This window comes from Rhodanobacter geophilus, from assembly GCF_040812275.1.
In the GTDB taxonomy this organism is placed as follows: domain Bacteria; phylum Pseudomonadota; class Gammaproteobacteria; order Xanthomonadales; family Rhodanobacteraceae; genus Rhodanobacter_A; species Rhodanobacter_A geophilus.
In genome coordinates, this window is record NZ_JBFOHL010000010.1 from 108849 (window position 1) to 166519 (window position 57671).

Sequence of the window (57671 nt, forward strand, 5' to 3'; positions counted from 1 at the left end):
AGAACAGCTCGCCCTCGAAACCGACGGTGCCGGCTTCCAGCGCGGTCTGCTCGGTCTCCGACAGCTTCGGCGTGACCCTGGCGAACATCTTCAGCAGCGGCGCGGTGATCCGCCGGCGGCGGAACGTGTCCATCAGCAGCGGCACGGCGATGCCCAGCTCGACGATCAGCAGGACGAGCATCGTCCACGGCGTGCCGGCGACCAGGCCCACGACCAGGGTGGCCACGGGCGCCACGACCGCGAACGTGCGCAGGCTGCTGCGGTGGTAGGCACAGGCGCCGCTCGCGATGAGCGCTGCCAGCAGGGTGAGTATCACGGCCATCTCGACATCCTCGTTGCGTTACATGGCAGCGGCGCCGCGTCGGGCATCGCCGTCGTCCAGCGTTTCAATGAAACTTGCGATCTCGCGGGTGAACGCGTCGTTGGCGTCGCCCGCCAGCATGTGGGTGGCGCCGGCGACCTCGACGTGGCGCGCGTGCGGCACCAGTTGCAGGAACTCGGCCACGGTGGCATGCGAGACCACGTCGCTGCGCTCGCCCGAGAGAAGCAGCACCGGCACGTCCACCTGCGCGGCGGCGGCGAACAGGCGCGGCTGGTAGCGTTCGCTTTCCTGCACCAGGTCACCGGCCAGCAAGGCCGGATCCCAGTGCCAGCGCAGGCGGCCGTCGGCACCTTCGCGCAGCAGCGGGCGCAGCTGTTCCTCGCTCCTGCGGCCGGCGCGGTGCGGCAGGTAGGCGGCGATCTGCTCCGCAGCCTCGGCGTAACCGGTGAAACCGTCCGGGTGTGCCTGCATGAAGGCGAGGATGCGCTCCACACCCTTCATCTCCCAGCGCGGCGTGATGTCCACCAGCACCAGCGCGCGGAATGGCGCCGGCCGTGTCTCGCCCGCCGCCACCAGGCCAAGCAGGCCACCCATCGAGGCGCCCACCAGCACCGGCCGTGCCGGCTGCGCGCGTGCCAGTCCCAGCAAGTCGTCGGCGAACCGTTGCATGTGGTAGCTGCCATCGGGCAAGTGATCGCTCTCGCCGTGGCCCCGCGCGTCGAAACTGACACAGCGGCAGCCCCGCGCCGCCAGCGCCGCGGCCGCGCCGTTCCAGGCACCGCGGGTCTGGCCGAAACCATTCGCGAACAGCAGGGTCGGCGTGTTGCCGGCGCCACGCACCTCCACCGCCAGGCGCAGGCCGTCGCTGGCCGCGAAGAACTCGGTCCGGGCGGCAGGCATCGATGGTGTCGACCTATCCATACGGATGAGTATGGATTGCTCAATCCGGGGCCGTCAACCCGCCCGCACCCGCGCCATCATGGATTACAAAGCCTGGCGCAAGGGCTACCATACGGTCATGGATTCCAGCCCCAAACCGGAACGCACCCGCCTTACCGCGGAAGATTGGGAAGTTGCCGCCCTGCAGATGATCGCCGACCAAGGCGTGGGCGCGCTGGCCGTCGAGGCGCTGGCCCGCCAGCTCGGTGTCACCAAGGGCAGCTTCTACTGGCACTTCCGCACCCGCGAAGCCTTGCTGCAGGCCGCGCTGGAACGCTGGGAGCAATACGGTGAAAACGAAGTGCTGGGGCAGATCGAACGGATCGCCGACCCACACCAGCGCCTGCCCGAACTGTTCCGCCGCGCGGCGCACGAGGTGCAGCCGCACCGCGTCTACGCCGCCCTGCTGAAGGCGCTGGACCATCCGCTGGTGGTGCCGGTGATGGCGCGCGTATCGCAGCGGCGCACCGAATTCCTCAACACCGCCTACCGCGAAGCCGGCTTGCCGCCACGCGAGGCGCTGAACCGCGCGCGGCTCACCTACGCCGCCTACGTCGGTTTCCTGCAGCTGAACTTCACCCTGGGCCTGCCACGCATCAACCACGAGGAGTTCGACGCCTACGTGGAGCACATGATCGCCACCCTGATCCCGGCCTGATCCATCCCGCAAGAGCTTGGGAAACGGCGCTTCGGCGCCGTTTTTGCGCCCGACCGCCCTTGGGGCCATCGCTGGCGCGAAGTCGGGAATCGCTCCCGGCGGTTTTTGCTGCATGCATCCTTGCAATGCCAGTGCTCGCAAACTACGGTTCCTCCACTTTTTTTTCTAAAGACCAGTGAGGACACGATGGCAAGCACGTTGGAAGCGCTCGAACGCTGGGTCGACGAGGTGGCAGCACTGACCCGCCCTGCGAAGGTCCACTGGTGCAATGGCTCCGAAGACGAATATCGCGCCCTGGTGGAACAGATGCTGGCCGACGGCACCCTGGTCGAGCTGAACCAGGCAACCCACCCGGGCTGCTACCTGCACCGCTCCCACCCGTCCGACGTGGCGCGCGTCGAGCACCTCACCCTGGTCTGCCACCCGGACCAGGACGACACCGGCCCGAACAACCACTGGATGGATCCTGCCGAGGCGCACGCGAAGATGGACGCGCTGTTCGACGGCTGCATGGAAGGCCGCACGATGTACGTGATCCCGTACTGCATGGGCCCCATCGACTCGCCGCTGTCGCGCTGCGGCGTGGAAATCACCGACAGCCCCTACGTGGTCGCCAACATGAAGATCATGACCCGCATGGGCGCCGCCGCGCAGGCGCGCATCGAGCGCGAGGGCACGTTCGTGAAGGGCCTGCATTCCACCGGCGAACTCGACCCCGAGCGCCGCTGGATCATGCACTTCCCGGCCGAGCGCACGATCAAGTCCTACGGCTCCGGCTACGGCGGCAACGCGCTGCTGGGCAAGAAGTGCCACGCGCTGCGCATCGCCTCCAACCAGGCCCGCGACGAGGGCTGGCTGGCCGAGCACATGCTGATCGTGGGCATCGAGAATCCCCGTGGCGAGACGCACTACATCGCCGCCGCCTTCCCCTCGGCATGCGGCAAGACCAACCTCGCGATGCTGATCCCGCCGGAGGGCTACCGCCAGGACGGCTGGAAGGTGTGGACGGTGGGCGACGACATCTGCTGGATGCGCCCGGGCGCGGATGGCCGGCTGTACGCGATCAATCCCGAGGCCGGCTTCTTCGGCGTGGCGCCGGGCACCAGCGACAGCAGCAACCCGAACGCGCTGAAGAGCATCGCGCACGACACCATCTTCACCAACGTCGCCGTCACCGCCGACAACCAGCCGTGGTGGGAAGGCCTGCCCGGCACGCCGGTCACCGACTGGCAGGGGCGCCCCTACGATCCGGCGAACGGCCCGGCGGCGCATCCGAACTCGCGCTTCACCGTGAGCGCGCGGCAGTGCCCCACCTGGTCGCCCAAGGCCGAGGACGCGCAAGGCGTGCCGATCAGCGCGATCGTGTTCGGCGGCCGCCGCCCCTCGCTGCTGCCGCTGGTGATGGAAGCGCGCGACTGGACCCACGGCGTGCTGATGGGCGCGGCGATGGGCTCGGAAACCACCGCGGCGGCCACCGGCGCGGTGGGCGTGCTGCGCCGCGACTCGATGGCGATGAAGCCGTTCGCCGGCTATCACTACGGCGACTACTTCGCGCACTGGCTGTCGTTCGACCGGCCCGGCGCGAAGCTGCCGAAGATCTTCCACGTCAACTGGTTCCGCAAGGGCAAGGACGGCAAGTTCCTGTGGCCCGGCTTCGGCGACAACCTGCGCGTGCTGGAATGGATGATCGCCCGCGTGGAAGGCAAGGCCCGCGGCGTGGAGACGCCGATCGGCACCCTTCCCGCCGCCAACGAGCTCAAGCTCGATGGCTTGAAACTGGACGCGGCCACGCTGGCTGAACTGCTCGCGGTGGACCGGGCCGGCTGGCAGGCCGAACTCGCGGCGATCGGCGAGTACCTCGACGGCTTCGCGCCACGCCTGCCTGCGGCGCTGCGCGCGGAACAGCGGCGCGTGGCCGATGCGCTGGAAGACGCCGCCCCCGAAACCGCCGCGGCCTGACGCCATTTGCATCGCCGCGGCGGGACCGCGGCGATGCAAACCCTTTCGGCGTCACCGGCATCCAAGTTGGCAAGATGATCGCCACCTGTCCCTCCCCCGAACGATCGATGCCGCCAGCCCCCGTTGCCGCAGATGACGACATCGACGACGCGCGGGCGGCGGCGGACGGCGACCGCCGGGCGTTCCAGCGGCTGTATCGCCGCCACGTCGACCGCATCCACGGCGCGCTGTACCGGCTGGCCGGCTACGACCACGCCCGCGCGGAGGATCTCACCCAGGAGGCTTTCGTGCGCGCCTGGCAGAAGCTGCCGGGCTTCCGCCACGAAAGCGCGTTCGGCACCTGGCTGTACCGGCTGGCGATCAACGTGGCGCTGATGGAATTGCGCGCCCGCCGTGCCGACCCGGTCGGCTTCGTGGACGAGGAGCAGTTGCCCGAGCACGGCGAAACGCCGTTCTGCGCCGCCGAGCGCGAGGAGCTCGAGCGCGCCATCGGCAAGCTGCCGCCGCGCGCACGCGCCGTGCTGGTACTGCACGACGTGGAAGGCTGGCGGCACGAGGAAATCGGCAACGAACTGGACATGGCCGTCGGCACATCCAAGGCGCAGCTGCACCGGGCACGGCAGTTTCTGCGCAAGGTCCTGGGAGAAACACCATGAACGAATTCGAATGGCGCCAGCAGATGCGGAGCCTGCGCCAGCCGGTCGCGCCGCGCCGCGACCTGTGGGGCGCGATCGATGCGGCGCTGGAAGCGCGCGACGACGATGCGGCGGCTGCGCCGGCCGCGCGGCATGCGTCACGGCAGCCCTGGCTGCTGGCCGCCGCGCTGGCCGGCGCATTCCTGCTGGCCGGAAGCATCGGCTTGCGCCTGCACCGCGACGCCGGCACCGTGACAGGCAACGCCCCCGCACTGACGAACGCTCCCGCTCCCTGGAACCCGTCCGACCCGCGCCTCAGCGGCGCCGCGATCGAGCTGGATGCGGCCCGCCTCGAACTGCAGCAAGCCATCCAGCAATCCCCCCACTCACCCGCGCTGCAGCGCCTGCTGGCCCGCACCGAGCGGCAACAGACACAACTGCGCCAGCTCGTCCACGAGGCCGGCTGACCGACGCCAGGAACGACCATGAAGATCCCACGCTACGCTCCACTGCTGCTCTGCCTGTGCATCGGCCAGGCCGTGGCCGACACCCCGATCAACCTGCAGCATGCCGCCACGCCCACGGCACGCATCAGCATCAGCAACGTCGCCGGCGAAGTGCGCATCACCGCCTGGGATCGTCCCGTGGTGCAGGTGGGCGGCCAGCTCGGCGAGGGCGCCAAGCCGCTGGCGATCACCGGCAGCGACGGCAGGCTTGCGATCGAGGTGCAGCCCCAGGGCGGTGGTGGCTGGTTCAACTGGGGCAGCGACAACCGCATGGGACCGACCATGCTGGACCTGCACGTGCCGAGCGGCGCCACGCTGGACGTGCACGTGGTCAGCGCGCCGGTGGTGATCGACGGCATGGACGGCGGCGGCATCACCATCAACACGGTCAGCGGCCGTGCACGCATCAACGCGCGTACGCCCTCGCTCAACGTCGACAGCGTCAGCGGCAACATCGAACTGGCCGGCCATGCCGCGCAGGCCAGCCTGCAGACGGTGAGCGGCGACATCCTGGCCCCCGTGCTGGGCGACCGCGCCAAGCTGCAGACCATCTCCGGCCGCATCCAGGCCAGCGGCGGCCCGTGGCGCCAATTCACGCTGAGCACCGTATCGGGCGACGTGCAGCTCTCGGGCAGCCCCGCGCCGGATGGCAAGCTCGGCATCGACAGCATGAGCGGCAACGTGCAATTGCAACTGCCCGCCGGTACCTCCGCCACCGTGCACGCCAGCAGCTTCAGCGGCGACCTGCGCAGCGACTTCGGCAACGCGCAGAAATCCGAGCACGGCCCCGGCAGCAAGCTCGATGCCCGCCTGGGCGGCGGCACTGGTTCGATCAACGTCGAGACCTTCAGCGGCGACCTGCGCATCCGCACGTCGAACTGAGGCGCACATCCACCAACGAAAACGCCGTCGCTGGACGACGGCGTTTTCGTTGGCTCATCTCCGGATCAGAGATCCTGGTGGTACTGCACGTAAGGTGTGCGCGACTGGTCCGGCTCGGGGCCCATCGGCGTGTTCGCCGGTGTGCCCGAGGACCACAGGTTCTGCGCGCCGACGCTCAGCGAACCCTGCCATGGCAGGTGCCAGGTCACGCCGAGGTCGATGCTGTTCCACCGGCGATCGGGAGCGTAGCCGTTGCCCGGCACGCCGGCCAGCGGCTGCATGGTGCGGCCGACCAGGGTGCCGCTGATCGGACCGTGATCGACACCGAAGCTGATCGCCTTCTGGTCCAGCGTGCTGATGCCCAGCAGATTGCCCGGCAGCAGGTGGATGCGACCGACGCTGGCACCCAGATCGATCCCGCTCCTGCTGCCCAGTGCCAGGCGGCCCTGCGCATTGAGCTGGGAACTGCTGTCGAAACCGGAGAGGCCGTCGACGCTCGGAGCCACGCCGGGCAACACGCGCGGCAGGCTGGGATTGTTCGGTGTGCTGCTGGCGCCCACGCTCAGGCCGAGGCTGTAGCGCCCGTCGTTGTAGGTGGCACCCACCTCGCTGCCGACCACGCGCAACGGGCTGTTGACCCAGGAGTGCTGGCTGAGATCGGCGTGCGCCTGCCAGTTCGACGTCAGGCCGTACTGCAGGCCCGTGCTCTTCACGCTGGTGGCATCGACGGCATGGAACGACAGCGGCGTGTCGCGCTGATCCAGCACGCCACTGCGGTTGTCCGCCTTGAGCACGAACAGGTGCCCGTCCGTGCCGCGCCACAACGGCACCATCGTACCTGTCTGCACCCCGGCGACCTGCGATGACGGCGGCTGCTTCAGCAGTTGCGTGGCCAGCTTGCCGCTGGAATCGTCCACGCCCTGCCCGGCCGCCGCGAACGGCAGCAGGCACAGCAGCAATGGAGCAAGCAGGCGGCGCATGGCTTAAGGTGTCCGATGCAGTGGATATCGGCCGGAGTCGGCTTTCAGAGTATATCGCATTTTACATTTAACTAACACCGGCACAAGCCCTCGGTACAGTAATCGATGGCATCCTGTGACCGGCTTCTCGATAGACCAGCCTGCGCTCCGGCAGGTTCCTGCTGGCGGTGGCACCGGCTCGCAGGATATAAGAAGCGCCGCAGCAACTTTTCGACTCATTGGGCCCGATTCCATTCATGAATGCCGCCCCCACTTCGCGCCATACGCCAGCGCCGCTCACGGCCGACGGACTGGGAGGCGTACCGGTGGCAATCGAGCAGTTGCTGAAGGCCCACGACCATTCGAGCGTGCTGGAAATCTGCGAGCGCATCCTGGAGGACTTCGGGGTTGCCGGCAGGCTGCACTGGCGGCCCCTGGGTGCCGACGACGCCGAGCCTTCCGGCTGGCGGCTCGATCTGGCGGAAGACACCCAGCGCCAGCACATGCTCACGCTGAGTTGCGACGAAGCGGTCGCCGAGGCCGTCCGCGACCAGCTGGCCTGGCTGGGCCGGCTCGCCGATACCCGCTTGCGCCAGCTGGCCGAATCCAGCCGCCTGTACGAGGCGATCTCGCGGCTGGCGCTGGCCGAGCGCCTGCAGCGTGCGCTCTACGCGATCGCCGAGCAGGCCAGCGCCGAACACGACATGCCCGCGCTGATGCGCTCGCTGCACACCATCGTCAGCAGCCTGATGTACGCGGAGAACTTCTACATCGCGCTGTACGACCCGGCCAGCGACAGCGTGCGCTTTCCGTACTACGTCGACACCCTCGATGCCGAACCGCCAGCGCCCGAGCGCAACGTCCCGCTGCACGAACTGCTGCACGGCATCACCTGGATCATCCTGCGCCAGGGGCGACCGCTGTTTGGCGCCGCCGAGGAACTGGCGCAGGAACTCGGCGGGCAGTTCCAGCTGCACGGGCCGCGCTGCGAGCACTGCATCGGCGTGCCGCTGTTCCGCGCCGGGCAGGTCGTCGGTTGCATCGTGGTGCAGAGCTATCGCGCCAACGTGCGCTACACCCGGCATGACCTCGACCTGCTGAGCTACGTGGCGCAGCACGTGCAGACGACGATCGAGCGGCGCGGCGCCCACGTGGAACTGGAACGCCGGGTCGCCGACCGCACCACCGCGCTGCGCGAGGCGAACCGCGTGCTGCGCCAGCAGGTGCTGCAGCGTCAGCGTGGCGAACGGTTACAGGCGGCGCTGTTCCGCATCGCCGAGCTGGCCAGCACCACCGACAGCCTGGAGGACTTCTACCCCGCCGTGCACCGCGTGATCGGCGGCCTGCTGTATGCGCGCAACTTCTACATCGCGCTTAGCGACGAGGAAAACCAGCTGATCACCTTCCCCTACTCGGTGGACGAGGTGGACAGCGAGCGGCCGCCGCGCAGCCACGGCAGCGGCGCCACCGAGTACGTGCAGCGCACGGGGCGGCCGCTGCTCGCCGATGCGGCGACGATCGACCGCCTCTACGCCAGCGGCGAGATCTCCCGCTTCGGCTCGCGCTCGGTGTGCTGGCTGGGCGTGCCGCTGATCTGGGGCGACAAGGTGCGCGGCGTGCTCGCGGTGCAGAGCTACTCGCCCGAGCACACCTACACCGAGCGCGACCAGGAACTGCTCACCTTCGTCAGCTACCACGTGGCCAATGCGCTGCAGCGCAAGCACGCCGACGCGACGCTCAAGCAGGCCTATGCCAGCCTCGAGCGCCGCGTGGTCGAACGCACCCGCGCGCTGGGCCTGGCCAACCGCGACCTGCGCGAGCAGATCGCCGAGCGCGAACGCATCGAGCGCCGGCTGAAGTACGAGACCCTGCACGACTCGCTCACCGGGCTGCCCAACCGCACCCTGCTGCTGCAGCGGCTGGAACAGGCCATGCAGCGCTACCAGGCGAACCCGCAAGAGCAGTTCGCGGTGCTGTTCATCGACCTCGACCGCTTCAAGGTGATCAATGACTCGGTCGGCCACCTGGTCGGCGACGACCTGCTGTTCCAGGTCGGCGGCCGCATCCGCGCCTGCCTGAAAACCCGCGACGTGGTGGCGCGACTGGGCGGCGACGAGTTTGCCGTGCTGCTGGAGCACGTGCCCGACGCGGCCGCGGCGCGGCGGATCGCCGAGCATGTGCTGAGCGAGCTGCAGACGCCGTTCCGGCTGGGCGCGCGCGAGATCTTCACCTCTGCCTCGATCGGCATCGCGATGGCCGGCGCGCACTACCGTCAGCCCGAGGAACTGCTGCGCGACGCCGATTCCGCGATGTACCACGCCAAGGACGGTGGCCGCCATCGCGCCTCGCTGTTCGACGACCGCCTGCGCCGCGAAGCGCTGTCGCTGCTGCGCATGGAAAGCGACCTGCGCCACGCGCTGACCCGCCGCGAGTTCGTGCCGTTCTACCAGCCGATCGTCTCGCTGGTCGATGGCCACATCGCCGGCTACGAGGCGCTGCTGCGCTGGAACCACCCCGAGCGCGGCCTGCTGCTGCCGCAGGACTTCCTGCTGATCGCCGAGGACACCGGCTGCGCCGAGGCAATCGACTGGCTGATCTTCGAGCAGGTCTGCGCGCGGGTTCCGCAGCTGGTCGGCGACAAGGGCACCGTCAGCATCAACGTCTCCGGGCTGCATTTCCGCTACGCCGATTTCGACGCCCGCCTGCTGACGCTGCTGGAGAAGCATGGCGTGCCACCGTCCAGCATCCGCATCGAGGTGATCGAGCGCACCCTGCTGGACAACCCCACCCAGGTGAAGCAGATGCTGCAGAACCTGCGCCACCAGGGTGTGGGCATTGCGCTCGACGACTTCGGCACCGGCTATTCCTCGCTGAGCTACCTGCACCAGTACCCTTTCGACACGCTGAAGATCGACCGCTCCTTCGTCACCGAACTCGGCGACGATCGCAAGGGTCAGGGCACGGCGGTGATCCGCGCGATCCAGGTGCTGGCCGATTCACTGGGCATGCAGGTGATCGCCGAAGGCATCGAGGAGGCCGCGCAGCGGCAGGCCCTGCTCGACGTGGGTTGCCGCTATGGCCAGGGCTTCCTGTTCGCGCAACCGCAGCCCGCCGAACACTGGTTGCGCCCGGAGCACCGCCTGCCGTAGGAGCGTTCACGCCGTGCCGGAAGCGCCGGTTGCGCCGGCATCGCGCAGCAGGTGTTCCGCATCGACGCGGTCGAACCGGTAGCGCTGCGCGCAGAACTCGCAGTCCACCTCGATGTGGCCGTCCTGTGCATCCAGCGTTGCCTCGACCTCGTCGCGACCCAGCGAACGCAGCATCGCCGCCACCCGCTCGCGGCTGCAGCTGCAACCGAACGCCAGCGGGCGCGGCTCGAACAGGCGCACGGATTCCTCGTGGTACAGGCGGTACAGCAGCTGCTCCGGGGTGACAGCCAGCATTTCCGCCGCACCCAGCGTGGCGGTAAGGTGCATCACCCGCGTCCACGCATCCTCGTCCTGCACCGCGCCGTGGCCGCCTTCGTCGGGCAGCTTCTGCAGCATCAGGCCCACCGCATGCTCGCCATCGGCGGCCAGCACCAGGCGCGCCGGCAACTGCTCGGACTGGGCGAAGTAGTTTTCCAGCACGCCGGCGAGATCCGGCGCGCGCAGCTCCACCAGGCCCTGATAGCGCCGACCACGCTCCACGTTGCCGATGGTGATCGCCATCACCGCCTGCGGCAGCGCCTCGAGCGACAGCGGCTGCGGCAGCGGCGACTCCCAGCGCGCCAGTCCGCGCAGGCGGCCCTGGTCGGTGCATTCGGCAAACAGCAGGCGCAGTGCGCCGGCGCTCTTCAGCTGCACGGACAGTTCGCCATCGAGCTTGATGTTCGCGGTCAGCAGCGCGCTGGCCGCCAGTGCCTCGCCCAGCAGGCCGCGCAAGGCGGCCGGGTAATCGGCACGGCCGGCCACCTCGCGCCACGCCGGCCCCAGCCGCACCAGTGCGCCGCGCACGCCGGCGCGTTCGAGCAGGAAGCGGTGCAACACATCTTCGACAAGTACGGTTTCCACGCGATCACCTCGCAAGACTGTCCCCGCAAGATAGGGGCGGATGGCCGGCGTGCAATGGCCGGCAAGGCGGCGCGAGCCATGCGGAGATCGTGAACAGGCTCTTATACTGCCGCGAATCTCCGCCCTGGCATGCCATGTTCCGTCGCCCGCTCCTTCGTCGCCTGCTGCGCTGGATCGCGCTCGCCGTGCTGGCGTGGATCGCCGTCACCTGGTTCGCGGTGCTGGTGCTGCGCTTCGTGCCACCTGTCACCTCGGCGATGATGCTGGAGCGGCGCATCGGCGCCTGGGTGCACGGCGAACGCGATTTCCATCTGCGCCAGCACTGGGTGCCGTGGTCGCAGGCGTCGCCCTGGGTGCCGCTGGCGATGGTGGCCGGCGAGGACCAGAAATTCCCGTTCCACCACGGCTTCGACTTCGACTCCATCCACCAGGCGATCGACGCCGCCGACGACGGCGCGCGCCTGCGCGGCGCCAGCACGATCAGCCAGCAGACCGCGAAGAACCTGTTCCTGTGGAACGGCCGCAGCTTCGTGCGCAAGGGACTGGAGGCGTATTTCACCGTGCTGCTGGAACTGACCTGGCCGAAGCGGCGCATCCTCGAGGTGTACATGAACATCGCCGAGCTGGGCGACGGCGTCTACGGCGTGGGTGCGGCCAGCGAGATCTATTTCCACGTGCCACCGGCGCGCCTCACGCCGGCGCAGGCGGCGCGGCTGGCCGCGGTGCTGCCCAACCCGCGGCGCCTGCATGCCGACCGCCCCAGCGCCTACGTGCTGCGTCGCGCGGACTGGATCGAACGGCAGATGCGCCAGCTCGGTGGGCCGTCCTACATCGGGGATCGCCGCTGAGACTTGGCTTTTGCGATCATCCGTGATCGCGGGAGGCAAGCGGGCGGCCGTCCCTGGCCGCACTTTGGCCTGGCTTTTGCGATCATCCGTGATCGCGGGAATCAAACGGGCGGCCATCCCTGGCCGCACTTTTCAAAGGGCGTTTCACGATACGGCTACACTGGCTGCGGGCGCCGGCGCTAGACTGGTTTGGCCCTATCCGCGGGTTCAACCGGAGATCCAGGCATGCGTCAGGTCAGGCATCTGCTGGAAGGCAAGGGTGGCAGCATCTACACCATCGCGCCGGACGCGCCCGTGCTGGAGGCGATCAAGCTGATGGCCGAGCACCGCATCGGCGCCCTGCTGGTGATGCGCGGAGGGCAGCTGCTGGGCGTGGTGTCCGAGCGCGACTACGCGCGCAAGGTGATCCTGCAGGGTCGTTCCTCGGCACAGACCGCAGTGGCCGACATCATGCGCAACGATCCGCTCACGGTGGGCCCGCAGACCGACGTGCTCGACTGCATGCGCCTGTGCACCGACAGCCGCGTGCGCCACCTGCCCGTGCTCGAGGGCGGCAAGGTGGTGGGCATCATCTCGATCGGCGACCTGGTGAAGGCGGTGATCGACGCGCAGGCCGAGCAGATCGAACACCTGGAGCGTTACATCACGGGGTGAGCCGCGCTGCGCGAGGCGCCGGGGATTCCGGTGCCAGGTCGGGCGACCAGCCCGCGCGACGCGACACCCAGGTGGCCAGCACCGCCACACCGGCACCCGCCAGCGCCAGCCCGGTGACACCCACGCCGAGCAGGCGCAGGCCGCTCACCCCGCTGGTCACCACCAGGTCGCCGAAGCGCCACACCGCGGTTTCCACGAAATTCTTGCCCTTGTAGCGCGTCTCGCGCGGCACCCGCGTGTACAGCGCATCCACCGCCGGCTTGGTCATGCCGTAGGCGAAACCGCGCGTGGTCGCCATCATCACCGCCAGCAGCGATACGCCGTAGCCGGATACCACCACGACGCCGTGGCCGCCGACCGCCACCATCAGCAGCAGCAGCACGTTCACCACCGCCGGCAGCACCAGCGCCCAGCCCGCGCCACGGCGTATCAGCAGCCAGCGGGTCAGGGTGAGCTGCAGCAGTGCACCCAGCGTGTTGGTGGCCAGGTCCAGGTCGTTGTAGAACGCCGTGCGCGCCACGCTGTCGACGAAATGCGCCTTGGCGTAGTCGGCCACCAGCGCGTAGGCCAGGGTGCCGATGCCGTCGCCGAACAGCATCAGCAAGGCCATGTAGCGCAGGAATGGCCGCGACCACAGTTCGCGCACGCCAGCCCACAGCGAGCCGCCGATCGCCTCGCCGCCACGCTGACCGGGTTTCGCCTGCTCGTGCTGCGCGGACAGCCACAGCAGCAGCGCCATTGCGATCGCCAAGGCCAGCGCCGACACCAGCAGCAACGGCGCCACGCCCAGCCAGCGCACCAGCCAGCGCGTCAGCAGCGGTCCGAAGATCGCCCCGGCCATGCCGCCCAGCGCGATCAGCGAGAACACCCGGCGTGCCCGGCCGCTGCTGAAGATGTCGGCCATGAAGCTCCAGAACAGCGACACCACGAACAGGTTGAACACGCTGACCCACACGAAGAACACCACGCCAAGCTCGCGCGCGCCGATGCGGTCCTGGGCCACGAAGGCCGGCACGAAGGCCAGCAGGCAGAGAATGAAGAAGCTGTAGCTCCAGCCCAGCAGCCGTCGCCGCGGGAAGCGCGCCACCAGGGCGCCGAACACCGGTGTCAGCAGCAGCATCGCCACGAACACCGCGGCATAGAACAGCGGCAGCGACTGCGAACCCACCGCACCGCTCAGCTGGTCGCGCACCGGCCGGATGATGTAGTACGCGGTCATCACGAAGAAGAACGCCAGCGCGGACAGCGCGGGTTCGGCACCCTCACGGGTCGCGGCGGCACGGATCGGACTCACCAGGGACATCCAGCGCGGGCAGGGCCCGGGGGGCTGCAAGGCTAGCACGTGCTCCGTGCCGCGCCTTCGCAGGCGGCCCGCGATCCGGGACGGCATCGAATGAACCCGCGCGAGCGTCGCGGGTCACATCTGCTGTCACCGTGCCGAAGCCGCGTTGTTCCTTCGCGCAAAGTGCCGGAGAATCGATGCTTCCACGCAGCTGCCAGACGCCTGTCTGCGGCGCCCCCTTCCCGGCGTTTCCGCGCCGACCAGCCTTGCGACGAACATGCGGCTTCGACACCTTTCCCTCGCCGTTGCCTGTGCCATTGGCCTGGGCTGCACCAGCCTCAGCGCCGCACCGGTCGGCAAGACCGACGCCCTGCCGCCGGCCAGCGCGCACATCGCCTCGGCCGAATTGCCGGCCGAACGCGTCCAGGCCACGCTCGCCGACTACCGGCGCTGGCTGGACGAACTCGACGCGCGCCATGGCGTCGCCGGCATGGCCACGGCGGTGGTCATCGATGACAAGGTCGTGTTCGAGCACACCCTGGGCTATGCCGATGCGAGCAAACGGACGCCGGTCGCGCCGGATACCGTGTTCCGGCTGGCCTCGCTCTCCAAGGCCTTCGCCACCGCGGTCACCGGCCTGCTGGTGGACAGCGGCAAGCTGCGCTGGGACATGAAGCTGGTCGACGTGCTGCCCTACTTCAAGCTCAAGGACATGCAGGCCGCCGACCAGGCCACCGTGGCCGACATCCTCGGCCAGCGGCTGGGCCTGCCGCACAACACCTACGACAACCTGCTCGAAGGCGACGTGTCCTACCAGGAACTGGTGCGCAAGCTGGACGAGGTGGACAACACCTGCCCTCCGGGCCAGTGCTACGGCTACCAGAACGTGGCCTTCAGCATGATCGGCGACGTGCTGTTCGCGCGCACCGGCAACTTCTTCGATCGCCTCGTCGACCAGCGCATCTTCCAGCCGCTGGGCATGCAGACCGCCAGCTACGGGCGCTCGGGGCTGGAGTCCAGCAAGAGCTGGGCGCACCCGCACCGTCCCGGCAGCGGCCACAGCTGGATTCCGTTCGAGCCCAGCGAGACCTACTACCGCGTGGCGCCCGCCGCCGGCGTCAACGCCAGCATCCGTGACATGGAGCAGTGGCTTGTCGCGCAGATGGGCGGCCGCCAGGACGTGCTGCCCACTTCGCTGCTCGACGTGCTGCACGCACCCGCGGTGGACACGCCGACCGAGCTGCGCGCCACGCCCTGGCGCCGCGCGCGGCTCAGCGCCGCCCATTACGCGCTGGGCTGGCGCGTCTACACCTACGGCGGCGAGACACTGATCTTCCACGCCGGCGCCGTCGCCGGTTACCGCACCATGATCGGCTTCTTCCCGAAATACCATGCCGGCGTGGTCACCCTGTGGAACTCCACCGGCCCGATGCCCAGCGGCCTGATGCCGATGGTGTTCGACAGCCTGCTCGGCCTGCCGCACGTGGACTGGGCCGGCGTGGAAAGCCCCGAACCGGCCAAGGCGGCACCCGCCAGGACGCGGCCTTCGCACAAGGCGCGCTCGCGTCGCCGCCACTGAGCCTGCGTTGCCGGAAGATCCAGACGAAGACGGCGCATGCCATGCATGCGCCGTCTCCACTCTCCCGGGTCACCGGATCGATCAGCGCCCGGTACTGAACTCGATCTTCTGCTGCTTGGTACTCGCCACCGCGACACCATCGCGCATCGCCGGCTTGAAGCGGTAGCGGCCCACCGCCTCCATGGCGGCACGGTCGAACACGTGGCGCGGCTGCGCATCAACCACATGCACGTCCGAGGTGCGTCCTTCCGGCGTGATCGTGAAGCCGACCACCACCCAGCCGCTCTGGCCCGATCGCAGGGCCGCCGTCGGGTAGTTCGGATTCACCGCCTTCAACAGCACGGCGTCGACGGTCTGGGCGCTGGCGGCCGCGACCTGGGCGGCCGGCGCCTGCTCCGGCGCAGCCGCCTTTTGCTGCTGCTGTTCGATTCGCTGCTGCTTGGTCTTGGCCTGCTCGGCAGCCAGCTGCGCCTGCTGCTGTTCGGCCTGCTTCGCGGCCTCCTGCTTCTCGGCGGCAGCCTTCTCCGCGGCGAGCTGCGCGGCCTTCTGCTGGTCCTGCGCCTGCTGTTGCTGCTGGCTGGCCAGCTTGCGCTGGGCATCGAGCTTGGAACGCAGGATGGTCAGCGTGTAGTTCGCCGGGTCGGCCTTGGCCAGCAGATCAATCTCGCGCTGCGCCTCGTTGAAGTCGCGCGAGTTGACGGCCTGCTCGGCATCGGAGGCGGCATACGGGAAGGTCTCGCGCAAGGCGCTGGTCGCCACCGGATTGTCCGGCTGCTTGGCCAGCACGCGCAGGTAGAACTCGAACGCGTTGTTGCCCACCGGCGCCAGCAGGCGCTGGTCCTTCAGGGCCTTGCTGGCCTCGGCCAGCAGCTGGTTGACGTCCATCGCCTGCACGTTGGCCGGCGCAGCCGCTGCCGGCGTCTTTCCCGCCGACACGGCGGGTACGCCGCCGGCGTCCAGCTGCATCTGCTGCTGGTAGGGGCGGACGATCAACAGCCATGCCGCGGCGGCAAGTGCCGCAACGATGGCAACGATGGCGACGGCAACGGGCCGGGCGGCCCCGCGCACGCGACGGTGCGCGATGTAGATATATCGGGTATCCATGGTCTCTCACCGAGTGTCGACAGATACCCGCGCTTTTTCCCCCTGTGCATCCAGGAGCGGCAAGTCCCCTGACTACGCCGCGGCGCGGATATGGGAAAGGTAACCGCATTGCGCCGGGCGGGCAAATCGCAGGGATTTTCGTCACAAGCCGTGATGCGCTCCGCGGCAGCGGGGCGGGCGGCATGCTGCCAGGGGCGACGCGCCAGGGGCATGGCCGGCGCACAAGATTCATGCGATCGCCCCTGGCCGCGAGGATCAAACGGGCGGCCAGCCAGGGCCGCACTCCTCAGCCCTTGCGATCATCCCTGATCGCGAGGATCAAACGGGCGGCCATCCAGGGCCGCACTCCTGAAACGAAACGTCCCGGCAGGGCCGGGACGAAGTTTCCGAATCGACCTCCCCGCGCTGGGCACCGCGGGGAGGCAAGTCGATGATGCCTGTTGTGTGATGCTTACTTCTTGGCGGTCTTGCTGGTCTTGCTGGTCTTGACGGCCTTCACCACCTTGGCGGCGGCAGGCTTCTTGGCGGCGGCCTTCTTCGCCGCCGGCTTCTTGGCGACCTTCTTCGCCGTGGTCTTCTTCGCAGCCGCCGGCTTCTTGGCGGCGGCCTTCTTCGCCGCCGGCTTGCGGACGGCCTTCTTCGCGGCAGCCTTCTTGACGGCCGGCTTCTTGGCGGCGGTCTTCTTGGCAGTGGTCTTCTTGGCGGCCTTCTTGGCAGCCGGCTTCTTTGCAGCGGATTTCTTGGCAGTGGCCATGGTTCGTCTCAGCTCCTCATCGGTTGGCAGTGGTTGCCCAGTAAAAGCGTGGAGGAACGCCTCGACCAGCAAATCGCTGTTGGTGGCGTGCCTCAAATTTTTCACCTGACGTTCGGTGCGCAGGTCGGACAGCGTTCGCAATACGTGGAGCGGAATCGAAACGGTGATCTTGCGTACTGCGTTCGCCTTCTCACCGTGCTCCACGTAAGGCTTGATGTATTTCGGTGTTGCCATGTTGCCGTTCCCCATGAACTTGGGCGAAAGCTATTCCGTAAGATTTCAGCTGTCAATGGATTTTCGTCGGTAAATCAATCCGTTTCGCCATGGGGCGGGCGACGACCGCGCGGGCGGCGCCCGCACCCCGTCGAAGCAGCGTTCCATGTTTGGATGTCTATACATCCAAACGCTCATTCCATCCATTTTCGTCATGCCCATCGAAAAGTGCATGAAACAAGGCATTTCTGCCTGGTGGCGGTGCACTGCATGGAATGCGCTACGTCATCACCGCCATGCATCAAGGCCGCGATCCGAATGCCTCGCGACGCCGTCCCGGCGAGATGAACGGGGCGCGACCGGATTTTTCGCCGGGCACCCTCCGACAGGGCGATCGCCGCCGATGAAGGCATCGAATGCGCGCTTCCCGGGACCTCGCCGCGACGGTGACGCGGGCATCGGCCACATCCGTCACGACGGCGACGCCCCTTGCGCCGATGCCGCAAACAGCCGTCCATTTGCAACATCGACGCGGCGCGACGAACGCCGGAAACGACGACGGCCGCGCAAGGCGGCCGTCGTCAATCCACGCGGAAACGAGACATCAGTGGTCTTCGTTCTCGATCAGCTCCTCGTAGGCGCCGGCATCGAGCAACTGGTCCAGCTCGGCGCGATCGCTGATGCGCACGGCGAAGATCCAGCCCTCGCCGTAGGCATCCTCGTTGATCGTCTCGGGCTTGTCGTTGAGCGCCTCGTTGACCTCCACCACCTCGCCGGACACCGGCGAGTAGATGTCCGAGGCGGCCTTCACCGACTCCACCACCGCGGCCGCATTGCCGGCCGTGACGCTGGCGCCGATTTCCGGCAGCTCGACGTAGACCAGGTCGCCGAGCGCGGACTGGGCATGGTCGGAGATGCCCACGCGCACCAGGCCGCCGTCCTCGACGCGGGCCCACTCGTGGGATTTGTTGAACTTCAGGTCGCCGGGGATCTCGCTCATGGTCGGGTCCAGTTTCGGGTCAGGGGACAGGCGGCCATTCTAGCCGCAAGACGGTCTCGGGGAAGGCCTGCTCAGATGCCCTCGCAGGGCTTGCCGTCGCGCACGAACGGATACTTCACCAGGCGCACCGGCAACTCGCGGCCGCGGATGTCGACGCGCACCGCGCCGGGCTCGCCGGCAGGAATGCGCGCGAACGCCACCGCCTTCTCCAGCGTGGGCGCGAAACTGCCGGAAAGGATCTCGCCTTCGCCGTTCGCGGTGAGCACCTTCTGGCCGTGGCGCAGCACGCCCTTCTCGTCCAGCACCAGGCCCACCATCACGCGCTTCACGCCATCGGCCTTCTGCCGCTCCAGCGCGGCGCGGCCGATGAAGTCGCGGCCTGCGTCCAGCGCGATGGTCCAGCCGAGGTTGGCCTCCCACGGCGAGACGGTCTCGTCCATGTCCTGGCCATAGAGGTTCATGCCCGCTTCCAGCCGCAGCGTGTCGCGCGCGCCGAGCCCCGCGGGCGCCACGCCGGCGGCGGCCAGCGCTTCCCACAGCGCCACGGCATGCTCGGCCGGCACGATGATCTCGAAGCCGTCCTCGCCGGTGTAGCCGGTGCGCGCCACGAACAGCGGCATGCCGTGCGGGCCCTGCGCCGCCGCGGCGGCGAACTTGCCCAGCTTCTCGATGCGCGGGCGATCCACCTCGTGCAGCAGGCCCAGCACCCTGGCGCGGGCGTTCGGGCCCTGCACCGCGATCATCGCGAACTCGGGGCGCTCCTTCACCTGCACGTCGAAGGCCACGGCCTGCTTTTCGATCCAGGCGAGGTCCTTGGCGCGGGTGGCGGCGTTCACCACCAGGCGGTAGAACTCGTCGCCGAGGAAGTACACGATCAGGTCGTCGATCACCCCGCCCTGCTCGTTCAGCATGCACGAGTACAGCGCCTTGCCGTGCACCTTGAGCTTGTCCACGCTGTTGGCCAGCAGGTGGCGCAGGAAGTCCTTCGTGCGCGCGCCGTGCAGGTCGACCACGGTCATGTGCGAGACGTCGAACATGCCGGCGTCGCGGCGCACCGCGTGGTGCTCCTCGATCTGCGAGCCGTAGTTGATCGGCATGTCCCAGCCGCCGAAATCGACCATGCGCGCGCCCAGTGCGCGATGGGTGGCGTTGAGTACGGTCTTCTCGGTCATCGCGGAGGCGCCTTGCGGGGAAGGGAGACAGCCATTATCCCCTGCCCGCACGCACCTTTCCAAGCCGCAGGCTTCAGTGCGCGGACGTATCGATGCAACGGAAGGTGAGGTTGATCCGCGGCACATCGAGCCCCCGCATGCGCGGCAAGTCGTGCCGGTACAGCTGCTGGGTGGTACCGGCCATGCGCAACAGGCTGCCGTGCGGCAGCGCCAGGGCGAACGTATCGCCCGGCCGCGCCGGCTCGCCACGCGCGCGGCGGCGGCGGAAACGGAAACGCCGCTCCACGCCCAGGCTCAGCGAGGCGATCACCGGTTGCACGCCCAGCTCCGGCTCGTCGTCGCTGTGCCAGCCCATCGCATCGCGGCCGTCGCGATAGAGGTTCGCCAGCACGCTGTTGAAGTGCGTGGCGCAGGCCTGCCCGACGCGCTCGCGCAAGGCGGCCAGGGCCGGCGGCCAGGGGCGCGGCTCGAAGCGGGTGCGCGAATAGGTGTAGGCGGCGCCGGGATCGCCGATCCAGCAGCTCAGCCGCGGCGAGGCGACTTCGCGGCCGAACAGGCGGATGCGGTGGCTTTCCCACGCGACCACCTGCTGCAACTCGGCGAACAGCGCGTCCGCCTCGCCGGCATCCAGCCAGTGCGGCCACAGGGCCACGTCCGCCTCCGGCAACGCGATGCGCTGCCAGCCGCCGGATGCCGTCGCCCCGCTCATCGCTCAGGAGACGTGATCGCCATCGCCCGTCGGTGCGACGATGCGTTCCAGCAGTTGCTCGGTCAGCTGCTCCGCCAGCCGCTCGGCGCGCTGGCCCGCCGTATGCAGATGCACCTCGGGCGCCTCGGGCGCCTCGTAAGGCGCATCGATGCCGGTGAAATTGCGGATCTCGCCGGCGCGCGCCTTGCGGTACAGGCCCTTGGGGTCGCGCTGCTCGCATTCGGCCAGCGGCGTGTCCACGAACACCTCGACGAACTCGTCCGCGTCGAACAGCTCGCGCACCGAACGGCGCTCGCTGCGGTAGGGCGAGATCGCGCTGACCAGCACGATCAGGCCCGCATCCACCATCAGGTGCGCCACCTCGCCGATGCGGCGGATGTTCTCCACGCGATCCTCGGGGGTGAAGCCGAGGTCCTTGTTGATGCCGTGGCGCACGTTGTCGCCGTCCAGCAGGTAGGTGTGGTGGCCCAGCGCGTGCAGGCGCTTCTCCACCAGGTTCGCGATGGTGGACTTGCCCGCACCGGACAGGCCGGTGAACCACAGGCACAGCGGGCGCTGGCCCATGCTGGTGCCGCGCACGGCCTTGTCCACGTCCACGTGCTGCCAGTGCACGTTGGCGGAGCGGCCCAGTGCGAAGTCCAGCATGCCGCAGGCCACGGTGGCGTTCGTCTGGCGGTCGATCAGGATGAAGCCGCCCAGGGTGCGGTTGGTGGCGTAGGACTCGAACGCGATCGCCTCGTCCAGGCCCACCGTGCAGTAGCCCACCTCGTTGAGCGAGAGGTGGCGGGCCGCCAGCTTGGCCTGCGTGTTGACGTCCACCTTGTGCTTGATCGCCATCACCCGCGCGTTGACCGTGCGCGTGCCGATCTTCAGCCAATAGGTGCGGTTGGGCAGCAACGCGTTGTCGCCCAGCCACACCACGTGGCAGGCGAACTGGTCGGCCACCGGCGCGGGGCGCAGCGCGTCGGCGATCACGTCGCCGCGGCTGGCGTCCAGCTCGCGGTCCAGGCACAGCGTCACCGCCTGCCCTTCGCCCGCACTGTCGAGGTCGCCGTCGGCGGTGACAATGCGCTCGATGCGCGCGCGCTGCACGCCGGGTTGCACCACCACTTCCTCGCCCCGGGCCACGCGGCCGCCGCAGATCGTGCCGGCGTAGCCGCGGAAACTCTGGTCGGGCCGGTTCACCCATTGCACCGGCATGCGGAAGTCGGCGGCGCGGGCGGGCGTGGTATCGGCCGCCTCCAGCAGCTCCAGCAGGGTCGGCCCCTGGTACCACGACAGGCGCGTGGAGCGCGCACCCACGTTGTCGCCGCCCGGCGCGATCACCGGCAGGCAGTCGACCTTGGCGATGCCCAGCGCCTGTGCCAGCGCCTGGTAGGCCTCGGCGATTTCCCGGTAGACGCGCTCGTCGCAGCCCACCAGGTCCATCTTGTTCACCGCCAGCACCGCCTGGCGGATGCCTAGCAGGCTGCATATGTAGGAGTGCCGGCGCGTCTGCGGCAGCAGGCCCTTGCGCGCGTCCACCAGCACCACCGCCAGCTCGGCGTTGGAGGCGCCGGTGGCCATGTTGCGGGTGTACTGCTCGTGGCCGGGGCAGTCCGCCACGATGAAGCTGCGCCGTGCGGTGTGGAAGTAGCGGTAGGCCACGTCGATGGTGATGCCCTGCTCGCGCTCGGCGTCGAGGCCGTCGGTAAGCAGGGCGAAATCCAGCGTGTCGCCCGCGTCGGCATGCAGCTTGCGGCTGTCGCGCGCCAGCGCGGCGAGCTGGTCCTCCGGCACCATGCCGGCGTCGTACAGCAGGCGGCCGAGCAGGGTGCTCTTGCCGTCGTCCACGCTGCCGCAGGTGATGAAGCGCAGCAGGCCCTGGCCGGTGGCGGGTGCGGTCACGGCATCCATCAGAAATAGCCCTCCTGCTTCTTGCGCTCCATCGAGGCGCCGGGGTCGTGGTCGATCACCCGCCCCTGCCGCTCGGAACTCCTCGAATCGGCCATCTCCCGGATGATCTCGTCCAGCGTGGCGGCGCTGGATTCCACCGCGCCGGTGAGCGGGTAGCAGCCCAGGGTGCGGAAACGCACCATGCGCGTTTCCACCTTTTCGCCTTCGCGCAGGGTGAAGCGCTCGTCGTCCACCATGATCAGCGCGCCGTCGCGCGCCACCACCGGCCGCGGCTTGGCGAAGTACAGCGGCACCACCGGGATGTTCTCGCGGCGGATGTATTGCCAGACGTCCATCTCGGTCCAGTTGGAAATCGGGAACACGCGCACGCTCTCGCCCTTGCGGATCTGCGTGTTGAAGGTGTGCCAGAACTCGGGGCGCTGGTGCTTGGGGTCCCAGCGATGCTGCGCGTTGCGGAACGAGAACACGCGCTCCTTGGCGCGCGACTTCTCCTCGTCGCGCCGCGCGCCGCCGATGGCCGCGTCGAACTGGTACTTGTCCAGCGCCTGCTTCAGCCCCTGCGTCTTCATCACGTCGGTGTGCACGGTGGCGCCGTGGGTGAGCGGCGAGATGCCCTGGCGCAGGCCGTCCTCGTTGATGTGCACCAGCAGCTCGACGTCGCCCTGCGCGGCCACCTGGTCACGGAAGGCGATCATCTCGCGGAACTTCCAGGTGGTGTCCACGTGCAGCAGCGGGATCGGCGACTTCGCGGGATGGAACGCCTTGCGCAGCAGGTGCAGCAGCACCGAGGAATCCTTGCCGATGGAATAAAGCATCACCGGCTTGCGGAAACAGGCCGCCACCTCGCGGAAGATGTGGATGCTCTCGGCCTCGAGTTCGTCGAGGTGGTCGGTGCGGGGGGCAAGACGAGCGTTCATGGACTGCCGGTTTCAGTGGCGATGTACGGCCTGCCGCAGGGCGGGCCAAAAGGGCATGCTACGCGAGCGCCGCGGATTGCCCAAACAACCATGCCGGCGGGGAAGCGCGCCGGATGGCATATGGCGCCAAAGCGCATCCTCGCGCGACGGTAGAGCCCGCGCAGGAGCGGCTTCAGCCGCGATTCGCGCCCCATCCCCAAAAGCGTCGCGGCTGAAGCTCCTACACCGCTCCTGCGGGTTGGCATTCGTCGGACCGAATCAGATTATCGCCGGATAAACCGGATCGGCATCCAGCGTGGCCGAGCACACCGCGGCCAGTTCCAGCAGGCGCAGGTCCGAGCCGCGCCCGCCCACCAGCTGCAGGCCCACCGGAAGGCCGTTCGACAGCGTGCCCATCGGGATGCTCACCGCGGGGCAACCGGCGAGGCTGGCGAAGCTGGTGAGGTCGGCCTGGTTGTCCGGCGCCGCATCGCCCAGCGGGAACGCGCCCTGCGGCGTGGTGGGCAGCACCAGCACGTCGATCTGCGAAAACAGCCGGCGCATCTTCAGGGCGGCCGCGTCGAGCACGCGGTCGGCCTTCGCGTAGTCGGCCGCGCTCTTGTGCTCGGCATAGCCCAGCAACTCGCGGAAGCGTGGCGACACCGGATGCCGGGTGTCGGCCAGATCCGCGGCGAAGGTGCCCAGCATCTCCGCCTCCATCAGCAGCAGGCCGGCGCGACGGGTGCGCGCGAAATCCCAGTCGGCGAAGTCCACCGTGCGGCGCTCGCCCAGCGCGTGGGCAAGCTTCGCCACCGCCGACTCGAACAGCGCCGCCACCTCGGGCTGCACCCCGACTGCGGCAAGGTCCGGCAGCAGGCCGGTGCGCAGCTTGCCCGGTTCCCAGTCCGGCAGTGCCAGCGCCACGCGGCGGCGGCGCGAGCGCGCGTCGTCGGCGTCGTAGCCGGCCAGCACCTGCAGCAGCACGGTGAGGTCGGCCACGCTGCGCGCGAGCAGGCCCACCGCATCCAGCCGCCGCGCCGCCGGCACCAGGCCTCGCGTGGAAATCTCGCCGTGGGTGGGCTTGAGCGCGTACACGCCGCAGTAGCTGGCGGGAATGCGGATCGAACCCAGGCTGTCCGAACCCACCGCCGCCGCCGCCAGGCCTGCCGCCACCGCGGCCGCCGAGCCGCCGGAGGAGCCGCCCGCGCTGTAGCCGTGCTTCCATGGGTTGTGGGTGGGGCCGTAGTGTGGATTGTCGGTGGCCGCGCCCAGCGCGCCCTCGTCCATGTTGGTCTTGCCCAGCAGCACCGCGCCCGAGGCGCGCAGCCGCGCCACCACGTGCGCGTCGTCCATCGCCGGCTGTTCGCGCCCGGGCAGGCCGGCGCGGGTGGGCCAGCCGGCGATGTCGAGGTTGTCCTTGATCGCCACCGGGATGCCGTCGAGCCGGCCGATCACGCCGTCGCGGCGGCGATGCTCGGCGGTGCGCGCCTGTTCCTGCAGCAGGCCCGGGCTCAGGCCCACGTAGGCGTTGAGCTGCGGGTTGATGCGATCGATCGCCTCCCCGCAGGCCTCGGCCAGCGCCTGCGGATTGGTGCGCCCCGCGGCCATCCAGTGCAGCAACTGGCATACGGTGGCGCGGCGCAGGTCCGGGTCGGCGATCGGCGGCAGCGAACTCATCGGCATTCCTTGGGTGTGCGCCCATCCATGAACGCGAAGATCAAGAAGCGGCCATCCTTGGCCGCACTCCTCAATAGGCGTGGGCGGATTATCGCCACCACCCGTGAAGCTTGCGCAAGCCCATCCAGCCTCGTTTGCCGCGCAAGGCGCGAAACCGGACAATAGCGCATTCGACGTGTCGCGCCGGCCAACGCCGCGACCGCCCACTGCAGCTTGCCGGAGTCCGCCATGAGCGAACGCGAAACCATGGAATACGACGTCGTCGTGGTCGGCGCCGGGCCGGCCGGGCTGTCGTTCGCGATACGGCTGAAGCAGCTCAGGCCCGACACCACGGTGTGCGTGATCGAGAAGGCCTCGACCATCGGCGCGCAGATCCTCTCCGGCGCGGTGATCGAACCCGGCCCGCTGGACGCCCTGCTGCCCGGCTGGCGCGACAACCCGCCCCCCATTTGCGTGCCGGCCGGCGAGGACGAATTCTGGCTCCTCAGCAAGACCGGCGGCCGCAAGCTGCCGGTACCGCCGGGGATGAAAAACCACGGCAACTTCATCGTCTCGCTGGGCGCGATGTGCGCGTGGCTGGCGCCGCAGGCCGAGGCGCTGGGCGTGGACGTGTTCCCCGGCTTCGCCGCCGCCGACACCGTGTTCAACGAGGACGGCTCCGTCGCCGGCGTACGCATCGGCGACATGGGCGTGGCGAAGGACGGCTCGCACAAGGCCGGCTACACGCAAGGCATCGACATCAAGGCCAGGGTCACCGTGCTCGCCGAAGGCGCGCGCGGCAGCCTCACCAAGCAGCTCGTCAAGCGCTTCAAGCTGGATGCGGACAGCGACCCGCAGGGCTACTCCATCGGCATCAAGGAACTCTGGCAGGTGCCCGCCGGCCGCGCACAGCCCGGCAAGATCGTGCACAGCTTCGGCTGGCCCGCCGACAGCCACACCTACGGCGGCAGCTTCCTCTACCACCTGGACCAGGACCGCATCGCGCTGGGCTACGTCAGCGGCCTCGACTACAGCGACCCGAACTACCAGCCGTGGGAGGCCTTCCAGCAGTGGAAGAACCATCCGCACGTGAAGGGCCTGCTGGAGGGCGGCACCATCCTCTCCGCCGGCGCGCGCGCCATCGTCACCGGCGGCTGGCAGTCGCTGCCGAGGTGCGAGATGCCGGGCGCGCTGCTGATCGGCGACACCGCCGGCCTGCTCAACGTGCCCAAGATCAAGGGCACCCACCAGGCCATCCGCAGCGGCATGCTCGCCGCCGAACACCTCGCCGCCAGCGGGCTGGATCCCGCCGGCTTCGACGCCAGGCTGCGCGGCTCGGAAGCGATGGCGGAACTCAAGAAGGTGCGCAACATCAAGGCCGCCTTCAAGAAGGGCCTGTGGTTCGGCCTGCTGAATGCGGCGTGGGAGACCGTCACCGGCGGCCGCTCGCCGTGGACGCTGAAGAACAAGGCCGACTGGTCCAGCCTGCACAAGCTGGGCGAATGCGAGGAGCCGAAGCGCGACTACGTGCAGCCGCGCGAACTGCCGCCGCGCGACCGCCTCGCCGGCGTCTACTTCGCCGCCACCGAGCACGACGAGGACCAGCCCATCCACCTGCACGTGGCCGACACCAGCATCTGCATCGACCAGTGCAGCAAGGAATACGGCAACCCCTGCACCCGCTTCTGCCCCGCCAACGTGTACGAGATCGTTCAGGATGAAGCGGGCAGGCGCCTGCAGATCAACGCCGCCAACTGCGTGCACTGCAAGACCTGCGACATCAAGGACCCGTACGAAATCATCACCTGGGTGACGCCTGAGGGCGGCTCGGGGCCGAATTACCAGAACCTGTGAGGGCCTTCCGCTGAGCGGCAAGCTGTCATGGCGACTGAAGCGCCTGGGCTACCTCGCGCAACGCACCCGCGCCAGCGTGGCGCTGCGCGGTTGGCGCGGCACGCTGGCGCGCATGCGGCAGGAGTTCCAGTCACTCCCTGAACGTGACGATGCCCTGGAACTGCTGCCGCTGGACGAGCCGTTCGCACCGTTCGCGCTGCCGGTGTCGGACACACCACGCGTGTCCATCGTGATACCGGTGCACGGCAAGCTTGCCTACACCCTGGCCTGCCTGCGCTCGCTGGCGAGGCACGGCGCGCAGGCGCCGTTCGAGGTCATCGTGGTGGACGACGCCTCGCCCGACGACAGCGCCGCCATCTTGGCGCAGATCAGCGGCCTGCACCTGCTGCGCAATACGGAAAACCTCGGCTTCGTGGGCAGCTGCAATGCCGGCGCAGCGGTGGCCCATGGCGAATTCCTGCTGTTCCTCAACAACGATACCCAGGTGACGCCTGGCTGGCTGGATGCGTTGCTGCGCTGCTTCGCCGAGCGTTCCGAGTGCGGCATCGCCGGCAGTCGTCTGGTCTATCCCGACGGCCGCCTGCAGGAAGCGGGCGGCCTGGTTTTCGCCGACGGCAGCTGCTGGAACGTCGGGCGCTTCGAGTCGCGCGGCGCAGCCGCTTTCCGCTTCCGCCGCGAAGCCGACTACGTCTCCGGCGCCGCATTGATGATCCTTCGCGACGTGTTCCAACGCGTCGGTGGATTCGACGCGCGCTTTGCACCCGGCTACTACGAGGATACCGACCTCGCCTTTGCGGTGCGCAAGCTCGGGCTGCGCGCCTACTACGAGCCGAGCAGCACGGTGATCCACTGCGAAGGCATCAGCGCCGGCACCGATCTCGACAACGGCATGAAGCGCTTCCAGCGCGTCAACCAGGCGAAGTTCGTCGACAAATGGAAAGCCGAACTCATCGACCAGGCGCCGCCCGGCACCCCGCTGGAACGCGCAATTCGCTGGCGCCGCCGCGGCTGCGTGCTGGTGGTGGATGCCATGACGCCCGACCCTGGCCGTGATTCCGGCTCGCTGCGCCTCGCCGCCATCCTGCGCATCCTCGACGGGCAAGGCTGGAGCGTGGCCTTTTGCCCCGACGACGGCCGCGCCACATCCGGCGAAATCGCCGCATTGGGTGCACTGGGCTGCGAAGTGTTGTGCAAGCCGGAAATCACCAACCTGCCCGACTGGCTGCGCCGCCACGGTGGCGAACTGCACGCCGTGATGTTGTGCCGGCACACCGTTGCCGGCCAGTACGAAGCACTGGTGCGCCGCTATGCGCCGCAGGCGAAATTGCTGTTCGACACCGTGGACCTGCACTTCCTGCGCGAACAACGCGCCGCGGAACTGGCCGGCAGCGATGCCATGCGCCAACAGGCCGAAAACTCGCGCCGCAGCGAGTTGGCCCTGATCGAACAGGCCGACATCAGCTTCGTGGTCAGCCCGCACGAGCAGGCACTGCTGAGGCAATTGCTGCCTGCCGCTCGCGTGGAACTGCTTTCCAACATCCACGATGTGCGCGGCTGCCGACGTCCGCATGCCGAGCGCCGCGACCTGGTTTTCATCGGCGGCTACGGCCACCCGCCGAACAGTGACGCGATGCGCTGGATCTCCCATGAAATTCTGCCGCGGATACGTCAATCCATGCCTGGCATGCGCCTGCACGTGCTGGGGGACATACCCGACGCCGTGTGTCGCGAACTGGCCTCGCCCGGCCTCGAGTTCCATGGCCGCGTACCCGACCTGGCGCCATGGCTGGACAGCTGCCTCGCCTCGCTCGCTCCGCTGCGTTTCGGTGCCGGCGTGAAGGGAAAGATCAACATGGCGATGAGCTTCGGCGTACCGGTGATCGCCACCACCGTTGCCGTGGAAGGCATGCAGTTGTCCGATGGCTTGGATGTACTGGTCGCAGATGATGCCGCCAGTTTCGCCGCGGCCGTGGCGCGCTTGAAGGGTGATGCAGCGCGATGGCAGGTGCTGTCGACTCACGGCCTCGACAACGTGCGGAGGCACTTCTCCGCCGCCGCCGCCGCCGCCACACTGCGGCACGCACTGGATTGACCGGACATACTCCAGCGCCGATGCTTCCGCACCACCGTCCTTCAGGCCAACCATGTTCGCTCGCGATTTCGCCAAACGCTGCCTCTTCGTCGTGCTGCGCGCGGGCTTTCGGTTTATCCCCATGCCTACCGCCACGCGCGACCGCCTGCGCCAGCGCTTTCTGGAGCGGCACGCCGGACTGATGCCGTCCGGCCCGCGAGGGCAGGCATCCGCGAACAGGTCTGCGCGGCGACCATTGCTGCACGCAGGCGGTCGCGCGATCGGTTATCGCGAGCCGCATTCCGCGCCGCTGCCTGATCCGCTGCCAGCCACCCTGGTTGCCTTCTATCTTCCGCAATTCCACCCCATTCCCGAGAATGATCATTGGTGGGGCGACGGCTTCACCGAGTGGCGCAACGTGACGCGCGCGCTGCCGCAGTTCGAGGGGCATGCACAACCACGTCTGCCAGGCGCGCTTGGCTTCTACGATTTGCGCCTGCCCGACGCGATGCGCCAGCAGATGGCGCTGGCACGCGAACACGGCATCGGCGCCTTCTGCAGCTATTTCTACTGGTTTGGCGGCAAGACCCTGCTCGAACAGCCGTTGCAGCAATGGTTGGTCGATACCTCGCTGGATCTGCCACTGTGCCTCTGCTGGGCCAACGAGAACTGGTCACGCCGCTGGGATGGCCGCGGCGACCAGGTGCTGATCGCGCAGCAGCACTCCCCTGAAGATGATCTCGCCTTCATCAGCCACATCGCCCCCTATCTGCGCGATACGCGTTACCTGCGCACGGGCGGCAAGCCCCTGCTCCTGGTGTACCGTCCCGGCCTGCTACCCGACCCCGCCGCGACCGCAGCAACATGGCGGCGATGGTGCGCAACGAATGGCCTGGGTGAAATCCACCTCGCCTACGTGCAGAGTTTCGACAACATCGATCCGCGCAGCATCGGCTTCGACAGCGCCGTGGCCTTTCCGCCCAACAACACCAGCCTGCAACCGATCACGGCACGGCAGCGGTTGATCAACCCTGAATTCCGCGGCGATGTGCTGGACTGGCGCGAACTTGCCAGCGAAGCGCTGACGCGGGCTGATCCGGACTATCCACTGCACCCATGTGTCAATCCCGGCTGGGACAATGAACCCCGTCGCAGCGGCGCAGGTCGCGTGTTCGTTCATGCTTCGCCGCGCGGCTACTGCGGCTGGTTGCGCCATGCCATCGCCGCGGCTCGCCGCCGCGAACCCGGCAACACCTCACCACTGGTCTTCATCAATGCCTGGAACGAATGGGCCGAAGGCGCGGTGCTCGAACCTGATATGCGATTGGGCCACGCCTGGCTGCATGCGACGCGTGCCGCACTGAGCACACCAACACTGGCCAGCACACGCCCCTGTGCAGTGATCCATGCCTGGTACCCCGAAGTCCTGGGCGAACTGCTGGACGCCTTGCGTGCCAGCACGCTGGACTGGCGACTGGTAGTAACCACCGCGCCGGAATGCGCAGCAGCCGTTCGCTCGGTACTGGACAGCAGCGGACTGGCCCATGAACTGGTGGTAATCGAAAACCGCGGGCGGGACATCCTGCCCTTCCTGCATGTCGCCGATCATCTGCTCGACGAAGGCGTGGACGCTGTGCTCAAACTGCACACCAAGCGCTCCACCCATCGCGCAGACGGCAAGGATTGGCGACAGGAGCTGGTGACACGTCTGCTTGCACCGGAACGTGCTCCGCGCCTGGCTGCCGCCTTCGACACGGACCCATCACTGGGCATGATCGCGGCGGAGGGCCACATCCAGCCGCTAGGGCATTACCTCGGCGCCAATCGCGAAACGCTGGATTACCTTGCCGTACGAATCGGCATGGACGCCCCCTGCGACAGCGACGAATTCGTTGCCGGCAGCATGCTCTGGGTTCGGCTGGCCGCCTTGCGCCCGCTGCTGGACGCCCAATTGGAAATACAGGCGTTCGAGTCCGAGCATGGTCAAATCGATGGCACACTGGCACATGCCGTCGAGCGCCTGTTTGCCTCCACGGCACGCCATGCAGGCTTCCACGTCGCAGATGCGGCGACACTTTGCGGCGAACCACAGGTTCGCCGTGATTACCCATATGCCAAACGCGACCTGCCGCGCGTCTGATTCTCCTTCCGCCGCCCCGTACCCAGCCACACGGAAGATCACTTCGGGTTAAAATCCGGGCTTTCCGCGCCCATCCGGCGCCGGCAAACGAAGGAACCTTGATGAAGATTCTGGTCGGCTACAAGCGCGTCGTGGACTACAACGTGCGCATCCAGGTCAAGCCCGACGGCACCGGCGTGGTGACCGACGGCGTGAAGCTTTCCGCCAACCCGTTCGACGACATCGCGCTGGAAGAAGCCCTGCGCCTGCGCGAGAAGGGCCTCGCCGAGGAGGTGGTGGTGGTGGGCATCGGTCCCGCCGATCTCACCGCCCACCTGCGCAACGGCCTGGCGATGGGCGCCAACCGCGCCATCCATGTCACCACCGCGGGTGCCGTGCAGCCGCTCACCGCCGCGCGCACCTTCCTCAAGCTGATCGAGAAGGAGCAGCCCGGCCTGGTGCTGCTGGGCAAGCAGGCCATCGACGACGACGCCAACCAGACCGGCCAGATGCTGGCCGCGTTGTGGGACCGTCCGCAGGCCACCTTCGCCAGCAAGGTCGAGATCGCCGACGGCAAGGCCACGGTGACACGCGAAGTGGACGCCGGTCTCGAAACCATCGAGGTCGACCTGCCGGCCGTCGTCACCAGCGACCTGCGCCTCAACGAGCCGCGCTTCATCAAGCTGCCCGACATCATGAAGGCCAAGAGCAAGCCCATCGACGTGATCGAGCTGGCCTCGCTGGACATCGACAGCGGCGACCATCTCAAGACCATCCATTACGCCGCACCGCCCAAGCGCAGCAAGGGCGTGATGGTGAAGGACGCGGCCGAGCTGGTCGCGGCCCTCAAGCAGAAAGGCCTGCTGTAACCCCCCATTCCATACCACGCCTGTAGGAGCGGCTTCAGCCGCGATGCTTTTGGACTCCGCATCAAAGCATCAGCATCGCGACTGAAGTCGCTCCTACAGATGATGCGACACGAGGATTCCATCCCATGAGCAAGATCCTGGTCATCGCCGAACACCTTGGCGGCAAGCTGAACCCCTCCACGGCGCGCGCCGTCAGCGCCGCCGTCGCCGTGAAGCCCGAAGCCATCGACGTACTGGTGCTGGCCGACAGCGTCGCCGCACTCGCTGCCGAGGCCGCGAAGATCGACGGCGTGAGCCGCGTGCTGACCGTCGAGCGCGCCGAGAACGCCCACCCGCTGGCTGCCGTGCTGGCGCCGCAGATCGCCCAGGCCGCGGCCGGCTACAGCCACGTGTTCGTGCCGTCCACCACCTTCGGCAAGGACGTGACGCCGCGCGTCGCCGCCCTGCTCGGCGTGGCCCAGGTCAGCGACGTGATGAGCGTGGAAGGCCCGCACAGCTTCAAGCGCCCCATCTACGCCGGCAACGCCATCGTCACCGTCGAGGCCAATCCTGCGCATACCGTGGTCGCCACCATCCGCACCGCCTCGTGGCCGGCCGCCGCGAATGGCGCGAACAACGCACCGGTCGAAGCACTTGCCCTCGATGTAGCGTTGCCCAGCCACACCCGCTATGTCGACCTGCAGTCAGGCAAGAGCGATCGGCCGGACCTGCAGAGCGCCAGCAAGGTGGTCTCCGGCGGTCGCGGCGTGGGCTCGAAGGAAAACTTCGACATCATCTTCAAGCTCGCCGACAAGCTCGGCGCAGCGGTGGGCGCCTCACGCGCCGCGGTGGACGCCGGCTACGTGCCCAGCGACCTGCAGGTGGGCCAGACCGGCAAGATCATCGCGCCGGAACTGTACATGGCCATCGGCATCTCCGGCGCCATCCAGCACCTCACCGGCATCAAAGACGCCGGCACCATCGTGGCGATCAACAAGGACGGTGAGGCACCGATTTTTGAGGTGGCGGATTTCGGCCTGGTGGGCGATCTGTTCAAGATCATCCCGGAGCTAGAGCAGACCATTGGCTGATTTATCCATAGCCAAGAAAAGCAAACGCTGCCTGCAACTCGATCAGAATTACCTACCGTCCACGATCGAGCTCTGGCGCAAAAGCAGGCCTTGCCTGCCCAGGTGAGCGTTGACAGTCTCGAGGAGAGTTCAAGGTGAAGGCAGTCCGCCAAGTGACGGATCGGGGGTTCAAGGTGGCGGACGTGGCCGAACGACTGGGGTCACCACGCACAGCCTGTAAGCCTTGCTGAGCATACCCGCTTGGCGATGTCCGCACCTGTCACATGCTTGGTAGCGTTCATCATGGATCCTCCGACTGCCTGATAGAGACCTTGATCTACCACGCTCTGGTGAGAAGAGAGGCGGCCATCCCTTTTCCTTAAATGGATACCACCACGACACCTAGTGCAATCAGCACGCCGCCCAGAAAATTGCGCACTCCGAGTGGTTCATTAAGCAGAAAATGGCCCAGTATCGGAACGATGATGAAAGCCAATGCCATGAACGGATACGCCAAGCTCAATGGCAAGGTGCGGAGCACCCATATCCATAACAATGTGGATATTCCGAGCAAGCCTATTCCGGCGATCAGATACAGGTTTATGCAATATCTCCCCAACCAAATTCCGACTGCATTGGGATTCTTCAGATTCATTGCCGCCATCTTGAGAAGCAACTGGCCTGAAGATATTCCTAACACCGACAGCAGCACCTGGATTAATCGCACAATATTCATACCTATACCTTTCTTGCAAACAACAAGTACTGATTGTCAAAACCCATGCAAGCCATTTTATGTTGCGCCAGCCAGACTTGGCCGCTTGAGCGGCACAAACTGACTATCAACACCGAAGTAGCTCGACACTTTCTCGGCGAGATCATGATTGTAGAGACGCTCAGGAAGCTCGATCCCTGCATAGTAGACATTGCCATCGCGGACGTGCGCACCTGTGCGGGCAACAATTGCTTCGAAATGATCCAGATAATTGACATCCGCGCCATTGACATTGATCTGTACATCACCCTCAAGTTCATCCCAGAAGTCGACCTGGTAGAACAGCTTGAGTGGATCCAGCTCGTTGCGTTCGACCTGGAACAGCGGTTTGCCGCAAATGGTGGCTGCTTCGAGCTCCTGCGCCGCATGCTCCCGATCGCTCTCCGACTCGAAAAACACTTGAGCATCGTTAGTCATCAGCTGCTCAACATTGCGGAAACGGATCCGGATGGAGCTGAGGAATCGCTCCGGATTGATTTGCCGATAGCAAATGCGTGGCTTCTCTCCCACAATGTTGCGTTGGGTCAGTGCATTCATCACCACCACCGCCTCGTCGTCGCACAGCGATGCGAACAGCATGCCAAGCACCCGATTGATCACCTGCAGGCCGAAGACCGCATCCTTTGACAGCTTGTCCTTGTCCCAGCGGTGATGCTGCAGGTGAGCAATACTGTTGAGGAAAATGATCGAGAACTGGGGTTGATAGCGCCTCTTGTACTTGACGAAGAGCACAGTCGAGAACAGATCGAAGAGCGAAAACAGCATTGCGTTATTGATGCCGTTGCGCAGCACGCCATTGAAGACCAGCGAGATTTGCTTGAACAGTTCGCTCATCGCGCCGGAGCCGAGCAAGAACTTGGCCAACAGCAGCGTACGCTTGAGGAAAGCCCTCTTCGAGACGTCCAGGTAGTTCTTCGAGTAGTAGCGGGGTAGCGCCAGTAGGTTATTGAGTTCACTGGGGTATGCTGACTCGGAGAACGTCCATGGATCTGGCAGGAAGAACTGGCAGTACTCCGCACCTTCGCGGGTGGCATTCATTGCACCCCAGACACCGGAACTAATGCCGACATCGCTCAGCTTCTCCCAAAGCTGTCGCGCCGATAGCGCCGAGGGCGTATCGCCCAAGTGGATGATGCCGTGCACAGAGGAAGGCACCCCGGTATGTATGGAAACCCACTGCACCCAAGGATCGAGTCCACGATGCTCCACCATGTCGTCCGTTGTCGTGACGGCGGAGCTCATCGATAGCAGGCGCGAAATATGAATCAAGTCCAGTTCCCTCGCGCCACGGGAAAGCAAGTCAACAGAAAATTCGTTGAGCTCGATAAGTGTCAGACGCTTGGAGGGTGAGTTGATGTTCATAGCGTTACCTCTTCGTCGCATGCTTACGCTACTTGGCTAGGGGTTCCGGAAGATCGGCGCCAATCGACCTGCGCGGAGCGTTGGCGATATCGAAAGCCAGGAACGCCAGCAGTAACTGAAATCCAATGATGATCGGAAGTGTAGCCAGCATGATGATACCTGTAGGGGTCGGGATCGATCTGACCTCGGAGTCCGCCCAATGATAGCCACCGAAGATGAGACCGAATGCAATCAGCAGCAGCCCGGCAACAAGCTCTATCGATGCTATGCTCATATCGCGCAGGAAATAGTTGTAGAAAATGCGCTTGAACAGATTTCTCAAATGCTTGAAGATGAAATCGGCGAGGATCTTCGAAATCTTTAGCCCGCTCTCTTCGTCTGCATAGTGAGCATGCATCGGGATGTCCACCACTACTGCTCTGAGCGTATTCAAGCGGAACAATATGTCGGTTTCGAAGAAATAGCGCGTGCTGATTTTATCGAATGGCAGGTGCGCGGCGACGCGGGCCGAGATCGCGGTGTATCCATTAGTAGGATCGAACAGTCCCCAATAGCCCGTCGAGAACTTGGCCATGAAGGAAAGCACGGCATTTCCGAATAGGCGCACCTTGGGCATCTGTGTGATCTGGGTTAAGTCATAGAAGCGATTGCCTTTGGTGTAGTCCGCCAGCCCCTTGAGGATGGGTGATGTAAAACGAAGAAGCATCGACGGATCCATCTGTCCGTCACCATCAATCTTGACGATCACCTCCGCGCCGTCTTTCAGTGCACAGCGATATCCCGCCATCACAGCACCACCCACGCCGAGATTATTCTCGTTGTAGACCACCACCACGCGCTGATCCTTGCATTCCCGCGTAACGAGCCGGCCACTCTGGTCAGGGCATTTGTCGTCGACAACGTAGATCTTCACAACTTCCGGTCCAATCCGCTCGATAACGTCGAGAATATGCCGCGTCACTTTATAGCTGGGTATTACAACCGCAATCACCCCACCGGGACCTGCTGCCGGGAATTTAGCATTGAGTTCATGTCGATTGCATTGCATGAGACCATCCCATTTCAAGTCAGCGGTCCATTTTAACGTTTGATCGAATTGCCCGCCAGCAGACGCCAAGGCTCTTACGCCCCACGGCAACGAGAATCAACCACAGCGCAGTGATCAGCAAGAATCGCTCTACGGGCGCTTGAAATCAATGAAAAACGGCTGGAAAGAAACGTAGAACGAGCCGGAAGCAACCACCACGCAAGACAATGTAATGTTCCAGCGGCTCCTGCGAAGGCAGCTAGACCGAAGTCGTGTAGCGGCACAACTCCGTTACTGTCATGCCCGCTGCAACCTTTCAGGGGAAGCCGATGATCTGCTCGATAGTGAATCAACTGCTGCGCATACCCACCTACATCAAGTTTACGGATCTTACTCAGCTCCAATAGGTTTGGTATGACTTGGGAGGAGGTCAGTCAGGCTGGATTTTGTAATAAGCAATGCCATATTTTCCAATTAAAAAAGCTGGGTAAACAACCCCCAGATCACGATAGCTCACATTACAATACGATTTATTCAAAAAGTCCTCCTTACTTTGAGTACTCGCACCAGTTCCGGGAGAGAAAAGATATCTAACATTATTTTCTCGCAAGAAACGACGGGCCGACCGTGCATTTCCAGTGCAAAATTTATCATGTAGATCTTTATAAGAAAATTCTTCACCAGTACCAAGTTTTACATTAAAAACATAACGCCCTCGGGCGAACGGCAAAAGTGCCGCGCCACGCCCGACGGGTATTATCCACTTTTCGTTGTCATTAAGCTCCGCAGGCACTGCTTCGGCGAGAATCAAGCCATTTATCGGCACCATGTTTTCAACTCTCCTAAATTCTCGAATTTCCCTGCCGCTCACAGATCTCCACCCATCCATCTTTGATGCCGTAGGCAAGTACCCAGGTGTCACTCGGGCTAACACCGCAGCAAAGACAATAAGTATGACACACGCAAATCCTGCAACCACCCGGGGGCGACTAATTGTCCATGAATCACGATTAATTAATGTGCTAGCGGCATCCGTTAGCATGGTAATCGCCAGTACACACAAAATTTGCGCAAGGAATAACGTCAGTAATGGAACATAGCTTTGAGCGTAACTTGCCAGCAAAAGTGTATCGTGAGTAGCTACCCCTATCGTATCAGCCGCCACCTTAGCCAACAGCACGTTAATTAAACAGCCAGCAAACAGGCCAAGCGTAAACGTGATGAGAGGCGAGCGGCACAAGATTGATCGTACATCCCATCTAGATTTAATATTGAAAATGACGATCCAAGTGAAAAAGACTGCAAAAAATGTGTCCTTTATAAGAACAGCCCCGCCGGGGTTAGAAATAAGATCGCTATTTGGATAGATGCTTTTCAAAACCCCCTGATCCACAAGCAATCGAGTATCGATCGTAAAAAAGTGTTTCAGTCTAGAAAGGAGATTGGCATTGATTTTAATTTGGCCCTCGGCACTTTCGAGCGTGTCTACTCCTGCATACGATAAAAATTCATGCAAAGATCGAACCTTCAAGGACATCATGTTCAGGTAGTAAGGATCAGTGATTATCAGCGTCAAGCCAATCGCACCACCAAGCAGCAAGCCCTTTAACGCGGAAAAGCCGCTCCCGCTCAAGCCGTAAAATGCCAAAGACAACCATACAAAGAATGAAAACCCTATAAACGATATAGAAAGTGATGGATTTATTTTCACCGCCAACGCACCGCATAGCGGCAGCATCATCCAATTAAAGGCAACCATTCGACGCGATGGTACTTGTGCCGCCACCAACCCAACGACTCCAGGAAGCAGCATGATCGCAGCCGAGCTTATGCGCCCAGTGCTATTCAAATCATCATTAGGATATATGAGCCGACTACCGTGAAACGTTTCGTAACACGAAATGAGCAACACAAGCGACAACCAAATCCAGTACATCGACTCGTTCGTCTTACGTTCACGCAACCAAAGATAAAGTGTTTCGCCGAATGCAAATGTTATCAATAGCATCTGCAAAGCGGGCATGATCTTTAATGCTGGCCCAAGATAATTTCCCAACCCTGGTGCACCCCAGAGTGCTGCAAGTGCATGGAGTCCTTTCGGGTACTGATCGAGCCAATTCGTTCCTCTCGCAGTAATTCTTAGATACGACGCGTCATATAAATCATTCGTCCAGTAGATATGTTCATGAGTATCTAGTCCTATCGCCCCGATTTGATATGAGTAATACGAGGCTATCTTGAATATGCAAGCCATAGCAAAAAACAGGAATATCGTCGTAATCCAATCTCGATGCCTTAACGAAATGACGAAAGACGATCCAGATTTCTTGTAGAACAAAAATACTGCTGCAATGAACGATATCAGCACAGGTAGATTCAGCGGCAAGCCGAGCTTGACTTTATAGATAAATACAAGTGGCGATACCGCCAACCAGAGCAGCAACAGGACTATCTGGCCAATGCAGCATTTCAAGAAAAATGTCTGCTCCGTCAATCTACCGTCGAGAGACAGGGTCAACATTCCCACATGACCAAAGAAAGCCATGACGAGAAATGATACAGCCAGTAAAAAACTGTAATGCCACTGATCCGAGGAATGCGGGAAAAATGCCAGTGCCCCTATGATAATCAATGGCACCGAATACATTTTCGCAAAATTATTCATCGAATGCTTCCCGATCCTTGCAGATGGTTATCCCACACGTGTCAATCAGAAATCTTCTGACTAACCCACTCCCGATCCACACAATTGACTTATTTCGCAAAATCGAACCATGTCGATGCAGTAGTTAATCAGCCCATTGAATGAAACCTGCCAATAGACTTCATCACGCTTTTATTTCTTAAAGTATTCGTCATCTAAATTGACTAACACCCCCTCAATTACCATTTCAGATTAGACATTGCCATCTTCCGCACTATCTCACCAAACCCTCCCTCCCCAAGAAACGGGTGATCCATGTCCAGCAAACTATCAAATAGCATTTCCCGCTTCTCCCACCTACCCGCCTCGTGCGTAATCGCCGCAGCAATAGCTTCCGGCGTGAATTGTTCAACCGAGCGGATGTTTGGCGAAAATTTACCGAGATCCTTGTTTGCGAACTGGTTGGTGATCACACCCATGCCGAACGCCGCCATTTCCAGTGGCGGGTAGCTCGGATGAGGCGATACCATCAGCGACACGCCAATGGCCGAAGTAGCTAACAGTTGGGCGTAAGCTGGCAAATCCAACTTGCCCAGAGCACGTATCTTGAGCGGCCCTAGATCGAGGTCGGTGGTCAGTTCTCCAGCAGCCACCACTTCCCACCGTGCGGAAGTCGGATCGGACCAGCCCCAGATGCGCAGCGCCTCGCACAACAACTCGAATGCATTCCTTGGTGTCGAAGGGCGCGCGTAAACCACCATGCGCCTCTGGCGAGGCTGCGGTTGCGCGCGCACCTGCTCAAGCGCATGCCGGAGTTCGTCATTGAGTGTTGGCTCGAATACGAACCGATGCTGATAAATAAGACCCTGCAATGCAAAGTAGTCCGCCAGCAGACGCGTATTGAATACAGCTATATCCTGATCCGGCCGGTAGGTTCCCAATGCCAGTGCAGATTGACTGGACCACGGATAGAAGCCGGGTTCGAAATCCTGGATGAGATTGATCAGTTGGCCGGCAGCACCGAATTGCTGTTGCTGCCAAGCCGCCAGGCGCTGCGCCGAGTAGGTGGTCCACCATGCCGTGGTCAGCCAGCAATCGTCTGCCCCCACGGGAATGGTTCGGCCATAGCGATCATTGAAAGAAACAATCTGGCGAGTCGCGTCAGAGTCGGATTCACAACACACCTTGATGTGATCGCTGAACCGTTGCAGCGCGGCATCATCCGGCGCGCTATCCATCAGGATGATGCGGGTCGCGGGGAAATGCTCTGCCAATGCGCGATACAGCTGTACCGCCGTGTGGATACCTCCAAAGTAATGCTGTGCATTGATCGATGGCAGCAGCAAATTGAGGCGACGACCACGCCAGTCCGAGGGCCGCGCATTGGAAGGATTTGTCTCGGCAACGGTGGTGGCTATCGAAGTCGGCATGCCATTTACGTTGACCAAGGCGCCGGAAGTCAGGCCTAGCCACTTGGCCAAGCGGTACGCAGCGATCCGAACCACCTCCCTCATGGCATGTCCCGCAGTCGCGGCACCGAGCTCATCGGATCGAGGTTCGGATTGAAGTATGGATCACCGGCCGTTCTGTAGGGACTGTAAGTCTGCGCGGAACGGACAAAATCCGTCTGCGGAATATTGCCCGGATCACGCGTTTTCGACTCGTGATGTATCAGCTTCGCTTCTGGCACGTAGACATTCAGCAAGCCGCGATGGAACGCACGTAGGCAAATCTCCACATCGCTGCCACAGATGATGAACGACTCATCGAACCCGCCGATTACGTCGAACTTGGCCTTCTCCATGGCCATGCAGGCCCCGGTTACCGCCAGCACATTGCGCCGCATCACCGGCGAGCTGAAGCAGTCCTGCACATGAGCGGGTTGCAGGCCCTTGAAGACATGATCAGCCCAGCCGCCCATGCCCACCACGACGCCTGCGTGCTGGATCGTCATGTCGTCATACAGCAGCAACGGGCCACAGGCGCCGACATCCGGGCGCAATGCCACATCCACCAAACGATCGAGCCATTCACCGTCGATGATCTCGGTGTCATTATTCAAGAAAACAAGTACCTTACCTTGCGCCTCACGAGCTGCGAGATTGTTCAACGCTGACCAATTGAACGGCATGTCTGCCGGCAACACTCGCACTCCGGCCTGTATCGACATCTGCGTAAACCACCTAATCGTTTCCGGTTCGATGGAACCGTTGTCGATTACCAAGATCTCGTAGTTGGCGTAGCTAGTTTTCTCACGCAAGCTGCACACGCAGGTATCGAGCAACTCCACCCGGTCGCGGGTGGGAATCAAAATGCTCACCATGGGCTTGGACGCCGTATTGTTGTAATGCACGTCATAACAAAAGGTGTACGCGCCATCCAAGACTTGCGCGCCCGGGCGAGTCCGATCCAGATAATCCTGGATGGCCCTGCGCCCGGCAACGTGAGCATAAGGCTTTGAATCTGCATTGGCAGAAGTAGAACCACTGTGCTGACGCCAGTGGTAGAGGACGCAAGGCACGTGAGCGATCTTCGCGCCATCGCTCAGGCAGCGCAAAACGAGATCGTAGTCTTGCGCGCCATCCATCTCCGGGCGCAAGCCGCCAAGCCGACTGACCATGTCGCGGCGAAATACCACGAGGTGCCCGAGGTACATCTGCGAAAGGAACAGGTCCAGACTCCAATCAGGCTTGAAATAGGGCAGCCGGCGGTGACCATCCTCTCCCAAGCAGTCATGATCGGTGTAGACAATGTCAGCATTCGTCCGCGCCAACTTGGCAGCCACCGCTGCAAGTGCCTCGGGATGAAGAAGATCGTCATGGTCAAGCAGAGCAACATATTCGCCCGTGGCCAACGCCAATGCCGCATTGGTGGCACTTGCGATTCCGCTGCGACGCTTGCAGTTGGTAATGCGAATGCGCGGCTCGCGCAGGCTTATATCAGCGAGATACCTATTTACATGAGGCAGGTCGGAAGCGTCATCACCTATGCACAGCTCCCAGTTTTGGTAGGTCTGCGCGAGCACGCTGGCGATCACTTCACGCAGAAATGACTCGGGTGTATTGCATGTAGGCATCACAACGCTGATCAACGGCCCATGAAGCAGTGTGTCGACCTTTGGCTCGTGATGCTGAAGCCAAAATTCGTAGGCAGAGATTCCTTCAATGTGTGATTCATCAGCTGCTAGCGGGGGAACTCGGCGATCATACCCACCAACTTGCGCCACTTGATCATAGGCAATCACATGGCGGGCAAAGCCACGCGGCCCGCGTCGAATGGCACGTGCTGTCTTGAGCACGATCTGCACCGGGCCAAGGCCTGAAGCTCTGGCGCGCCGAATGCTGCGAATAACCGCGTGCTGGAGTGCACGAATGCGTACGAACAACCCTGGCTTCCTCATTTACTATCCCCTTGCAGCCGATTCGCGGCATCAAATCATGCGAAAGCAGAACCCAGCGATTGCAGCCATCAGTGCGACAACAACTCCACCGCGAAGAATCCAGCGCTGCCGGCGTTCCAGCTGGTTCAGCTGTTCCCGCGCCTGTTCCAACTGATCATTGGTTGTCCGAACTGTTTCGGCCGCGGCTTCCCATTGCTTAGTCGCATGGTGCTGCCTTGCCTCGGACTCACGCAGCCGCTCGACTGTTTGCTCCCACTGCTCGCGCGCATGGGCCAGGCTTACTTCCGTCGTTTGGACCTGCTGGACGGTGGCATGCCATTGTTCCGCCGCATGCTGCTGCTTCGCCTCGGATTCGCGCAGCAGTTCTACCGAATGCCCCCACTCGTCTCTTGCCTTCGACAGCGCCGCTTCGCACTCAACAACCCGCGTGGCCGCCAAGCTCCATTGCTCTTCCGTTGTACGGATGCGGTGTTCCAGAACTTCGATCTCATCAACGAATATCCCCGCATTGGTCGAATAGAGTTCGCTGACCATCCTGATCCTGTCCCAGCCCCCCCCCCCGTTCGCCTTTGCGATGAAACCTTGATAGGCCTGTTGAGCTAGCGCGGGGAGCGCGGCATCACCTGTAGCACTCAGCTTATGGTGCCGTTCTCTCGGATTCAGAAACTGTTCGACCGATAAATGCGCCTCTGAAATGGATACTGGCCATTGCAGCGGCAACTCGTTCCGCATGCGTTGCATGCATTCGCGCCAGTCGCGCAGCAGGTCGTCATAAGAAATCACCACCCGTGACATGTCACGCGTAGCCTCCTCGGCCTCGACCAGATGCTGCAGCCACAACAATCGTGTGTGCGCGATGGGTATTCCATCGCGTGCCAACAGCGATCGCCCTACCTCGTCTGGATGACGCACGACAAAGACTGCATGCGCCTTGACATTCAAGTCATTCAGAACGAGCTGCCATAGTGGCAATAGGCGACAAAGTCGAGGATCCTTCACTGCCCACAGTGAGGCATTTGAAAATTCGCGGCGCAACGTATCGAACAACTTGCCCCGCGCGACTATCGCGGCCGGCGTGGACAGCCAGCCAGCCGGCAGCGGCTGGACATCGTGCCAACTGCTACCCAAGACGTCGAGCAGCTCCTCATGGATTTCGACCACGCCGCGGTTTTCCCAGAATCCTAGGGCATTATCTCCAGAGGGAGGTAACAGATCACTACCAAGGTCAGCACCAAGCAAGTTGATAACTCGCGTCACTGCAGAAGTACCGCTTCGATGCATTCCCAGCACCAATATTGCATGATGGGTATGGTTGTCTGTCATTACGTTATCTCATCGACTGTGCATGCCGCGACAGCGGATTTAACATCGAAATCAATCACTCCGGTCATAATGCGGTGCATATCAGGCATGACCCGAAACATCGCAACGTCGATCAGGCGATCCAGATACGTCTCCCCATCGACATCGAGCGCCGATACTCCTGCATTCAGAAAATATGTCCCGGTTGATAGCATCGCGCGGAAGCGAAAATGCACGTCGTACACTTGCCCAGGGGTCACCGTACGCTCACTCATGCCAGCTGGCGCACTCGTCGCACCGCCAAGCTCAAGGCCGGTTACCGTCTTGATCATCATGCCGAAGCGCACCGATGCAGCCGCACTCTGAAATGTCACCCGATACGCATAGACATATTCGCCCCCTGGCCTGAGTACATTCACGCGTCGCCCTTGTGTCGTCTCGATACGAGCATCTTCAATACGGGCACCGCGTGATTGGTACCGCAAGGTGCTCTGGGAAAACATGCCTTCGTCAAGATGTGAACCATCATCAACGTCCGCTTGCAGCACTACCTTCTCTCTACCCTGTGCAACAGCATTAGCATCAATCGGTCCGCCGACAACAAAATCCGTCTGCCGACGAATATTTTCGCGAACTTCAGCCGCCTTGTCTGCGGACGTATAAAGCAACTTGTGATAGCTGGAAACCACCGCTTTCGGCGTTCCTTGCATCAGCAATTCGCCACGGTCGAGCAAGATGGCACGATCGCACAATTCAAGAACCGTACCGGCCGAATGCGACACGAAGAGAACTGTCGCTCCTGCATCACGAATTGCATTGATCCGGGCATAGCACTTGCGTTGGAAAGCCTCATCGCCCACCGATAACGCCTCGTCAACTACAAGAATATCCGGCATGACATTGATAGCAACCGCAAACGCCAAGCGGATGTACATGCCGCTCGAATAGTTCTTGACCGGCTGTTCGATGAACTCACCAATGTCAGCAAAGGCCGCGATCTCGTCAAAACGGTCGTCGATTTCGTTTCTTGTCAGACCCAGCACCGATCCGTTCAAATAGACGTTTTCGCGACCGGTGAACTCGGGATTGAAGCCGGCGCCAAGCTCCAGCAACGCCGCAATGCGCCCACGCACACTGACATCACCCGTCGAGGGCGCCAAAGTTCCACAGAGAATCTGCAGCAGGGTCGACTTGCCCGAGCCATTGCGACCAACGATGCCCACGGTTTCGCCACGATGAACACGGAAATCGATATTGCGCAACGCCTCAAACTCGCGGTACCAGCGTCGATTTCCACGCACCAACATCTGCATCAATCGATGATGCGGCTTGTCATAAACGGGATAGGCCTTACCCATCCCCTTCACTTCGATAATCAGCTCAGAGGACATCCGCAAATCCCCGCCGTGTTGCCATGAACCATGCATGTCCCAGCCACGCCACCAGCACCCCCCCCACGGTGGCAAATGCAAGTGCCGTCCAGTTAGGCAGCCCACCTGCCAATACCACCAACCGGGCCTGGTCAATGAAAAAGGTCAAGGGGTTCAGATAGAACAATGTTTGTATGGGAGGGGGCAGAATGCTGACCGGCACAATCGCCGAAGACAAAAACAGCATGGCCGTTACAATCACCGGCATCACTTGGCTGATATCGCGAAAATAGACCCCAAGCGACGCAAGTAACCAAGACACACCCAGCGTGAATAATACCAGTGGCGCCAGAATCAATGGCAAGAACAGCAAAGTCGGATGCAACCTGTGCTCCAGCACCAGCATCAGCACGACCAACACGACCGCATTGAGCAGCGCATGAAACAATGCCGAAAATATCATCGGCCACGGCAATACATCGAGCGGAAACACCACTCGCTTGACGAAATTCGAATTTCCCACTATCAGAGTTGATGCGCGCGACACGCATTCAGCAAAAAAGCCATGCACGATCAATCCGACAAACAGGATCACCGCATATGAATGCTCGCCACCAGTCTGATGCGGCCAGCGGCTCTTCAATACTGTGCCAAATGCAAAAGCGTAGACACTCAACATCAGAAACGGACTGATAACGGACCACGCCATGCCGAAGCTAGCTCCACGGTAGCGCCCCAACACTTCGCGCTTAGTCAATTCCCACACCAACGACTTATTCCGCATCAGTGCTGCAAATGGACTCTCCCAACGGCGAAGGTCCTGCAACGCCGTGGCGTCACTACGCCCCAATGGCCGCACTGAATTCATCGTAATGCGCCCTCCAGTTCCGCACGCAAATCGGCAATGTCCTCCACGCCAACCGACAGCCGGATCAACGCATCACTGATACCCAGCCGCTTGCGGTTGGCCGCCGGCACCGAAGCATGAGTCATGATCGCCGGATGTTCGATCAGGCTTTCCACGCCGCCGAGCGACTCGGCTAGTGCGAACAGTTCGCAGCGTTCCAGCATGCGACGCGCCTTCTTCAGGCCACCCTTCACCTCGATCGTGACGATGCCACCGAAGCCGTGCATCTGGCGCTTCGCCAATGCATGTTGCGGGTGACTCTTAAGGCCCGGATAAATTACTCGCTCAACTGCCGGGTGCTTCTGCAGCCAACCCGCCAACTCCAGTGCGCTGGCGCAGTGCTGCCGCATGCGCAGGTGCAGGGTCTTCAAGCCACGCATGGCGAGGAAGGCATCGAACGGACCAGCCACCGCTCCCACCGAGTTCTGCAGAAAGCCCATCTGTTGCGCCAGTTCCTTGCTGTTGGCGACGACGATGCCGCCCACCATGTCGGAATGACCGTTGAGGTACTTGGTGGCCGAGTGCAGCACCAGGTCGGCGCCGAACTCCAGTGGGCGCTGCACCATCGGCGAGCAGAAGGTGTTGTCCACAACCAGGATCAAGCCGTGCTTCTTGGCGAACGCGGCGACCTTGGCCAGATCGACCAGCTTCAGCATGGGATTGGTGGGCGTCTCGGCCCAGATCATCCGCGTGTTCGGCTTCAGCGCCGCCTTCAGCGCCGCCATGTCGTTCAGGTCGATGAAGCTGAAATCCAGCCCTGCCGAGCGCCGGCGGACGCGCTCGAACAGGCGGTAGCTGCCGCCGTAGAGATCGTCCATCGCGATCACATGGCTGCCGGAGTCCAGCAGGTCCAGCACGGTGGCGGCGGCCGCCAGGCCGGAGGCGAATGCGAATCCCGCCACGCCACCTTCCAGATCCGCCACGCAGCGCTCGTAGGCCATGCGCGTAGGATTTTGCGTGCGCGAATACTCGTAGCCCTTGTGCTTGCCGGGGCTCTCCTGCACGTAGGTGGAGGTGGCGTAGATCGGCGTCATGATCGCGCCGGTCGAGGGATCGGGGTGCTGGCCAGCATGGATCGCGCGCGTTCCGAGTCCGTGGCTGGCGGCTGGCGTCTTCTTGGGCATGACAGGCAACCGTGCTGGGCGGCAACTGCCGGAAACCGGCCACCGCATGAATGGATCGGGCATTGTACCTTCGTGACACACATTTGCCTTAACGATGACTGGCACCGGGGCTCCCGGGCTGCACGTTCGCGTATTTGATAGGCGAGTAGGCCATGCGAGAATTGGCTTTTGTCGCCCAACGGATCAGCTGCCCTTATGGAAACCCTCCTCGTCACCGGCGGCGCCGGCTTCATCGGCGCGAATTTCGTACTGCAGGCCGTGGCCGATGGCCTGCGTGTGGTCAACCTGGACAAGCTGACCTACGCGGGCAACCGGGACACGCTGGCCTCGCTTGAGGGCGACGCCCGCCACGTGTTCGTGCAGGGCGACATCGGCGACCGCGCGCTGGTGGCGAAGCTGCTGGCCGAGCACAAGCCTGACGCGATCGTGAACTTCGCCGCCGAATCACACGTGGACCGCTCCATCGACGGCCCCGCCGAGTTCGTGCAGACCAATGTGGTGGGCACGCTGGGCCTGCTCGAGTGCGCCCGCGACTACTGGCGCGGCCTGGAAGGCGCCGCACGCGAGGGCTTCCGCTTCCTGCATGTGTCCACCGACGAGGTCTACGGATCGCTGGGCGAGACCGGCAGTTTCACCGAAACCACGCCGTACGCGCCGAACTCGCCCTACTCCGCCTCGAAGGCTGCCTCCGACCACCTGGTGCGCGCCTTCCACCACACCTACGGCCTGCCCACGCTTACCACCAACTGCTCGAACAACTACGGACCGTTCCAGTTCCCCGAGAAGTTGATTCCGCTGGTCACCGCCAAGGCGCTGGCCGGCGAACCATTGCCCGTGTACGGCGACGGCCTCAACATCCGCGACTGGCTGTTCGTGGGCGACCATTGCAGCGCGATCCGCCGCGTGCTGGAGGCCGGTCGCGTAGGCGAGACCTACAACGTGGGCGGCAACGCCGAGCGCACCAACATCACCGTGGTGAAGACGATCTGCGCCCTGCTGGACGAACGTCGCCCGCTGGCCGACGGCCGCAAGCGCGAGTCGCTGATCACCTACGTGAAGGATCGCCCCGGCCACGATCGCCGCTACGCGATCGACTCGTCCAAGCTGCAGCGCGAGCTGGGCTGGAAGCCCTCGCAGACCTTCGAGAGCGGCATCGCCGCCACGGTGGACTGGTACCTCGCCAACCAGCCATGGGTGCAACGCGTGCTGGACGGCAGCTATCGCATGGAGAGGCTCGGCCAATGACCACCAAGGGCATCATCCTCGCCGGCGGCTCCGGCACGCGGCTGCACCCGATCACCCGCGCGGTGAGCAAGCAGCTGCTGCCGGTGTACGACAAGCCGATGATCTATTACCCGCTGGCCACGCTGATGCTGGCCGGCATCCGCGAAGTACTGGTGATCAACACCCCGCACGAGCAGGCGATGTTCCAGCGCCTGCTGGGCGACGGTTCGCAGTGGGGCATCGACATCCGCTATGCCGTGCAGCCCTCGCCGGACGGACTGGCGCAGGCCTTCACCATCGGTCGCGACTTCATCCATGGCCAGCCCAGCTGCCTGGTGCTGGGCGACAACATCTTCTACGGCCACGGCTTCACCAAGCGGCTAGCACGCGCCGCCGCGCGCGAGCACGGTGCCACCGTGTTCGGCTACTGGGTGAGGGATCCGGAGCGTTACGGCGTGGCCGAGTTCGATGCCGGCGGCAAGGTGGTCGGCCTGGAGGAAAAGCCCGCCAAGCCCAAGTCGCACTACGCCGTCACCGGCCTGTATTTCTACGATGCCCGTGTCTGCGACTACGCCGCCGCGTTGAAGCCTTCGCCGCGCGGCGAGCTGGAGATCACCGACCTCAACCGCTGCTACCTCGACGACGGTTCGCTGCACCTGGAGCAGCTCGGCCGCGGCTTCGCCTGGCTGGACACCGGCACGCACGAGTCGCTGATGGAAGCCGGCAATTACATCCAGACGATCGAGAACCGCCAGGGCCTCAAGGTGTGCTGCCCCGAGGAGATCGCCTACCTCAATGGCTGGATCAGCGCCGAACAGCTGCTGGCGCTGGCCGCACCGCTGGCCAAGACCGGTTATGGCCAGTACCTGCAACAGGTCGCGAAGGAGGGCGTGGCCCGATGAAGGTGATAGCGACACGCCTGCCCGGCGCCGTGGTGATCGAACCGCAAGTGTTCGGCGACGCCCGCGGTTTCTTCTACGAGAGCTACAACGAGGCGAAATACCGCGAGGCCGGCATCGACCGCCGCTTCGTGCAGTCCAACGTGTCGCGCTCCGCGCGCGGCGTGCTGCGCGGCCTGCACTACCAGTGGCCCAATCCGCAGGGCAAGCTGGTCAGCGTGCTGGAGGGCGAGGTGTACGACGTGGCCGTGGACATCCGCCGCGGCTCGCCCACGTTCGGCCAATCGGTGGGCGTGATGCTCACCGCGGAGAACCACCGCCACTTCTGGATACCGGAAGGTTTCGCGCACGGGTTTTGCGTGGTTTCCGAGTTCGCCACCTTCGCCTACCAGTGCACCGCGCTGTACGACCCCAGGGCCGATGCCGGCATCCGCTGGAACGATGCCGCACTGGGCATCGACTGGCCGATCGGCGAACCACTGCTGTCCGACAAGGACGGCAAGGCGCCGCTGCTGGCCGACGTGCCTGCCGAACGCTTGCCGGCGTACACCGCATGAGCGGGCGTTGCCAAGCCGCTTTTTGTCGTCATCCCCGCGAAAGCGGGGATCCAGGGCCTTCAACGCGTGCCAACGCCAAGACACTGGATTCCCGCTTTCGCGGGAATGCCGATGATGGTTTGAGGCAAACATGAAAATACTTTTGCTCGGCGCCAACGGTCAGCTCGGCCGCAGCTTCGTCGAGAACGGCGGCCTCGCCGCGCGCGGCGAGCTGTTCGCTGCCAGCCGCGACGGCCAACGCTACGACGGAGCCGCCATCGAAACCGTCGACCTGGCTGCGCCCGACACGCTGCCCGCCTTGCTCGATCGCCTGCGCCCCGACGTGATCGTCAATGCCGCCGCCTACACCGCGGTGGATCGCGCCGAGCAGGAAGAAGCGCTGGCCACCCGCGTCAACGGCGAAGCTGTGGGCATGTTGGGCCAGTGGGCTGCCGCGCACGACGCATGGGTGATCCACTACTCCACCGACTACGTGTTCGACGGCGCCGCCAGCGCGCCCTACCCGGTCGACGCGCCCACCGCACCGCTGGGTGCCTACGGTCGCAGCAAGCTGGCCGGCGAACAGGCCCTGCGCGACAGCGGCGCGGCGCATTTCATCTTCCGCACCGCGTGGGTGTATGCGCCGCACGGCCAGAACTTCCTGCGCACCATGCTGCGCGTGGGTGCCGAGCGCGAGGAGCTGCGCGTGGTGGCCGACCAGGTCGGCGCACCCACCAGCACCGCACTGATCGTCGCCGGCACGCTGGCCGCGCTGGATGCCTGGCAGGCTGCCGGCATCACGCGGCGCCACTTGCTCGCCGGCACGCACCACCTCGTCGCCGACGGCCACACCAGTTGGCACGGTTTCGCCTCGGCGATCTTCGCTGGCGCCGTCGGGCGTGGGCTGATCGCGCGTGCTCCGAGGGTGGCGGCGATCGCCACTGCCGACTATCCCACGCCGGCCAAACGCCCAGCCTGGTCGGTGCTGGACAACTCCGGTTTCCAGCAATGCTTCGGCTATGCTTTGCCCGGTTGGCAAAGCGGTTTGCGCGACGTGCTGGATATGCTGTTGCACCAGCACACCTGACATAACCGCAGGAGCGGCTTCAGCCGCGATCGGCGATGCACAATCGCGGCTGAAGCCGTTCCTGCGGGCAAGCCAGCACCGCCTCACAAGGTCGATCCATCATGCTCATTCCCCTGATCCTCAGCGGCGGCAGCGGTACCCGGTTGTGGCCCGTCTCGCGCCGCAACCTGCCCAAGCAGTTCCTGTCACTGGCCGGCCACGGCACGCTGTTCCAGCAGACCGTCGCGCGCACGCGCACCCTGCCCGAGGTGGCGGCACCGATCGTGGTGGCGAGCGAGGATCACCGCTTCCTCGCCGCCGAGCAGTTGCTGGAAGCCGGCATCGAAGGCGGCGCGGTGGTGCTGGAACCGCTGGCACGCAACACCGCACCGGCGATCGCATTGGGCGCGCTGGAAGCGTTGCAGCGCGATCCCGACGCACTGCTGCTGGTGCTGCCTGCCGACCACCTGATCGGCGACACCAAGGCGTTTGCCGCCGCGGTGGCGCAGGCGATGCCGCTGGCGAAGCAGGGCTGGCTGGCCACCTTCGGCATTCGCCCCGACCGTGCCGAGACCGGCTTTGGCTACATCCGTCGCGGCGAGGCGCTGGGCGAAGGCACGTTCCGCGTCGAACGCTTCGTGGAGAAGCCCGACCTCGCCACCGCCGAAGGTTATCTCGCCGACGGCAACTACGACTGGAACTCCGGCATGTTCCTGTTCCGCGCCGACCGTTACCTGGAAGAACTGGGACAACACGCGCCAGCGATGCTGGAAGCCGTGCGCACTGCGCATGCCGCCGCACACGCCGACCTCGACTTCGTGCGCGTGGACAGGGATGCCTTCGCCAGGGTGCCGGAGGATTCCATCGACTACGCGGTGATGGAAAAGACCGCGCGCGCCGCGGTGATCCCGGTGAGCTGCGGCTGGAGCGACATCGGTTCGTGGTCGGCGCTGTGGCTGGCCGGCGAGCGCGATGCCGAGGGCAACCTGCGCGAGGGCGACACGCTCGCGGTGAACACGCGCAATTCGCTGCTGCGCTCGCACGATCGCCATCTCATCGCCACCGTGGGCGTGGATGACCTGGTAGTGGTGACCACGCCCGACGCCACGCTGGTCGCCCATCGCGACGCGGCGCAGGACGTGAAGAAGATCGTCGAGCAGCTCAAGAGCGCCGACCGCAGCGAACACTCCTTCCATCGCGTGGTGCACCGCCCCTGGGGCAGCTACGACTCGCTGGAGGCCGGCGAGCGTTTCCAGGTGAAGCGCATCGTGGTGAAGCCCGGCGCGGCCTTGAGCCTGCAGAAGCACCACCATCGTGCGGAGCACTGGATCGTGGTCTCCGGCACCGCCGAGGTCACCTGCGACGACCAGGTGTTCCTGCTCGGCGAGAACCAGAGCACCTACATCCCGCTGGGCAGCAAGCACCGCCTGCGCAATCCCGGCAAGGTACCGCTGGAGCTGATCGAGGTGCAGTCCGGCAGCTACCTCGGCGAGGACGACATCGTGCGCTACGACGATGCGTATGGGCGAGCCTGAATCCCAAGCTTCCCACACTGTAAAAGCCGCGACGAAGTTGAGCGGCCCAGAGGCATGGGGCGAATATCTTCTGGGATCCATCCCCGTCGCGTTCATCGTTTTCTACAGCCTGTGGACAGTCTACGTCCACCTGCTGGTCCTGGCCAAAGCCAGTTTCAATGCGCTGATGTACGGGCTGCCGTTCGTGCTCGCCTCGGCCAGTGTTGTCTTCTACCTGTGGTCCAGGCAGCAGCATTCGCTACAGGGTCGGCTTGAGCACCCACTACCCTTCCGGCCTGCGCTGCCGACAGCCACTCCCCCGTGGATCCTGCTTGTTTCGGTGGCATGGGTAGGCACGCTGACCCTCACGCACAACTATGTTTTGTTTTGGTGGGTCGCGACCATCTCTCTCGGCGCAACCTGGTGGATCCTCTTCGCAAACAAGCGCGCCCCTTCTTACGCGTGCGACGCGATGAACCGTCGCTCCATTTGGGTCCTCCTCGGACTGTGCGCTGTGGCCTGTGTGGTCACCCTCGTGGCAAACAGGCCTGATGCAGACGACTCCTTTTACCAGAGCATTCCAGCGACGATACTCAGATTCCCCTCCGCGCCCATGCTGCAGGGCGACACTCTCTACCGCGTAGTCGGCAAGCCGATACAGCTCCCGATTTACAAGATCCACACCTACGAGCTTGCCATTGCCACGGTGGCCCGAGTGCTGCACGTACCGCATTTGTCGGTTGCATACCTGCTTTTCCCGGCATTCTTTGCCGCACTCAGCATCTTGTGCTGGGGTCGGCTGCTTCGCGCTTTGGCTCCATCGCGTTGGCTTCTGGTGTTGGCTGCATTGTTCCTGTGCATGCTGGCACTGGGAGAAGCTCATCGCAGCTACGGCAATTTCGCGTTTGTACGCATGTTCCAGGGCAAGGCAATCTTCGCGTGCGTGGCCATACCATGCGTCATTTACCACGCCTTGCAATATTCTCGATGCTGCCGGCCCAGTGATTGGATGTTGCTTGCAGCAGCCCAGATCGCCGCCATAGGCATCACTTCGTCTGGCCTTTTTGTCGTGCCATTCGCCGCGGCCCTCGCGCTCTCTGGCTCTTGGTCCGCGAATTTCCCATCGACGCGGCGGCTACTGCTTGGCCTTCTTGCTTCGTTCTACGTCATCGCCGTCGGCTGCATGCTCATCTTCGTCACACATGGCGGAAAAGGCTTCGTAAGCGACATCACGATGCCATCGATGTATGAGTTGCTGATCCAAGTATTCGGGGCCTGGAGCGTTGCCATCTTGCTGACCGCATTGATCAGCGCATGGGCATTCGCTGAAACCACCGAACAGTCAAAGTTTCTGCTGACCGGAAGCTTCTGTTTCCTGCTGCTGGTGCTGAACCCCTATTCGTACCAATTCCTGGGGCGCCACCTTACCGGCACGCACACCTACTGGCGGTTGGCCTGGGCTTTCCCATTACCTATTCTGCTCGCACTCCTGCTCGTTGGCGTCTCCGTGCGCATAGCAGGGCTTCGATCGAAAGCATTGACCATTGCAAGTGGAGCCTGCGCCAGCGTGGGGGCCGTCATATTTTTCATGCACGCAGGAACCCTGCGCTCTGCCAATTTCGTGACACTCGGCGCGCCTGCCTACAAGGTCCCGACTGGCGACTACGCCGCCGCCCGCGTACTTGCCGGCACTCCCGAGCAAGGAATCGTACTCGCCCCCGAGCCTGTGGCAACGTGGATTCCGATCTTCGTCACCCACCCCCAAATTCTGGGGACACGCATCATGTATCTATCAGCGGATTTCGCGCCCATGGAAGCGGCGCAGCGTCGGATGCTGATGACTTACGTGGGTGGCTCGGCTCGGGCACCCGATTCCCCTGCCGTACTGGAGAGCGCGCTGACGCGCTACAACCTAAGCGCCATCATGGTGGCACGAGATGCGCCATGGGTCGCGGAGATACGGAATCTGCTAGCTGCGCATGGTTGGCACAATACAACCCTGGGGCATTACGAGCTCTGGCGCAAGCCGGAAACCCCAAGGCATATTTCATAGTAACCGGTTTGACATCGCTTGCTCGATGAGCGAGGTTGCCGCGCGTAAACAACCCAGTAACTTTGTGCGCTCAATCGGCTATCGCGACAAGATCGGACTGACATCTACCGCTCAAGCGCTCCCAGCCGCCTGCGCAAGCGATATTCGTCCCGCGCCACATAACCCGCCGCCCCCAGCACCATCAGCGCCAGCACGTACCAGGTGATCAGGTAGTTGAGGTGGTGGTTCGGGAAGTGGATCACCGTCATGCCGCCGCGCGGCCAGCTGGAGGCGGCCGGGCCCGATGCCGCATCGGCGTCCACGAAGTACGGCGCCACATCCGCGAGCCCGCGCGCCTTGGCGATCGCCGCCACGTCACGGGTGTACCAGGTGCCGGTGGCGGGATCGTTGTGGCGGAACAGGCCGGACGGTTCGCTGATCCGCAGCAGGCCGGTGACCGTGACCTCGCCAGCCGGCGGCGCCGGGCAATGCCCCTTGAGGTCGCACCAGCCGTCCGGCGCGAAGCCACGGTTCACCAGCACGATGCTGCCGTCGTCGCGGCGCAGCGGGGTGAGGATCCAGTAGCCACTGCCGGCATCGGTGGCTGTCCACACCCGCGTCTGGCTGTCGCCAAGCCAGGTTCCGCGGAGCCGCACGCGGCGATACTCGGCGTCGGCTGGAGTGAGCCCGGACCAGTCCGCCGGGCCCGGCGCAGCTACCGGCGACGCATGCACGCGTTCGTTGACGTGGGCGATCAGTGCCGTCTTCCATGCCAGCCGATGCACCTGCCAGGTGCCCAGCGCCACGAAGCTGGCAAACAGCACCAGCCCCAGCAAGGCCAGCAGGGTCAGTGCCAGCGGGCCGCGCACGTGGCGCTCGCTCTCGTCGGAAGGAATCAGGGCATCAGGCATGGCGCGGCATGATCGCACCATGCGCACTGCGCGTCACGGCAGCTTCTTCGCCAGCGGCACGACCAGCGGCATCATGCCGCGGCGAGGCAAGGCGGGCATCAATCGTTGGGCAGGCCGCCCGAGCGTCGGCTGATCCACAAGGCGGCCAGCGTGCCGATGGCGCCCGACAGCAGGTACAGGCCCACGTACGGGACTCCGGCATATCTGGCCAGCGCCAACGCCACCAGCGGCGCAAAGCCCGCGCCGATCAACCAGCCCAGGTCCGAGGTGATCATGGCGCCGCAGAAGCGGAACTCCGGCCGGAAGTTCGAGCTCACCGCACCGGCCGCCTGTGCATGCGTGAAACCGAGCAGGGCGTAGCCGAAGATGATGAACAGGAAACTGTTCACGGCGCCACCCGAGAGCAGCAGCGCGGTCCACCCGCTGTAGACCGCGATCAGCACGCCGCCCGCCGCCAGGGTGGTGCGACGGCCGAAGTGGTTCGCCACCACGCCGGACAGCAGCATGCAGGGCAAGGCCACGAAGGCGCCGACGATCTGCACCACGAGGAAGCTGCCCACCGATTGCTTCGTGAACAGCAACGCCCAGGACAACGCGAAGATGGTCACCAGGTGGAACATCGCGTAGCTCGCCAGCGGGGCGAAGGCGCCCAAGGCGATGTTGTTGCCTTGCGAACGCGCCAGCTCGCGCATCGACGACGGTTCGAGATCGCGCTCCTTGAGCTGCTCCGCGTATCGCGGCGCAACCACCATGCGCAACCTGGCAAACAGGGCCACCACGTTGATGGCGAATGCCGCGAAGAACGGGTAGCGCCAGCCCCATTCGATGAACTCCTGGTGCGAGAGGCTCGACCAGATGTAGGCAAACAGCGCCGCCGCGATGATGAAGCCGATCGGGTCGCTCAACTGGGGCAGCATGGCGTACCAGCCGCGCCGGTCCTTGGGCGCCTTGAGCGCCATCAGCGAAGCCAGGCCGTTCCAGCTGCCGCCCATCGCGAAACCCTGCCCGAAGCGCAGCACCGCCAGCGCCAGGATGGCGGCCCATCCCAGCGTCGCGTACCCGGGCAGGAACGCCGTGCCGGCGGTTGCCATGCCAAGCAGGAACAGCGCGATGGTCAGCTTGGTGGGAAGGCCGAGATGGCGTTGCAGCACCAGGAAGAACATGGAGCCCAGCGGGCGCGCGATGAACGCCAGCGCGAAGATCGCAAAGGAGTAGAAGACCCCGTCGATCTGGCTGGCGAAGGGAAAGAACACGGCCGGAAACGCCAGCACGCAGCCGATGCCGAACACGAAGAAATCGAAGGACTGGCTGACGCGCCCCACCATCACCCCGACGGCGAGATCCCCCGGTGTCATCTGGTCCGAATGGGAACTCCCGCCATGCGCATGAACCACCGGACCGGAAATCGACTGGGTGTTGCTGGTTGGCATGGCAATTCCCTGGCGACGATCGTGCGAGATTTGCTGGACAGACCGGCTGCGGCATCGCGCAATGCGGCAGCCGATTTCACATGGCCACCACGACATCCCTTTGCAGGCCGGCTCATCCTGGGCATGTCGGACCCGTCGGGAAACGCGTGTTGCGAGGGTAGTATAGACCCGCCTTTCGAGAGTAGTGTAGGCAGCACCTCGTTGCCCGATGCGCACATGCCCATGACAGTGAAACGTCTGCGCGGCCTGCTGTTGTCTCCGCTTGCCGTGCTTGCTGGTTGCCACCTGGCGTTGCTCGATCCATCCGGTGACGTGGCCCGCCAGCAGAGCGACGTCATGATCGTCACCACGGTGATCATCGCGTTGATCGTCGTACCGGTGCTCATTGCGATCGGCGTCATCGCGTGGCGCTACCGGGCCTCCAGCAAGAAGGCTCATTACGACGCCGAGTGGGACCATTCGCCGCAGCTGGAACTGGTGGTGTGGGCCGCGCCGCTGCTGATCATCATCGCCGTCGGCGCGATCAGCTGGATCGGCACCCACCAGCTCGACCCCTATCGCCCGCTCGACCGGGTGGCCCAGGGACAGCCCGTTGCAGCGGGCACCCAGCCACTGGAAGTGGATGTCGTGTCGCTGCGCTGGAAATGGCTGTTCCTCTACCCGCAGTACGGCATCGCCACGGTGAACCAGCTGGCGGCCCCGGTGAACGTGCCCATCCGGTTCAAGCTCACGTCCGATGCGATGATGGATGCGTTCTCCGTGCCGGATCTGGCCGGCATGGTCTACACGATGCCCGGCATGCAGACGATGCTGCACGCGGTCATCAACAAGCCCGGGCAGTACCCGGGCTTCTCGGCCAACTACAGCGGTGCGGGTTTCACCGACATGCGCTTCACTTTCGAGGGCATGACCCAGCGGGATTTCGACGACTGGGTCGCCAAGGCCCACGCCGCCGGCGGCACGCTCGACCTCCAGGCCTACGACCTGCTGCGCCAGCCCGGGCGCAATGCGCCGGTGCGCTCCTACGCCAGCTTCGAGCCCGACCTGTATACGCGCATCCTCAACCTCTGCGCCGATCCCGGCCAGGAGTGCAAGGGCCAGATGATGTCGCCCGGCGCTTCCACCGCTGCTGCCATGCAGGGCATGCGCGACCACCCTGCGCACGCCGGCGCCGGCGCGCTGGTGGATGCCGGAAAACCAGTCCCCGCACAGGCTGCGGCGGCGCACTGATCTGCTTGCGGAGATTCACCCCATGCCCGAAGCCATGCCTCATCGTGCCGCCATCCGGGATTTCCTGTTCGGGCGGCTGACGCTCGATTCCCTGCCCTTCCTGAAGCCCGACCTCGAAGGCCGCATCGTCCTCGCCACCCTCGTCGTGGTGGCGATCGTCGGCGTGGCCATACTTGGCCTGATCACCAAGAAGCGCCTGTGGGGCTACCTGTGGCACGAATGGTTCACCAGCGTGGACCACAAGAAGCTCGGCATCATGTACATGATACTCGGCACGGTGA

The 57671-nt window shown here is 64.3% G+C and carries 47 protein-coding genes (2 of these 47 cut by a window edge); 22 read left to right on the forward strand and 25 right to left on the reverse strand.

Annotated features, from left to right (window positions below; all coding sequences use genetic code 11):
* Both ABQJ56_RS12295 and ABQJ56_RS12300 read right to left on the reverse strand, forming a co-directional pair.
* Positions 1-322, reverse strand: the beginning of a protein-coding gene (locus ABQJ56_RS12295; RefSeq protein WP_367845296.1) for an acyl-CoA dehydrogenase. 2150 nt of this gene lie to the left of the window's left edge; 322 of the gene's 2472 nt are visible here — the first part of the coding sequence; its start codon is at positions 320-322; the stop codon falls past the left edge of the window.
* An 18-nt stretch (positions 323-340) separates the two neighbouring features.
* Entirely contained in the window at positions 341-1222 is an 882-nt protein-coding gene (locus tag ABQJ56_RS12300; RefSeq protein ID WP_367845297.1) for an alpha/beta fold hydrolase, read from the reverse strand.
* 118 nt (positions 1223-1340) lie between these two features.
* Here ABQJ56_RS12300 and ABQJ56_RS12305 point away from each other — a divergent pair, with 118 nt between their 5' ends.
* The 5 genes from ABQJ56_RS12305 to ABQJ56_RS12325 all read left to right on the forward strand — a co-directional run bounded on the left by ABQJ56_RS12305 (position 1341) and on the right by ABQJ56_RS12325 (position 5901).
* Positions 1341-1919 (forward strand): TetR/AcrR family transcriptional regulator, encoded by a 579-nt coding sequence (locus ABQJ56_RS12305; protein ID WP_367845379.1) that lies wholly within the window; start codon positions 1341-1343, stop codon positions 1917-1919.
* A gap of 186 nt (positions 1920-2105) precedes the next feature.
* Entirely contained in the window at positions 2106-3878 is a 1773-nt protein-coding gene (locus ABQJ56_RS12310) for a phosphoenolpyruvate carboxykinase (GTP) (RefSeq protein WP_367845298.1), read from the forward strand.
* A 107-nt stretch (positions 3879-3985) separates the two neighbouring features.
* Positions 3986-4534, forward strand: a complete 549-nt coding sequence (locus ABQJ56_RS12315) for an RNA polymerase sigma factor (protein WP_367845299.1) — start codon at positions 3986-3988, stop codon at positions 4532-4534.
* Positions 4531-4980 carry a hypothetical protein gene (locus ABQJ56_RS12320; protein WP_367845300.1) on the forward strand — a complete coding sequence of 150 codons (450 nt, stop codon included), beginning with the start codon at positions 4531-4533 and terminating at the stop codon, positions 4978-4980. Before ABQJ56_RS12315 ends, ABQJ56_RS12320 begins: the two co-directional genes overlap by 4 nt.
* Positions 4981-4998: 18 nt before the next feature.
* Positions 4999-5901 (forward strand): DUF4097 family beta strand repeat-containing protein, encoded by a 903-nt coding sequence (locus ABQJ56_RS12325; protein ID WP_367845301.1) that lies wholly within the window; start codon positions 4999-5001, stop codon positions 5899-5901.
* Positions 5902-5966: 65 nt separating this feature from the next.
* Here the strand turns inward: ABQJ56_RS12325 and ABQJ56_RS12330 are convergent, their stop codons facing one another.
* Positions 5967-6881, reverse strand: coding sequence for a hypothetical protein (locus ABQJ56_RS12330; RefSeq protein ID WP_367845302.1), 915 nt, complete (start codon positions 6879-6881; stop codon positions 5967-5969).
* A 236-nt stretch (positions 6882-7117) separates the two neighbouring features.
* On the opposite strand from ABQJ56_RS12330, the gene ABQJ56_RS12335 reads away from it, so the two are divergent.
* Positions 7118-10009 (forward strand): bifunctional diguanylate cyclase/phosphodiesterase, encoded by a 2892-nt coding sequence (locus tag ABQJ56_RS12335; protein ID WP_367845303.1) that lies wholly within the window; start codon positions 7118-7120, stop codon positions 10007-10009.
* 6 nt (positions 10010-10015) lie between these two features.
* Here the strand turns inward: ABQJ56_RS12335 and hslO are convergent, their stop codons facing one another.
* The gene (gene hslO, locus ABQJ56_RS12340) at positions 10016-10912 is read right to left on the reverse strand and encodes an Hsp33 family molecular chaperone HslO (RefSeq protein ID WP_367845304.1); all 897 of its coding nucleotides are present in this window, start codon (positions 10910-10912) and stop codon (positions 10016-10018) included.
* Positions 10913-11046: 134 nt separating this feature from the next.
* On the opposite strand from hslO, the gene mtgA reads away from it, so the two are divergent.
* Entirely contained in the window at positions 11047-11760 is a 714-nt protein-coding gene (gene mtgA / locus ABQJ56_RS12345) for a monofunctional biosynthetic peptidoglycan transglycosylase (RefSeq protein WP_367845305.1), read from the forward strand.
* A 225-nt stretch (positions 11761-11985) separates the two neighbouring features.
* The gene (locus ABQJ56_RS12350; RefSeq protein WP_367845306.1) at positions 11986-12414 is read left to right on the forward strand and encodes a CBS domain-containing protein; all 429 of its coding nucleotides are present in this window, start codon (positions 11986-11988) and stop codon (positions 12412-12414) included.
* On the opposite strand, the gene ABQJ56_RS12355 is transcribed toward ABQJ56_RS12350, so the two are convergent.
* Positions 12404-13717 (reverse strand): NTP/NDP exchange transporter, encoded by a 1314-nt coding sequence (locus ABQJ56_RS12355; protein ID WP_367845307.1) that lies wholly within the window; start codon positions 13715-13717, stop codon positions 12404-12406. The two genes, ABQJ56_RS12350 and ABQJ56_RS12355, sit on opposite strands and share 11 nt — an antisense overlap.
* 256 nt (positions 13718-13973) lie before the next feature.
* Here ABQJ56_RS12355 and ABQJ56_RS12360 point away from each other — a divergent pair, with 256 nt between their 5' ends.
* Positions 13974-15275: a serine hydrolase domain-containing protein gene (locus ABQJ56_RS12360; RefSeq protein WP_367845308.1), complete on the forward strand. Its 1302-nt coding sequence runs from the start codon at positions 13974-13976 to the stop codon at positions 15273-15275.
* An 81-nt stretch (positions 15276-15356) separates the two neighbouring features.
* Here the strand turns inward: ABQJ56_RS12360 and ABQJ56_RS12365 are convergent, their stop codons facing one another.
* From ABQJ56_RS12365 to ABQJ56_RS12400, 8 genes are all read right to left on the reverse strand, one after another.
* Positions 15357-16379, reverse strand: coding sequence for an energy transducer TonB (locus ABQJ56_RS12365; protein WP_367845309.1), 1023 nt, complete (start codon positions 16377-16379; stop codon positions 15357-15359).
* Positions 16380-16830: 451 nt separating this feature from the next.
* The gene (metJ, locus tag ABQJ56_RS12370; protein WP_367845310.1) at positions 16831-17367 is read right to left on the reverse strand and encodes a met regulon transcriptional regulator MetJ; all 537 of its coding nucleotides are present in this window, start codon (positions 17365-17367) and stop codon (positions 16831-16833) included.
* Between the two features lie 583 nt (positions 17368-17950).
* Positions 17951-18346 carry a glycine cleavage system protein GcvH gene (gene gcvH, locus ABQJ56_RS12375; RefSeq protein WP_367845311.1) on the reverse strand — a complete coding sequence of 132 codons (396 nt, stop codon included), beginning with the start codon at positions 18344-18346 and terminating at the stop codon, positions 17951-17953.
* 71 nt (positions 18347-18417) lie between these two features.
* A complete protein-coding gene (gene gcvT, locus ABQJ56_RS12380) occupies positions 18418-19518 on the reverse strand; it encodes a glycine cleavage system aminomethyltransferase GcvT (protein WP_367845312.1) in 1101 nt (366 codons plus the stop codon).
* Between the two features lie 73 nt (positions 19519-19591).
* Positions 19592-20227 (reverse strand): alpha-ketoglutarate-dependent dioxygenase AlkB family protein, encoded by a 636-nt coding sequence (locus ABQJ56_RS12385; RefSeq protein ID WP_367845313.1) that lies wholly within the window; start codon positions 20225-20227, stop codon positions 19592-19594.
* Positions 20228-20230: 3 nt separating this feature from the next.
* The gene (cysC, locus tag ABQJ56_RS12390) at positions 20231-22123 is read right to left on the reverse strand and encodes an adenylyl-sulfate kinase (protein WP_367845314.1); all 1893 of its coding nucleotides are present in this window, start codon (positions 22121-22123) and stop codon (positions 20231-20233) included.
* The gene (gene cysD / locus ABQJ56_RS12395) at positions 22123-23040 is read right to left on the reverse strand and encodes a sulfate adenylyltransferase subunit CysD (RefSeq protein ID WP_367845315.1); all 918 of its coding nucleotides are present in this window, start codon (positions 23038-23040) and stop codon (positions 22123-22125) included. The genes cysC and cysD overlap by 1 nt, the downstream gene beginning before the upstream one ends.
* Before the next feature lie 258 nt (positions 23041-23298).
* Positions 23299-24696: an amidase gene (locus tag ABQJ56_RS12400; protein WP_367845316.1), complete on the reverse strand. Its 1398-nt coding sequence runs from the start codon at positions 24694-24696 to the stop codon at positions 23299-23301.
* Positions 24697-24924: 228 nt separating this feature from the next.
* Between ABQJ56_RS12400 and ABQJ56_RS12405 the strand changes: the two genes are divergently transcribed.
* From ABQJ56_RS12405 to ABQJ56_RS12425, 5 genes are all read left to right on the forward strand, one after another.
* Positions 24925-26529: an electron transfer flavoprotein-ubiquinone oxidoreductase gene (locus tag ABQJ56_RS12405; protein ID WP_367845317.1), complete on the forward strand. Its 1605-nt coding sequence runs from the start codon at positions 24925-24927 to the stop codon at positions 26527-26529.
* A gap of 76 nt (positions 26530-26605) precedes the next feature.
* A complete protein-coding gene (locus ABQJ56_RS12410) occupies positions 26606-28621 on the forward strand; it encodes a glycosyltransferase (protein ID WP_367845318.1) in 2016 nt (671 codons plus the stop codon).
* A 52-nt stretch (positions 28622-28673) separates the two neighbouring features.
* Complete coding sequence (locus tag ABQJ56_RS12415; protein WP_367845319.1) at positions 28674-30740, forward strand: glycoside hydrolase family 99-like domain-containing protein; 2067 nt, start codon at positions 28674-28676, stop codon at positions 30738-30740.
* A 101-nt stretch (positions 30741-30841) separates the two neighbouring features.
* Positions 30842-31588, forward strand: a complete 747-nt coding sequence (locus ABQJ56_RS12420) for an electron transfer flavoprotein subunit beta/FixA family protein (RefSeq protein ID WP_367845320.1) — start codon at positions 30842-30844, stop codon at positions 31586-31588.
* A gap of 125 nt (positions 31589-31713) precedes the next feature.
* A complete protein-coding gene (locus tag ABQJ56_RS12425; RefSeq protein ID WP_367845321.1) occupies positions 31714-32658 on the forward strand; it encodes an electron transfer flavoprotein subunit alpha/FixB family protein in 945 nt (314 codons plus the stop codon).
* A gap of 358 nt (positions 32659-33016) precedes the next feature.
* Here the strand turns inward: ABQJ56_RS12425 and ABQJ56_RS12430 are convergent, their stop codons facing one another.
* The 10 genes from ABQJ56_RS12430 to ABQJ56_RS12475 form a co-directional block, all read right to left on the reverse strand.
* A complete protein-coding gene (locus ABQJ56_RS12430; RefSeq protein ID WP_367845322.1) occupies positions 33017-33373 on the reverse strand; it encodes an EamA family transporter in 357 nt (118 codons plus the stop codon).
* 57 nt (positions 33374-33430) lie between these two features.
* Positions 33431-34774, reverse strand: a complete 1344-nt coding sequence (locus tag ABQJ56_RS12435; RefSeq protein ID WP_367845323.1) for a hypothetical protein — start codon at positions 34772-34774, stop codon at positions 33431-33433.
* A 28-nt stretch (positions 34775-34802) separates the two neighbouring features.
* Positions 34803-35822 (reverse strand): glycosyltransferase family 2 protein, encoded by a 1020-nt coding sequence (locus ABQJ56_RS12440; RefSeq protein ID WP_367845324.1) that lies wholly within the window; start codon positions 35820-35822, stop codon positions 34803-34805.
* Positions 35823-36231: 409 nt separating this feature from the next.
* Entirely contained in the window at positions 36232-38466 is a 2235-nt protein-coding gene (locus ABQJ56_RS12445; RefSeq protein WP_367845325.1) for a hypothetical protein, read from the reverse strand.
* Between the two features lie 218 nt (positions 38467-38684).
* The gene (locus ABQJ56_RS12450) at positions 38685-39959 is read right to left on the reverse strand and encodes a rhamnosyltransferase WsaF family glycosyltransferase (protein WP_437343425.1); all 1275 of its coding nucleotides are present in this window, start codon (positions 39957-39959) and stop codon (positions 38685-38687) included.
* On the reverse strand, positions 39956-41830 hold the full coding sequence (locus tag ABQJ56_RS12455) for a glycosyltransferase family 2 protein (protein ID WP_367845326.1): 1875 nt from the start codon (positions 41828-41830) through the stop codon (positions 39956-39958). Before ABQJ56_RS12455 ends, ABQJ56_RS12450 begins: the two co-directional genes overlap by 4 nt.
* Positions 41831-41875: 45 nt before the next feature.
* Entirely contained in the window at positions 41876-43168 is a 1293-nt protein-coding gene (locus ABQJ56_RS12460) for a sulfotransferase family protein (protein ID WP_367845327.1), read from the reverse strand.
* On the reverse strand, positions 43168-44538 hold the full coding sequence (locus tag ABQJ56_RS12465; protein ID WP_367845328.1) for an ABC transporter ATP-binding protein: 1371 nt from the start codon (positions 44536-44538) through the stop codon (positions 43168-43170). The genes ABQJ56_RS12460 and ABQJ56_RS12465 overlap by 1 nt, the downstream gene beginning before the upstream one ends.
* On the reverse strand, positions 44528-45385 hold the full coding sequence (locus ABQJ56_RS12470; RefSeq protein ID WP_367845329.1) for an ABC transporter permease: 858 nt from the start codon (positions 45383-45385) through the stop codon (positions 44528-44530). Before ABQJ56_RS12470 ends, ABQJ56_RS12465 begins: the two co-directional genes overlap by 11 nt.
* Entirely contained in the window at positions 45382-46548 is a 1167-nt protein-coding gene (locus ABQJ56_RS12475; protein ID WP_367845330.1) for a trans-sulfuration enzyme family protein, read from the reverse strand. Before ABQJ56_RS12475 ends, ABQJ56_RS12470 begins: the two co-directional genes overlap by 4 nt.
* A gap of 195 nt (positions 46549-46743) precedes the next feature.
* Between ABQJ56_RS12475 and rfbB the strand changes: the two genes are divergently transcribed.
* From rfbB to ABQJ56_RS12505, 6 genes are all read left to right on the forward strand, one after another.
* Entirely contained in the window at positions 46744-47793 is a 1050-nt protein-coding gene (gene rfbB, locus ABQJ56_RS12480; RefSeq protein WP_367845331.1) for a dTDP-glucose 4,6-dehydratase, read from the forward strand.
* Entirely contained in the window at positions 47790-48674 is an 885-nt protein-coding gene (gene rfbA / locus ABQJ56_RS12485) for a glucose-1-phosphate thymidylyltransferase RfbA (RefSeq protein ID WP_367845332.1), read from the forward strand. Before rfbB ends, rfbA begins: the two co-directional genes overlap by 4 nt.
* Positions 48671-49228, forward strand: a complete 558-nt coding sequence (rfbC, locus tag ABQJ56_RS12490) for a dTDP-4-dehydrorhamnose 3,5-epimerase (protein ID WP_367845333.1) — start codon at positions 48671-48673, stop codon at positions 49226-49228. Before rfbA ends, rfbC begins: the two co-directional genes overlap by 4 nt.
* A gap of 130 nt (positions 49229-49358) precedes the next feature.
* Positions 49359-50294 carry a dTDP-4-dehydrorhamnose reductase gene (rfbD, locus tag ABQJ56_RS12495; protein WP_367845334.1) on the forward strand — a complete coding sequence of 312 codons (936 nt, stop codon included), beginning with the start codon at positions 49359-49361 and terminating at the stop codon, positions 50292-50294.
* Positions 50295-50395: 101 nt separating this feature from the next.
* On the forward strand, positions 50396-51808 hold the full coding sequence (locus tag ABQJ56_RS12500; protein ID WP_367845335.1) for a mannose-1-phosphate guanylyltransferase/mannose-6-phosphate isomerase: 1413 nt from the start codon (positions 50396-50398) through the stop codon (positions 51806-51808).
* Positions 51795-53840, forward strand: a complete 2046-nt coding sequence (locus tag ABQJ56_RS12505; RefSeq protein ID WP_367845336.1) for a DUF6077 domain-containing protein — start codon at positions 51795-51797, stop codon at positions 53838-53840. Before ABQJ56_RS12500 ends, ABQJ56_RS12505 begins: the two co-directional genes overlap by 14 nt.
* Positions 53841-53944: 104 nt before the next feature.
* Here ABQJ56_RS12505 and ABQJ56_RS12510 read toward each other — a convergent pair whose 3' ends face one another.
* Positions 53945-54730 (reverse strand): SURF1 family protein, encoded by a 786-nt coding sequence (locus ABQJ56_RS12510; protein ID WP_367845337.1) that lies wholly within the window; start codon positions 54728-54730, stop codon positions 53945-53947.
* Positions 54731-54828: 98 nt separating this feature from the next.
* A complete protein-coding gene (locus tag ABQJ56_RS12515) occupies positions 54829-56445 on the reverse strand; it encodes an MFS transporter (RefSeq protein WP_367845338.1) in 1617 nt (538 codons plus the stop codon).
* Between ABQJ56_RS12515 and cyoA the strand changes: the two genes are divergently transcribed.
* Both cyoA and cyoB read left to right on the forward strand, forming a co-directional pair.
* Positions 56383-57390 (forward strand): ubiquinol oxidase subunit II, encoded by a 1008-nt coding sequence (cyoA, locus tag ABQJ56_RS12520; protein ID WP_367845339.1) that lies wholly within the window; start codon positions 56383-56385, stop codon positions 57388-57390. The genes ABQJ56_RS12515 and cyoA overlap by 63 nt on opposite strands.
* 64 nt (positions 57391-57454) lie before the next feature.
* Positions 57455-57671, forward strand: the 5' end (the start) of a protein-coding gene (cyoB, locus tag ABQJ56_RS12525) for a cytochrome o ubiquinol oxidase subunit I (RefSeq protein ID WP_367845381.1). The gene runs 1772 nt beyond the window's last position; only the first 217 of its 1989 coding nucleotides appear in the window; it begins with the start codon at positions 57455-57457; its stop codon lies beyond the right edge, outside the window.

Bases quoted from the DNA above. Each gene is read 5' to 3' on its own strand.
- ABQJ56_RS12300 (WP_367845297.1), bottom strand. From the start codon at position 1,222: ATGCCTGCCGCCCGGACCGAGTTCTTCGCGGCCAGCGACGGCCTGCGC.
- ABQJ56_RS12305 (WP_367845379.1), top strand. From the start codon at position 1,341: ATGGATTCCAGCCCCAAACCGGAACGCACCCGCCTTACCGCGGAAGAT.
- ABQJ56_RS12310 (WP_367845298.1), top strand. From the start codon at position 2,106: ATGGCAAGCACGTTGGAAGCGCTCGAACGCTGGGTCGACGAGGTGGCA.
- ABQJ56_RS12315 (WP_367845299.1), top strand. From the start codon at position 3,986: ATGCCGCCAGCCCCCGTTGCCGCAGATGACGACATCGACGACGCGCGG.
- ABQJ56_RS12320 (WP_367845300.1), top strand. From the start codon at position 4,531: ATGAACGAATTCGAATGGCGCCAGCAGATGCGGAGCCTGCGCCAGCCG.
- ABQJ56_RS12325 (WP_367845301.1), top strand. From the start codon at position 4,999: ATGAAGATCCCACGCTACGCTCCACTGCTGCTCTGCCTGTGCATCGGC.
- ABQJ56_RS12330 (WP_367845302.1), bottom strand. From the start codon at position 6,881: ATGCGCCGCCTGCTTGCTCCATTGCTGCTGTGCCTGCTGCCGTTCGCG.
- ABQJ56_RS12335 (WP_367845303.1), top strand. From the start codon at position 7,118: ATGAATGCCGCCCCCACTTCGCGCCATACGCCAGCGCCGCTCACGGCC.
- mtgA (WP_367845305.1), top strand. From the start codon at position 11,047: ATGTTCCGTCGCCCGCTCCTTCGTCGCCTGCTGCGCTGGATCGCGCTC.
- ABQJ56_RS12350 (WP_367845306.1), top strand. From the start codon at position 11,986: ATGCGTCAGGTCAGGCATCTGCTGGAAGGCAAGGGTGGCAGCATCTAC.
- ABQJ56_RS12355 (WP_367845307.1), bottom strand. From the start codon at position 13,717: ATGTCCCTGGTGAGTCCGATCCGTGCCGCCGCGACCCGTGAGGGTGCC.
- ABQJ56_RS12360 (WP_367845308.1), top strand. From the start codon at position 13,974: ATGCGGCTTCGACACCTTTCCCTCGCCGTTGCCTGTGCCATTGGCCTG.
- ABQJ56_RS12365 (WP_367845309.1), bottom strand. From the start codon at position 16,379: ATGGATACCCGATATATCTACATCGCGCACCGTCGCGTGCGCGGGGCC.
- metJ (WP_367845310.1), bottom strand. From the start codon at position 17,367: ATGGCAACACCGAAATACATCAAGCCTTACGTGGAGCACGGTGAGAAG.
- gcvH (WP_367845311.1), bottom strand. From the start codon at position 18,346: ATGAGCGAGATCCCCGGCGACCTGAAGTTCAACAAATCCCACGAGTGG.
- gcvT (WP_367845312.1), bottom strand. From the start codon at position 19,518: ATGACCGAGAAGACCGTACTCAACGCCACCCATCGCGCACTGGGCGCG.
- ABQJ56_RS12385 (WP_367845313.1), bottom strand. From the start codon at position 20,227: ATGAGCGGGGCGACGGCATCCGGCGGCTGGCAGCGCATCGCGTTGCCG.
- cysC (WP_367845314.1), bottom strand. From the start codon at position 22,123: ATGGATGCCGTGACCGCACCCGCCACCGGCCAGGGCCTGCTGCGCTTC.
- cysD (WP_367845315.1), bottom strand. From the start codon at position 23,040: ATGAACGCTCGTCTTGCCCCCCGCACCGACCACCTCGACGAACTCGAG.
- ABQJ56_RS12400 (WP_367845316.1), bottom strand. From the start codon at position 24,696: ATGAGTTCGCTGCCGCCGATCGCCGACCCGGACCTGCGCCGCGCCACC.
- ABQJ56_RS12405 (WP_367845317.1), top strand. From the start codon at position 24,925: ATGAGCGAACGCGAAACCATGGAATACGACGTCGTCGTGGTCGGCGCC.
- ABQJ56_RS12415 (WP_367845319.1), top strand. From the start codon at position 28,674: ATGTTCGCTCGCGATTTCGCCAAACGCTGCCTCTTCGTCGTGCTGCGC.
- ABQJ56_RS12420 (WP_367845320.1), top strand. From the start codon at position 30,842: ATGAAGATTCTGGTCGGCTACAAGCGCGTCGTGGACTACAACGTGCGC.
- ABQJ56_RS12425 (WP_367845321.1), top strand. From the start codon at position 31,714: ATGAGCAAGATCCTGGTCATCGCCGAACACCTTGGCGGCAAGCTGAAC.
- ABQJ56_RS12430 (WP_367845322.1), bottom strand. From the start codon at position 33,373: ATGAATATTGTGCGATTAATCCAGGTGCTGCTGTCGGTGTTAGGAATA.
- ABQJ56_RS12435 (WP_367845323.1), bottom strand. From the start codon at position 34,774: ATGAACATCAACTCACCCTCCAAGCGTCTGACACTTATCGAGCTCAAC.
- ABQJ56_RS12440 (WP_367845324.1), bottom strand. From the start codon at position 35,822: ATGCAATGCAATCGACATGAACTCAATGCTAAATTCCCGGCAGCAGGT.
- ABQJ56_RS12445 (WP_367845325.1), bottom strand. From the start codon at position 38,466: ATGAATAATTTTGCGAAAATGTATTCGGTGCCATTGATTATCATAGGG.
- ABQJ56_RS12450 (WP_437343425.1), bottom strand. From the start codon at position 39,959: ATGAGGGAGGTGGTTCGGATCGCTGCGTACCGCTTGGCCAAGTGGCTA.
- ABQJ56_RS12460 (WP_367845327.1), bottom strand. From the start codon at position 43,168: ATGACAGACAACCATACCCATCATGCAATATTGGTGCTGGGAATGCAT.
- ABQJ56_RS12465 (WP_367845328.1), bottom strand. From the start codon at position 44,538: ATGTCCTCTGAGCTGATTATCGAAGTGAAGGGGATGGGTAAGGCCTAT.
- ABQJ56_RS12470 (WP_367845329.1), bottom strand. From the start codon at position 45,385: ATGAATTCAGTGCGGCCATTGGGGCGTAGTGACGCCACGGCGTTGCAG.
- ABQJ56_RS12475 (WP_367845330.1), bottom strand. From the start codon at position 46,548: ATGCCCAAGAAGACGCCAGCCGCCAGCCACGGACTCGGAACGCGCGCG.
- rfbB (WP_367845331.1), top strand. From the start codon at position 46,744: ATGGAAACCCTCCTCGTCACCGGCGGCGCCGGCTTCATCGGCGCGAAT.
- rfbA (WP_367845332.1), top strand. From the start codon at position 47,790: ATGACCACCAAGGGCATCATCCTCGCCGGCGGCTCCGGCACGCGGCTG.
- rfbC (WP_367845333.1), top strand. From the start codon at position 48,671: ATGAAGGTGATAGCGACACGCCTGCCCGGCGCCGTGGTGATCGAACCG.
- rfbD (WP_367845334.1), top strand. From the start codon at position 49,359: ATGAAAATACTTTTGCTCGGCGCCAACGGTCAGCTCGGCCGCAGCTTC.
- ABQJ56_RS12500 (WP_367845335.1), top strand. From the start codon at position 50,396: ATGCTCATTCCCCTGATCCTCAGCGGCGGCAGCGGTACCCGGTTGTGG.
- ABQJ56_RS12505 (WP_367845336.1), top strand. From the start codon at position 51,795: ATGGGCGAGCCTGAATCCCAAGCTTCCCACACTGTAAAAGCCGCGACG.
- ABQJ56_RS12510 (WP_367845337.1), bottom strand. From the start codon at position 54,730: ATGCCTGATGCCCTGATTCCTTCCGACGAGAGCGAGCGCCACGTGCGC.
- cyoA (WP_367845339.1), top strand. From the start codon at position 56,383: ATGACAGTGAAACGTCTGCGCGGCCTGCTGTTGTCTCCGCTTGCCGTG.